Raw genomic sequence first — 51,613 nt, 5'->3', positions numbered from 1 at the left:
CCCGTACATAACCAGAGTGGATATTCCTTATCTGGAACCTCTGCTGCTTCCTCAAATGGCCGAAATAGGATGGCTGGTTTATGATCCGCCGATTTATAGAAATCGAGGTCATTGTATTTTCCTTTATGACCAAATTCCTCTACACCATATTGGTCGAAGCCATCCTCCTGCTTACCATAAGAATCGCGCCAATTCGTTTCGAGCCATTTTCCATTAACATTTCTGACTGGCCAGCAAATTCCATGCTGTTTCAAATATTCATCATATGGAGCCAATTGTTTTGCTTTCATTTTTAACTTGGCACCTAACTCCTGGGCCTCTTTGTTTGGATGCTCATGAGGATTCGTAAATAACCGGTATTCCTCCCAAAGAAGACTATTTACTTTATGTTCGTCCTCAAGCAAATCATTTTTTTTACTATCCCAAACCATTCCAAAAAGAACATCAAATGCAGGTTTATCGCCAATCATTTTACCTTGAAGAACACGCTTGGCCACTTGCACAATTGCCCACAAATCCCATTTCGCTTCACCAGGGGGCTCGACGCATTTTTCAAATATCGATGTCCGGCGCTCGGCATTACCAAATTGTCCTTCACGCTCAACCCACATCGCCGCTGGGAAGACCACATCCGCCATTTCTGTTGAGCGGTTTGGGTAAACATCAGAAACAACAATAAAGCCATCAATGACACCTTTACCGTTGGCATCAATTCCTCTAGATCGATTTAATTTAGGGTTAGACTGGCCCCAGTTATTGGACATACTCCATAAAAACTTAATCTTGCCATTACCTAACTCACGGAACATTTTAACCGTATGCATCCCAGGATTTTCGATTGGATTAAGGTAGCCTTGCGGTAGGTTCCAAATCAACTCAGAATAGCGGCGATGCTCCGGATTTTTAACGACTAGATCTGCTGGCAGCCGGTGAGAAAAGACGCCAACTTCCCGAGCCGTTCCGCACGCACTTGGCTGCCCGGTTAATGAAAAAGGACCACTTCCAGGCTTTGCAATTTTTCCAGAAAGTAGATGGACATTATAAATGAGATTGTTCATCCATGTGCCGCGTGTATGCTGATTGACTCCCATTGTCCAAAGGGACATTATTTTTTTGTCTGGGTCAGCAAATTCTTTCGCTAATGCTTCAATATCCTTTGCAGGCACACCAGACATTTGCGCCGCTTTGTCAAGCGTATATTCTGAAACCCTTGTTTTAAATTCTTCAAATGTGATTACCCAGTCTTTATCAGCTACTTTTCCAACCTCTGTTGCTTCATAATTATCTTCAAAGGTGTGACCGAGGTTTTCCGTTCCCGCTTTAAACTGGGTATGTTCATTAACAAACTTCTGATCATATAAATTATTCTGGATTAAATAATTGCATATCGCGTTCGCAATCGCTAAATCCGTCTGCGGCCGGAATACCATCACGACATCAGCAAGTTCGGAAGTCCGAGAATATCTCGTTGTTAAATCATAATGCTTAACACCGCTATCCTTCAGCTTATGGGCCGTGAGGCGGGAGTAAAGCACCGGATGCATTTCAGCCATATTTGCGCCCCAGGTGACATAAACTTCTGTTTCATCAAGGTCCCGATAGGAACCCATCGGTTCATCTGATTGGAAGGTGGTCATAAAACCAGCTACAGCACTGGCCATACAATGGCGGGCATTTGGGTCAATATTATTACTCAATAGACCTGCTTTCCAGAGCTTAACGGACGCATATCCTTCCATAATGGATTGCTGCCCTGAACCATAGAAGGCAACAGATTTTGGATCAGCATCATAGGCTTCCTTCAATTTTTTGGCCACCAGATCTAAGGCTTCTTCCCACGTAGCTTCTCTAAATCCTTCTCTGGTACCTTTTTTAGATTTGTCTTCACGGATAAGTGGTTTCGTTAACCGGTCTTTCCCAAAGAGGATTTTTCCAATATAATAGCCTTTTATGCAGTTTAGACCTTTGTTTGAACGATTCTCTGGATCACCCTTGGTTGCAATAACCTTGCCATCCTTCACGCCAACTAAAATACCGCACCCTGTTCCGCAGAAACGACACACGGTGGTTTTCCACTCATCTGGTTCAATATTAGCTGCTTGTGCACTGTTTAGTTCTGCGTTTTTGTCTTTCTTACTGCATCCCGCGGCTGCTAGCGTCATCGATACAGCTGTAGCCTTCAATAGTGATCTCCTTGTTAGTTCCAAAGCCCATCTTCCTCCCTTATGAATCAGGTTTAAGGTGAAATTCTACAACTCTATACTAAGCGAAAATGGAAATTTATAGTTTGATTTTCAAGGATATTTTGTAAAATATTCACATTTCAATAGACCTATATGACACAATTTTGACAATCCTATGTTGGCAGTATTAAAACCGTTTATATATATGAATTAAATACCAGCCAAATCTTATGGAATATCCCATTTAAACAAAAAAAACGTTCATGCTTATTGGGCGCATGAACGTTTTTTTGTTTACTATTCACCTTTATTAAAAATATCCGTTAACACAGGAACAATTTGCTTCTTACGAGAAACAACGCCTTTTAATGTTGCTGTATTATTAACAAGTTTCACGTTATAGGCTTTCTCTACAGTAGAAGTCTTGCTTCCTAAGGCTAAACCAACTGAATCATTTGTTAAGATGTCCGTTACCACAAATAGGAATAAATCTAGGTTCTTTTCATCAACAATGGCAGTAATGGCTGTTTCTAATTCCTCTTGACGAGAAAGAACATCTGCTGTATCAACTACATTCACTTGTGCAATTTCTACTTTACTAGAGCCCATTTCAAATCCTTTTGCATCAAGGCTTAGAAGTTCAGTAACTGATTTATCGCGAACGTCTGCACCGGCTTTTAGCATTTCCAAGCCGTAGCTTGCCGCATCAACTCCGGCAATTGCAGCTAATTCCTGCGCAGCTGCCACGTCCTCTGGTGTACACGTTGGTGATTTAAATAATAATGAGTCAGAAATAATCGCCGATAACATCAGTCCGGCAATTTCTAGTTTAATCTCTTTGCCGTTTTCTTTATACATTTTATTTAATATTGTCGCCGTACAGCCAACAGGCTCGCAACGATAGTATAATGGATCGCTTGTTTCAAAATTGGCGATTCGATGATGGTCAATGACTTCTAGGACACGAACATCCGTAATATCGTTGGCACTTTGCTGGCGTTCATTATGGTCAACTAATATGACAGAATTAACCTCTGCTGAGACCTGCTCCACCAAGCGCGGAACATCGGCATTAAATTGGTTTAGGGCATACTCAGTTTCACCATTAATTTGCCCGAGACGGATTGGTTCGACATCCATACCTAGCTGTCTTTTTAAATCTGCATAAGCAATCGCAGAACAAATCGTATCAGTGTCAGGGTTTTTATGACCGAATATAAGTACTTTTTCCATATTACTACTCCCAATCGTTTGAAATTATGTAGGACAAGCCATCCGGAATATGAATGACCCCACTCGAAAATTATATATGATTTCTCTAACAGTTTCAAAATTAAGTTTCTTTTGCATCCAAACCAAAAATCTAGACAAATGATTAAGTTCTGTTCCACTTAAATCTTTTCATTATTAAAAAAATTAAATTTCATGGAATACTCATAAAAATCACGATTCAGTATTTTTTTTCTTATTATTTTCCCATACATAACTAAGTCTTTATTATTTAAAGTTAGATTTAGCTTGTATAATTCAATAAAATTTACCATAAATTCATATTTACTAACAAATTTTAGACCGCCAGCGCTCATATCTAGAATCAATATGGGGCAATTCAATTGTTCAGGGTAGTTTGCAACGGATTCAATGCTAGCCTGAATAGGATTATTAAATACGATTCTATTAAATTCTCGCCGATTAGTGAAAAATTCCAAATCTAGACCCCCCATACATCAAAAAAATACAACCGTCAACTGACGGTTATTTAGAAAAAGTTTATTTCAAAATTAATAAAAAGTATCAAAATATCAGTCTCTTTAACATCACATAAATGAATCTAATGAAAAACCCTGTGCTTCGAAGCTTCGACGCAAGCGAAGAATAGCTTGAGAATGAATTTGGGAAATTCTCCCCTTGGTTAGATTTAACACTTCAGCAATTTCTACTTGTGTCAATCCTTCATAATATAACAAGGAAATGACTAGCCTTTCTTTCTCAGGCATTTTATCAATACCGTTGGATATTAGTTTACGAAATTCCTCCATTTGCAGCTGCTGTACCTGTGATATGGAATTATTATCAGTAATTTGATCCAATCTACTCTGCTGTTTCCCTTCTTCTTCATTGGCATTTATTGGTTCATTCAGAGACAGCAGGGTGGAAAATGATAATGTAGAAAGTGCCTGATCAACTTCTTCTATAGACATATCTAAATACTGACTTAGTTCTTCTTCGGAAGGTGATCTCATTAATGTTTGTTCTAGTTGGCGAAAGGCGGTATTTAATTTTTTTGCTTTCTCTCTTAATCCTCGCGGAACCCAGTCCATCTTACGGATCCCATCCAGCATGGCCCCTTTTATGCGCCATAATCCAAATGTTTCGAATTGATATCCTTTTTTATAATCAAATTTTTGGATTGCTTCAATTAATCCGATATAACCTAACCCGATTAAATCCTCCTTCGGAATAATATTCTTGGGGATCGTCAGGCTCAAACGGCTGGCCATTTGCTCTACCAAATGCCCATATTGTTTTATTAGATTTTCCTGTGTTATTGAATCGTGATTTTCCCGGTACTTCCTCCATAAAGGAAAATGAGGTATGGTTTCTTTAACAGCCGGTCTCAAGCGTTATCCCTCCTGGTTTTGCTAATTCCAAGTACGAATGGTTTGTACGGTTTTTTCAAGATCCTTTTCATCCCCACCACTATGCAATGATTCAAGTGGAAAGGCTTGGAATGATGGTTCTTCCAGCGGTATATCTCCGCCTTGGATATTTGCTTCCGATTTCGCTGGGGTATCCTTTGAGCGATTTTGTTTCTCATCCTTATTGGTGCTATTTATTAAGTTAACCTGATGAATGACAAATTGTAACATGATGCCTAAAACATAGAATAGTAGAAAACCCAAGCCTGCTCGAAATAAGGACGTTTGCCATGTATTATTCGGATAGGAAAAAAAATAAGTAAACAGCGATACGATTAAACCCATAAATCCATTTACTTTCCAACTTACTGACATTTGGCATTCACCCCTTACAACGATTTACTTACTGATAAAATTTTCTCAAAAAACCCTCGAATTCCCTTAGTCGAAACAGAAGAGGGTTCATCCAAATCAGGTAAAAAGGAATATACTATTTGTTTGATGTTTTTTGATGCTTCACAATTTGGATATGAAATGAAGAATGGCGTTTGCGATCTAACCGACTTCCAAACATGGGCATCCTCCATCAGAAAGCCCAGTGTTTTTAAATTCATCTTAAGAAAATTACTGCAGGCATTTTTCATAACTCTTGATGTTTCAACCGCTTCACGATAAGATTGAGCACGATTAACGACCAATTGAAATCTTGGAGATTGCTTTGTGTATTGATGAACAGTTTTGATAACAGCATAGGAATCAGCAATGGATGTAGGCTCAGGTGTGGTGACCATTATGGTTTCATCAGAAGCTACGATAAAGTCCACGAGTTCCTTTGATATTCCAGCACCTGTGTCCAGTAAAATAAAATCTGCATAGGTTTGAAGCTCTTGAATTTGACTCCAAAAAAACGAGAGCGTGTTTTGATCCAATTTTAAAAGATCCTGGATCTCGAATCCACCTGAAATATACTCAATTCCTTCCATGCCTTTTTCTAACACATCCCATATTTGTTTCTCCTGATTCAAGACATCTACAAGACTATACCGCGGCGTTATCCCCATCAGAATATTAATATTCGCTGTTGATAAATCTAAATCCAAGACCACAACCTTTTTACCGACTGATTGTAAGCCTAAGGCAAAGTTAAGCGTAAAATTAGATTTACCGACCCCACCCTTTCCACTCGTAATCGTAATCATACGAGCGGAATGGTTTTTTTGTTGTTGAACATTAAATCGCTGCATATATTCTCTAAGACTTTGCGCTTGATCCATTTTATTTTTCCTTCCCTAATAAATATCTCACAAGCAGTGTCGCATCGATTGACGTTATATCTTCTGGGACACTTTGGCCGTTGGTGATATAGGCTAATTGAAATGGATATTTATAAGCTATATTAAGAATCGAACCATAGCTTGTTGTTTCGTCAAATTTCGTCAAAATCAGTTTCTGAACGGGACTTTTCAAAAATTCATTTAACAAGATTTGCATATCTTCAAACTTTGTGGTCAAGCTTAAAACCAAGTAATTATCACTCTCAAGCGGATGATTTAAAAATTCGGAAATGGATTCACGGTATTTGACTTCTTTGTAATTGCGTCCAGTGGTATCCATATAGATTAGATCGTAATGCGCAAGTTTGGTAAGAGCCTTCTCTAATTCATCTTTCGTACGAACCACTTCAAGTGGCACATTCAAGATTCCGGCATACGTTTTTAGTTGCTCTACGGCGGCAATTCGATAGACGTCGGTAGTGATCATGGCTACTCTGCGCTTTTGTTTTAACACTTGTTCGGTCGCTAGTTTGGCGATGGTCGTTGTTTTTCCAACGCCAGTAGGGCCAATGACATTGATCATGCGCGTACTCTCGTTAACCATGTTTGACTTAGGGACTCGCTTTTCAATGATTTCTTTGACAATGGAGATGATTTCTTCTTCAATGACATGATCAGCTAGATCGTTCATTGACTCATACTTCTTTAGCATATTGCTCACAATATGCTCAACAATCTCCTCATCTACACCTTGTTTTTTCAAACGGTTAACGTAGGTGACTAATCCAGATGGCATCGTATTTCCTTGGTTGTCATTCATCATGAAGGTCATCATCATTTTTCGCATGTGTTGCAGTTCATCAAGCAATGGATTTTCCTTTTCCAAAGGTTGCGTCGGTGGTGAAGCAGGTTTTTCCGTTACAGCAGTCGGTTGCGAATAATAATTATAGAGCTCTTGTGGTTTCTTGTGGAAAACAGAGTTATTGTTTTCTTCAATCTTGTGGTTGTTATTCTCCGTTTTCGCTTTGTGTTCTAATGAAAATTTTGGTGCTGAACTAACGCTTTCTTTTTCTATGGAATAAGCCGTCACTTCAAATTTTTGTTTCGCAAATAAACCAAACACTCCACCCGTTTTGATCGCTTTGGTATTCACGATAATGGCATTATCCCCTAACTGTTGTCGGACCATTTTTAAAGCAAGGGGCATTGAATCGGCTACGATTTTTTTGGTTTTCATATATTCACGACTCCTATACTTTGGATCTCAATATCGGGCTCCAGCTCCGTATAAGCAAGGACGGGTACGGTCGGCATAATTTTATCAACAAACTGTTTCAAATACATTCGGATGGAAGGAGAGGTTAGGAATATCGGTTGTCCACCAGCTTTGATGACCCGATCAATTTGTTGTTGTAATTCTTCTGTTATTTTTCGAGACATTTGTGGATCCATCGATAAATAATGCACTCCTGCTTCCGTTTGTTGAATATAATCGGAAATCCCTTTCTCGAGCGTCGCTCCAGCCGTTAACACATGAATGACGCCTTCTTCAGCATATTGATCTGTGATTTGCCGCGTCAAGGACTGGCGCACATATTCCGTTAACACCTTTGGTTCCTTTGTATAGACGGCGAAATCAGCCAAAGTTTCAAAGATTGTCGCTAAATCACGAATGGATATTTGTTCGCGCAGAAGATTCTGTAATACCTTCTGAATATCTCCGACTGACTGTAAGTTTGGAACAATCTCTTCGACCAGATTTGGATGGGTTTCTTTCAAGTTTTCGATTAATTCCTTTGTTTCCTCTCTGCGTAACAACTGGTAAGCATATCTTTTTAATACCTCGGTTAAATGTGTCGCAATCACGGAAGAAGGATCGATGATAATATAACCCATCAGTTCGGCTTTTTGTTTCGCATCAATGCTTACCCAAGTAGCAGGTAGACCAAAAGCGGGCTCAATCACATGAATGCCCTCAATTTCATCTATATCTCCGCCTTGATTCATGGCAAGAAAATGATCAAGGTATACTTCTCCTGACGCAATTTTATTGCCGCGGAATTTTAAAACATATTGATTGGGTGTTAATTGTAAATTATCTCGAATACGAATGGTTGGAATGATCAAGCCCAATTCTATGGCAAACTGTCTCCTGATCATCACAATTCGATCAAGAATGTCCCCACCTTGTTTTTGATCAGCCAAAGGAATCAAGCCATAACCTATCTCCAATTCCAGCGTATCGAGCTGGAGCAGGTTAATTACCTTTTCTGGACCGCTAATGTCTTCCTCTTGCCCTTCCATTTCAACCAGTTCATTTTGCTGTTGCTCTTTTTGTGCAGAACGTTGCATGGAATAAGCACCGAAGGCTAATAAAATCGCCACTGGAAGAGTTAAAAAAAGTCCAATCGGTGTAAAAATACCTAAAATAAGAATCGTTCCAGCCACGATATAAAGAAGCTTTGGATAATTAAACAGCTGTTTCATTATATCGGAGCCTAAAGAACCATCCGATGCTGCTCGAGTAACAGTTATCCCTGTGGCAGTGGAAATGAGTAAGGCAGGCACTTGGCTAACCAATCCATCCCCTACAGATAACAAGGTGAAGGTACTGGCAGATTCAGCAAATCCCATGCCATGTATGGCCATCCCAATGATAAATCCACCAACGACATTGATGATCAAGATAATGATCCCTGCAATCGCATCGCCTTTGACAAATTTACTGGCTCCATCCATGGACCCGTAAAAATCCGACTCCTGTTCGACTTTCTTACGGCGCATACGAGCTTCTTGGTCACTGATTAACCCAGCGTTCATATCGGCATCAATACTCATTTGCTTTCCAGGCATTGCATCCAAGGTAAAACGAGCGGCTACTTCCGCTACCCGTTCCGAACCTTTCGTGATGACAATGAATTGGATTACAACAAGTATTAAGAATACGACAAAACCGACAACAGGACTTCCTCCAACGACGAACGATCCAAACGTCTCAATCACTTTTCCTCCATCGGCATTTGAAAGTATCGAACGAGTGGTCGACACATTAAGTGCTAAACGAAAAAGTGTAGCTATTAATAATGCGGTTGGAAAAATAGAAAAATCTAATGGTTCTTTTGTATTCATAGCCACCATCAAGATCAACAATGACACACTAATATTAATAATTAATAGAAAATCCAATAATATTGTTGGCAGTGGAATAATCATCATTGCGACAATCATTATGACAACAATCAAAACGGATAAATCTTTTGTTTTCAAGTCATCATCCCCTTATAGCGACCTTCCTGAAAGTAAACATAAGCCAAAATCTCTCCCACTGCATTAAACATCTCTTCTGGGATGGGCTCGCCGACTTCCACTGAAGCAAATAAGGCACGAGCGAGCGGCCTATTTTCTACCGTCATAATTTTATTTTGTTTGGCAAGTTCTTTGATTTTTAAAGCGATATAATCTTTTCCTTTGGCAATCACAACGGGCGCATCCATCGTTTCAAGATCATAGCGGATGGCCACAGCAAAGTGCGTCGGATTGGTGATAACAACGTCGGCCTTTGGCACCTCTTGCATCATTCGATTCATAGATAACTCGCGTTGTTTGGCTCTCCGCTTTCCTTTAATGAACGGGTCGCCCTCCATTTTCTTATATTCATCTTTGATATCCTGCTTTGACATCCGGATTTTCTTTTCATATTCAAACTTTTGAAAAAAATAATCCGCTGCCGCAAGGATCACCAAAATGCTGGCTACTACGAGCCCGATTTGGATGGTTAGAGAACCTATGAATCTAGAAGAATCCCAAAGGCTTTTTTGACCGATTAAAAACAATTCGTCTTTCTGTTTCCAAATCATCGAACCTGCGATGCTGGAAGTAATCACAATTTTTAATATCGACTTAATTAATTCCACCAGCGACTTAAGGGAAAAGATCCGTTTCGCTCCTTCAAGTGGGTTAAGTTTTCCTAAATTCATTTTCAACGATTCGGGGTTGAACATAAATCCAACCTGTAAATAGTTGGCAACAACACCCGCCACTACAACAACGGCAAAGATGGGTGCTACCAATTTAACAACCTCCCACAACAACTGGTTGAATAAAAGTTGCGTGCTGGAGATCGAAATATCCCAAAGCAAATATTCTTGGAAGCTCCGACGATAAATAGTAAGACACCCGGCAATTAAGCTCTTTCCACCAACCATTAAAAAAGCGAAGCAGAGAAGCAAGGTGAGAGCTGATGCGACTTCCGGACTCTTCGCAACCTGCCCTTTTTTCCTTGTCTCTCGACGTTTATTCGGGGTTGCCTTTTCCGTTTTTTCACCAGAAAATAATTGTAGATCTAAACGAAGCAGCAAGATTTAAGCCCCCATTATTTTCAGTATAGAATTCATTGATCCAAACATGGTTTCAAATAGGACTTTTAGTAAATAAAAGAAACCAGGTAAAATAAAAATATACATCAAGAAATGGATCAAAATCTTGACTGGAGGGAAAATAGCAAACACATTCATCTGTGGTACGGTCCTTGCGATAATACCTAAGGCAACATCGACAATAAACAACGTACCAATCAGTGGCGCTGCCATCATAAAACCAATCATAAACATTTGCTGGACACATTCCAGTAGAAAGGTGGACATTCGGCCGTCCATCAACGCAGGAACATAGGCTGGCAACGAAATCCAATCAAAACTAGCTAATATCCCTTGAATAAGGAGATGATGACCATTTGTTGCAAGTAAAACCAGGATGGCTAAGATATTTTTGAACCGCCCCGTTAATTGTGAATTCGTCCCAAAGGTAGGATCAAACAGACTCGCCATCGAAAAGCCAATTTGCAGGTCCAATAAGGCCCCCGCCAGCTGGACAGCATAAAATAGGATATTCGCGACCATTCCTAACACGATTCCGACCATAAACTCTTTAAGAATCAATAGGACCATCGTCCCCAGTGAAAAGGTGTGGATCGGTTCATTAATTACCCCGACACAAAGGACACTAAGCACGATACTAAAACCAATTTTGAAGCGGGCTGGTATTTGACGCCCAGAAAATACTGGGACGGTTACCATAAATGAAGTGATTCTTACGAATACAAGTAAAAAATTCAACAAGGAAGAAGCATCAATATTCATCACTTACCCCACAAATTTGGAGAGATTCCCCAACAAATTTTGAGTGAAATCAAGCACGTGCCGCAACATCCATGACCCGAAGACAAGGATAGATAGGAATACTGCTATGATTTTTGGGACAAACGATAACGTTTGTTCCTGTATCTGTGTGGTGGCTTGAAAAATACTTACCAATAACCCGACCAATAAAGCCACACCGACAACCGGAGCGATGACAATAAGGATGGTATAGACAGTCTCTTGGGCAAGTCCGATGATCATTTCAGTAGTCATGGATTACACTTCCTTCTTAAAAACTCATCAGCAATGATTGGAAAATTAAATGCCAACCATCTACCAAAATGAATAACAGAATCTTAAATGGCAATGAAATCATCACCGGCGGCAGCATCATCATCCCCATCGACATCAAGATACTCGAAACAATCATATCAATCACTAGGAATGGGATAAAAATAATAAATCCCATCTGAAAGGCTGTTTTTAATTCACTAATCGCATAGGCAGGAACTAATGCAGTTAGTGGGATGTCCTTCACTTCTTTCGGTTTTTCCATCCCTGCATAATCCATAAACAGCGCTAAGTCTTTCTGACGTGTATGTTTGGCCATGAATTCCTTCATCGGCGTACTTCCCGCTTCATAGGCTTCTTGCTGCGTCATTTTCCCAGCCATAAACGGTTGCAATGCCTCTTTATTTATTTGTGAAAAAGTAGGACCCATGATAAAAAAAGTCATAAATAGCGAGAGCCCAATCAATACTTGATTGGGTGGCATTTGCTGGGTACCAAGGGCATTACGAACAAACCCTAGGACAACGATGATACGGGTAAAACTCGTCATTAAAATAAGAATGGCAGGTGCAATGGACAGCACCGTAATTAAAAGGATAATTCGTAACGTATTTGAGACTTTATCTGGGTCGCTTGTGCCCAAGTCTATTCCTGGAAGAATCGTTTGGCTAGCTTCAACGGAAAAGGCAGTAGAAAAGACACCTAATAAAAGAAGCGGAACAAGTATAGCTAATTTTCGTCTCATTAATCCTACTCCTCTCCGTTAATTTTCCTTATTTTCTGCATCTGCTTTCGAAAAACAGTGTTCCAGCCTTTTAACGAATCATTAGCTAACCAATTCGGTGTTTGTCCATCTCCTTGATTTTCATAGCTTTCAAGAAGATGTTGATATTCTTCCCCTTGGGAAATGGAGCGGATCATGGTTACGTTCTCTCCTACACCGATGATATAAATCGTCTGACCAATGAGGAGGACCTGTAACGATTTGTTATTACCAAGCGCATGACCGCCTAATGGGAGGACGAGGCCATTTGTTTGCGTCTGGCGGCTTCGTTTAGCTAGAAAACGCAATAACACAACCAATAAACCAATAACCAAGATAAACGAGAGAATAAATTTGATAAATAAGGGAAAGACGGAAGGTGACCCGCTATCCGCGACTTTTGTCGATGGAGGTGACGGTTTCCCCTTTTTTTGGATAGAGTCATAGGCGGAAATCTCGCCGTTAGAAGTTGAACCCGCGGCAAAAATAGTGGGTTGAAAAGAAAATAAATAAAAAAACAAAACAAATAAAAACATGGTGCGTTTCATGATTGTCTCCTTCCTTGGAGTTATTTCTAATTGTTTAAATTTGCCGCGATGGTAGCTGCTAATTTGGCATCAGATTTTGCTATTTCCGTTAATATTTGTGACCGACTCGTTGTGTTGATATTTTTCAAAAGATTCATTGTTACTTGTGAGTTCGTCCCCATCATCGATTGAATAAGGCGAGCAGATTGAACAGGCGGCATCCCTGCAACCGTTTCTGCTAAGGTTTCTGTTGGGCTTTCATGTTTAAGGGCAAGGTCATGTACCTGTTGTGCAAGCACGTTTTGATTGGTTTCATTTAGCCCTGCAATCTCTTTTAACAACATGGATATTTGAGCTGCTTTTTTGACATCCTTCATGCTCCCAAGAATACTCCCTTGTAGTTCTATATCTAGTTGGGAAAGAGTTAAAGAAGCTTCTTCAAGGGACATAGAAGCAATTATTGCAGCAGCTTTTGATGCAGGTATATTGGCATAAATTCCTGCTACTTTTTTTATTTGTTCCTGAACACCTTGTGCTTGCTTATTTTCTAGCTGTTTTTGTAATTCTTCGTTGTTTTTCTTTAAAACCTTTAAGTCATTTTGATCGGAGCTTAGTTGTTTATTCAACTCGGATATTTGTTGATCCATTTTTTTCAATACTGATTGGTTCTTTACATATTTGTCTTTCCAGTCATTAATATCAGCGGGCTTTTTGGCCTCTTTGGAATTAGAATCTGGAATGATATGGTTCACGACAGGAATCTTATTTCCCCAATCTTGAAATGTCTTCCACACAGGAAAGCCAACAAAATTTAACAGGAACAATATTAATAGAACGGTAATTAGTAACGAAATTCCCCAGAATAAAATACTACCTAGTTTTCCGCGTCGTTTCTCTTCCATTGGTTAATCTCCTCATATCCTTCGGGTATAGCGTAAGACGGCCATTTCATCCAACATGGCTTGTTCACTTCGGTCCAGTTGCTTTTGAAAAGCTTCCATTGATTTCGCCTTCCACTGGTTCCACATTTTTGTTTCCTGATTTTTTTCGATTAGTACTTGGTGTTTTTGCTCTACTTCCTGATGAATTTGCTGTGATTGATCCTCCAACCGTTTCATCCGAAGGCTTACATGGTCAATTTCTTGTTGAAACGCTAAAATTTCTTTGACCGTTTTTCGATCAACATCATTGTATTGGTTAAAAACATTCTCCTTGACCACTTCTAGCCCTTCTAACTCTTCCGCTAGTTCCAATTGACGAAGTTTAGTAGTACCATACTCTTGCTTGGCAATTTCCTGTTCTTTTTCTTTAACATCAAGCACTTTTTGAAAAGAAAACGTAAATTTCATCGCATCATCGCTCCAAATTGTGAAAGTAAGAAGGACTCTGCCTCCTCTAGCTGAGAAGCTTCATAAATTCCTTGTCGTAAAAATTTATCCATTGTTGGCTTTAGTCGCATCGCCAAATCGATGTCCCGATTCGAGCCTTTCTTATACGCACCAATATTGATTAAGTCTTCTGCTTCATTATAGGAAGCAAGTAATTTCTTAAAGTTTTGTGCTGCAATTAAATGCTCGTCCGAGGTAATTTCGGTCATGACCCGACTTGCACTGTTTAATACATCAATTGAAGGAAAAATTCCTTTCCCAGCAATTGCCCGGTTTAGGACAATATGTCCATCGAGAATTCCTCTTACGGCATCTGCAATCGGTTCGTTCATGTCGTCCCCATCCACCAGAACCGTATAAATGGCTGAAATCGATCCTTTTGGTCCCGTTCCAGCCCGTTCCAATAGTTGTGGCAGCATCGCAAACACAGATGGAGTATACCCCTTGGTCGTAGGAGGTTCGCCAATCGCTAAACCAACTTCTCTTTGTGCCATAGCAAAGCGAGTGACAGAATCCATCACAAGTAATACGTCCTTTCCTTGGTCTCGGAAATACTCTGCAATGGAAGTCGCTGTCAAAGCACCTTTTATTCGAATAAGAGCTGGTTGATCAGATGTCGCTACGATGACGACAGACTTTTTCAACCCTTCTTCCCCTAAGTTTTGTTCAATAAAATCAAGAACTTCACGTCCTCGCTCTCCAATTAAGGCGATGACGTTCACTTCAGCTGTGGTATTTCGAGAAATCATTCCTAGGAGTGTACTTTTACCGACCCCACTCCCAGCAAAAATTCCCATTCTTTGCCCCTTCCCCATGGTGAGTAACCCATCAATCGTTCGGACACCAACACCTAAGGGTGAATGAATCCGCGGACGACTAAGTGGGTTAGGGGGTATTGCGTGGGTAGGCACTTCTTCTAAACCTAGTGGTAGGGGCTTGCCATCGATGGGTTGACCCAAACCATCCAGAATCCGTCCCAGTAATTGGTTGCCGGCCTTTACCCTCATTGGTTTGCCACTTGCGACCACATCACAGCCTGGACCGATGGAGCGGACCTCGCCAAGCGGCATAAGCAGCACCTTGTTCTCCTTAATACCGACAACCTCCGCTTGAATGGGAGTCTGTGACTGAGAAGGGTAAATCGAACACAGTTCACCAATCCTTACGTCAGGTCCTTGAGATTCAATCGTAAGTCCGATGATTTGTGTTATTTTTCCGTTGACTCTTACCGGGTCTATATTTCTAATGAGCTTAATATATCTCTTAGTTGATAATCCCACTTTCCGGCTCCCTTCTCGCCTCTAGAATGACCCTTTTAATTTCCTCAATTTGGGTATCAATACGAGCATCGACGCTGCCGTAAGCAGTTCGGATAATACATCCTTTTGGTGAAACGGAATGGTCCGGGATGACCTTGATTTCTGTTTCCCCGTTAACAACAGCAATAAGGTGGATCCGCTGTGATTGGATAAAATCAAAATCATCAGGATGAACACAGACCGTAATCGACTCTTTTTCTTTAAAGCGAAGAATATGTAGTTTAATTAACTCCACAAATTGATCAGGACGACTTTCTAATTCCTGTTTAACAATTTGGGAAGCAATTACCGTACTCAACTCAAGTAAAAACGGTTCTGCTTCTGAGATAATCGCATCCTTTTGTTCATAGGCTGCTTGTAACAAATATTGAACTTGCTCTAATTTTTCTTGATATTCTTGCTGAATTTGAGTCCTAGCTTCCAGTTTTCCCGTCGCTAGTCCTTCTTCATAGCCCTGCTGTTTTGCTTCAAGTGATAAGGACTCTAGCTTCTGCTGGTTTTCTTCCCACCATTGATTGATTTTAGCTGTAGTGGAGGCTTCTAATAATCGGGCCGTTTGCTCCGCCATTTCTATAATCGCTTGCGCTTCTGCTTTAGCCGCTTGAATCAATTGGTTTGCTTGTTGCGCCCCAATCCCCTCATCGCCCTCCTGCGGTACCTCTTCAGCTATAGGTTCTCCATGGAGGTTTAATGGAATAAGGGGCTGGCTAATGACCTTCACTTCTTCTATCAAAGAGAGATTAGTAGACTTAAAAACTTTAGAATAGGATGCCATCAGTTCCACCTCGAGCAATGACGATCTCACCAGCGTCCTCTAAGCGGCGAATGACAAATACGATTCTTCCTTGCGCTTCCTCAACATCTTTAACTCTGACTGGACCGAGGAATTGCATATCTTCTTCGAATGTTTCGACCATCCTTTGCGACATGTTCTCAAAAATAACTTTTTTGACTTCTGGACTGGAGGCTTTTAATGCAAGGAGTAGGTCCTGATTCTCCACTTCCTGAATAACTCGCTGAATCGCACGCCGATCAAGATTAATGATATCTTCAAATAGAAACATCCGTTTTTTGATTTCTTCTACCAATTCCTCATCTTTCATACCCAGGTGCTCTAAGATACCTTTTTCTGTACCACGGTCCACACCGTTTAGGATATTGACGATAGATTCTATTCCACCTACCACCGTAAAGTCCTCACGGATCGTAGAGGCTAACTTTTGTTCCAAAATACCTTCTACTTCTTTAATTACTTCTGGTGAAGTTTGCTCTAACAACGCGATTCGTCTAGCGACATCGAATTGAAGTTCACTAGGAAGTGATGATAGAATCATGGATGCTTGTTGAGTCTCCAAATGGGCTAATACAAGCGCAATCGTTTGCGGGTGCTCATTTTGCAAGAATTGATAGATTTGCATAGCATCAATACGTCGGGCAAACTCGAAGGGTTTAACCTGAAGTTGTGATGTTAATCGGTAAATAATCTGTTTCGCCCGGTCCTTGCCTAGCGCAGATTCCAATACATCCTGAGCAAAGTTAATCCCGCCGGTTGCCAAATAATCCGAAGCAATGCACATTTCATGAAATTCCTTCAACACTTCTTCTTTTTCTTTACCATCCACTTTATGAATATTGGCGATCGAAAGAGTAAGCTCATCAATCTCCTCTTCAGACAAATGTTTGAACACTTTTGAGGAAGCATCCTTTCCCATCGAAATGAGCAAAATTGCTGCTTTTTGTTTTCCAGTCAACCTTAATGCTGTCGCCATTGAAATTATGCCTCCTCTTCATGTAGCAATGTTCTGATCACTTTGGAAAAATCTTCAGGTCTTTGTTCAAGCAATTTCTTTAATTGACTTTCCACGCCCATATCTTGTTCAGCAAAATAATCCGGTTCTTCGACTGGAGCTGAATACGCCATCTCCTCTTCAAAATCAAGTTGATTTTGTCGTCTTCGACTCATTAACCACCAAATTAGACCGCCAAGTAAAATCATACCTAATGCTATTCCACCAGCGATATAAAGCCAATTCATGGTAGAGCCCTTTTGTGTAGTGGAGTTCGTCGCAAATGTATGCGGGAAAATCGTAATTCGTTGGTCAATCTCTTGTTGAGTTAAATCGGGATGTCCAAGTGCCGTACGTACTGTATTGGCAACGATATTTTGAATGTTATCTTGTGTCGCCTTCGGTAACTTATTGGGTGAGCCTGGATCGGATTCAACCCCAACATTTATCGTGATATCTTCGATTTGATACGGACTTTTTATTATTTCATTATTAATTCGATTGACCTCATAGTTCACCTTGTTATTCGATTCTTCGTAACTACTATCCCCACCAGAACTAGCACCAGTATATCCAGGAACATCGGTTTCACCTGATCCCACCACTCCGCCTGAATTTGATCCTGTCCCAGTGGCAGTTTTGGAACTTTTATCCGAGCTTATCACAATACCGTTATTATTTTGATCTACCGGTTTAACCAATTTTTCTTCTGTTTTCACTTTATCAAAATTCATTTTAATAAAGGTATGTACATAGACTTGTTTGTTCCCAAGGACTGTTCCTAGCAATCCTTGAAGATTCTGTTGAATATCTCGTTGTAAATCTTGTTGAATTTTCCGCTGTTCATCATACTTATCAACTGACTGATCGCCATTGGTAGTATCCTGTAGAGCTAATGTCTCACTGTACTGATTCATGATGGTAATGTTATCTACCGGGAGTTTCGGTACACTGCGTGAAACTAAAGTGTAAAGCGCCTTAATTTGCTGTGAGTTAAGTTGTACCCCTGGCTCTACTTCAACCATTACTGAAGCGCTAGCAGTTTGTTCTTGGCCTTGTCTGATAAACACGGAATCTTCAGGTAAAGTCAAAATGACTTCAGCGTTTTTGATTCCCGCTACATGTGTAAGGACTTCAGCGACTTGATTTTGCATCGCTTCACGTTCAAGAATATTGTATTGTCGATCTGTTGCTCCGAATGAGAGATTTTGTCCAAAAATATCGTAATTAATTTTGTTATCTTTTGGATATCCCTTCGAAGCAAGACTCACGACTAAATCGGATGCATCTTTTTTCGGAACAAGCAACATCGTTCCATTATCAGATATCTTATAGTTGGTTTTCCCTTGTTTATCCAATTCAGCTTTTATATCCCCTACTTCTCGCTGCGTCAATTGACCTGTATAAAGAGGTACATATTGCGGACGAGATGCTAAAAAGATAAAAGTAGATAAGGCCACTATAAGAAATAAGAATGTCCCTATGAGGAGCCCTTTTTGTTTCAAGCTTCTCTCTTTCCAATAATTATTAAAATGCTCTCCGGTATGTTTGATTTGATCTATCCATGATCGATTCATTTCTCACCCTGCCCAGCTTTCCATCATTCTTTAAATTTGCATACGCATCATTTCTTGATATGCTTCCACTGCCTTATCTCTGACGGTTACCGTCATTTCCAATGCTAACTGCGCTTTCTGTGAAGCGATCATGACATCATGTATATTATCAATCTCACCTGTAGCCACTTTTGTACTTAAATCTGCGGCCTGCTTAACTGTGTTATCAACATTCTCCAAATATCCTTGGAGCACGCCTGCAAACGAGGATTTGGATTTATCAACTTCAACATTATGAAATGGATTTTGATTAATTTTGATTAATCCACTACTTACATTTGAAACATTCATCTATATGCCTCCTAACGGCCCAATTCTAAAGCTTTTAACATCATTGATTTTCCTGTATTGAACGACGTTACATTCGCTTCATACGCTCTTGATGCAGCAAGCATATCAACCATTTCCTTTGACAGATCAACATTTGGCATCTTAACATAGCCATCCGCATTAGCATCAGGGTTCGTAGGATCATAGATTGTCTTAAATGGTGTTTGATCGTCTACAATTCCAGTCACTCGCACCCCTTGTAGGTTTGATTGTAAACCAGCTTGTTTTTGCATTTCCCCCTGTAAAACCTGATTAAAGGCATTCTCTCTTGGTTCCATCACGACCATCTTCCGGCGATAGGGTTCCCATACTCCATTCACTAATTTTCCACGGGTAGTTGAGGCGTTGGCAATATTAGATGAGGTTACATCCATCCTTAAGCGCCCAGCAGTTAAGGCTGATGCACTTATATTTAATGAATCAAACATCGCGGTTAACGCCTCCCTCTGATAGCAATCGATAATTGTTGGAATTCACTAGTTAATTGCTGCGTTAGCGTATAATACCACAATGAATTTTTCCCCATACTAGTCATTTCTTTGTCGATATCTACGTTATTGCCGTTGTTTTGCATGACTGTATCCGTATTCTCTACAGTTTTTGCTGTTGGAATGTCAGTAGATTTCCCAATCGTGAAATGACGGGAGTCGGTACGGTTTCCTACAAAATTTGTTTGATTGGATAATTGCTGCTTTAAAATATCCTCAAAAAAAACTTGTTTTGTTTTATATCCAGGAGTTTCCGCATTCGAGATATTATTAGAAATGACCTGTTGACGTAAACTGGAAGCACCTAGTGCTGATTGTAGGATGCCTATATTATTCATGAGGACGACTCTCCTTTCCATCTTAAGACAATTTTTGATTATTTTTGATAAATATCAAAAAAGACTAACATTCTACATCAATATACTAAAAAATAGGCTCCATAGCCACAATTTTTTTCATAGCCGAAGTCATCTTCACAATTTTGTTATACTCTAAGCCGTTCAAAAAACTTATTTACTCCAGATACCCATTGATTGTTTAGACCGGTAGGATCATTATCTGCTCCAATTGGTGCATACTTCGCACCAATCTTGGAAATACTGGATAAACCTATTCCTAAATAGTTCTTACTTAAATTGCGAGCCATATCCATTATGCTATCTTCAATGGATGAGTACGATTTCAAGCCATTTACGCCCATCATTCCTGCGACATTATTTTTTTCATTGGCTGCACGGGATTTCCCATTGCCTGTTTCATGTTGAGCGATAGCCGTAAGTAACGCTGGATTGATATTAAACCGCTTTCCAGCTCGTACAAAAACCTCCCCCATTCCTTTTAATTTCCCATCCAACATTTGATTTAATTTATCTGGGTTAAATGATTCGAAACGTAATGGTTCATTCGCGTTCAAAGACATAGTTTGATCACTTATATTCCTGTTCATTTCAGAAATAATATTAGGAACCACAGAATTGATTTGAGGTATTGTCGATTGAAATTCCTGTTGCATCAATAGTTGACTTAAGACTGCAGCAAAAAGATTCTTTCCATCAGAAGTGGTCCCTTCCATCTGGGATCGTAAATTTTCAGTCCTAGATAGTGTATTAACTAGCATTGTTTTAGTAAACCAATTATCACTGTTAATCAATGGATAGCATCCTTTCTTTCCACGTATTTTTTGTAACAAAAATCATCCAAAACAACTAAAAATAATCGCTTCTCATGTATTATTTAGGGGAATGAAGAAAAAACATGATCATGAAAATTTGATTAGGTGGTCAAACAATAAGGAGTGGGATTTTTCAGTCTTTTTATATTCCATCCCCACCCCATAAAACCTTATAAGTATTACATGGTTCTTTCTAACATCCCGCTAATGTCTCCTAAAAATTCTTCCGAAAGCTTGGAAATATGTATGAGTTGTCCATCTTCTATTTTCGCTTCTACTAAAATAATCGTGTTTGAATCCAGTATTTGCTTCATTGCAAGAATTTGCTTTCCCTTGTATACCACATTTTTCACAAGGTAATAGGTATCATTTGTTGGGTTTCCCATTGTAATTTTCATAGGTTTTTCGAAGCATGGTTTCATCTTTTTATATTCCATGAAATTATAAAGTTTACCATTCCTTCGATTGGCTGTTATTCCTTGCTGCCGGATCATGAATATCTTCCTCTCCACTAACTGGATATTAAAGAGTACTATGGTCTTCCTTTGCTGAAGCAAAAAAATAACCTCGCCTTTACCAAAAGGGGAGGTAATAGACAAAAATATCTTTGTAGACACAAATAATCTATCTAGCTAGATATTTAATACCTATGAAAAATACCTTGATCTTTAGGTAACTGGCTGACATAGTACAAAATGCACCTTAGTCCCTATAGCTTTGCGTCACTGATTTTCATCAGCTATGCCTTTAACAAAATACTGTATTTGTAATTTATACTAATCTCTTAATAAATAATAGAATGTTTTTCCAATATCGAATATACTACTATTTTATCATTTATTGTCGAAATTACTAGGTCAAATGGTTTATTTTAGTCATTATTTCTCATAAATAATACGTTTTTTACGTAAATAAGCATATTTTCCACCGAGCGATAAGGTCACGGAACTGTCACTTTTCATTTTTTATCTTTTTTTTTGCAAAAAAAAAATGCATGATTTATGCATTTCGTAATGTCATCAGTCACAATATTATTTTTTAGAATCTAAAAATACCCCATTTGTTTGTTTAAGATATGGTCGAAACTTTTTTGAAACCTGTTTATTTTGTTTAATTTGAATGAGTGAGTTTTGAGTTTCAGTAATGTTTTCTTTTAAAAGAAAAGTTAAACGTTGATCAAGACAACGAGCGTCTTCCAACAATTGTTTTGCTTTTGCTGGATACTGGTATTCCGGATGATCAGTCTTAAACGCCTCTACCTGGATCATCATGCTGTTTCGATTATTTAGCAGCTGTTCAAAATCCTCAAAATTTTCTTCTTTTAGTGCACGATCCATGTCTACAGTGATATCATAAATGGTTGCAATTAATTCGTCCATTGGTATACCAGCCCTTAATTCTTAGTATTCTTTTGCTTCATAGCTGTTGACCATGTTTCCGATAATTCTAAAGCGTGCCCTTCCACTTCTTCTAATAGATCCAAACTTTTATGAATATTGGCCTCAATTAAGCGAGATTTCATATAATCATATAGGGAAAGCAAGGAATCTGAGATGGTGTATCCTGGTTTCAAGGTCACTATTAATTCGCTCAGAATATCTTGGGCTCTTAGGTTGTAACTGTGGCTTTCCTCTAGATTATTTTGTTCGATGGCCATTTTGGACTTACGGATGAATTTAACCATGCCTTGAAATAACATGAGCGTTAATTCTTCTGGTTTAGAAGTAGTGACCGCTTGTTTTTGATAGGTTTGATAAGGATTACTAAATGCCATGTTTGATTACTCCTTTTAAAATCCATTTCCTACTTTCTATTTTTTATCGGTAAAAAAGAAAAATAGTTAAGGAGATCAAGGTTAATTTATTGGATGTCTTTTGCTAATCAAATTTAAAATCAATTTAGGATATAACTTAACTACTGACTCTAAGTACTAATCCAAAGCTGTCAATAATGTAGTTTAGTCTTTGATTGTAAGATTTCAGTTGTTGGATTTTTGCCGCATCACCTAAGAGGTTAAAGGCTGATATTTCCTTTGCCAATTTAGAAACCTCTAATTGCAATTCATCATTACGCTTTTTCTCCTGAATGAATTGTTGTTCCTTTTTCATTAACTGTTCTCGTATTGCTTCTTTTTCAAGATTGACTTCCGATTTCATACTCTCTATCTGTTGAACTGCATCCTGATTCTGCAGTGCTAGGTTGGTAAGTTGGAATAAACTTCTAAGCAGTTCGTTTAAATTAATCCCTGGAAGTTGTTGTACATTGGAGATTAATCCCGATAAAATGTCAAGCAAATCATCATTATCTTGTGTAGGTGCCACCTGGTTAACTTGAGTTGCTAGCAGCGTATCCCCTATTACTTCAGTGGATAACACTGGAACATCCTTCTCTGTAATCGTAATAAATTGATAACTATTTTGATTGGCTGCTTCCTTTTTATCTTTTGACTTAATAAGGGAATAATATTTATAGTTAACTGATTGATAGCCACGATTTAATAATTGGGCTACTTCCTCCAATATCTCTGTAATATTTAGCGCACCTTCTTCTTGCCGTTCCTTAATATAATGAAACATGAACTCAATTTCGATTTTAATCCATTTTCGGTTAACTTTTTTCGAATCCACAAGAGAATGGTTTGCATATTCAGAGCTATTCATAGTTAACATCAGTAAATTATTGTAATAAAAAACCAATGATCCATTTCGTAAACGGTTTTTAGTTTCTAAATTATGAATGTAATCTTGTTCTGATGGTCCTACTTCTTGATTCATTATTGCTTCTTTCATCTCAAATAATGCAGATTTTAAACTCATTTTAATACCTCCAAAATGATTACGAGATTTGAACGTACTTGGTTTTACAAACTTTTTTGCCCATCTACAAAAAGGTAAAACTAATTTTGACTTTTTCAAACTCTCTTCATATACGATGTTTTACTATATGATTCGCACTTATGAATTTTTTTTGGGTGTATATCAAAAACTTAACATTTATTAGGTATAATATAATCATACTAATTTTGTAAGGATTTGTAAATGATTGGTTTGAATTTTTAAAAAATAAGCTTTGAACCTGATAGACTTCGTTTTAATTACCTCATTATTAATGATAGCCCTCTTTTTCATAAAGCGGGCTTAGGATGTATTTTATTTTATCTTTGCAATGATTTTGACTATCGTGACATCAAGCGCATTTGCCTTTGTTTTTCAAAACAATGTTGAACGATTTTCATTTGATCCTGCTTATCCATCTCAATAAACTTCAAAGCAACATTTTTTCTATCTTGATTTTTGATCAAATGGATTCGTTTGATTTGTGCTTGAAAGGGAATAAGCGCTGAGTTCTTGTTCTGTATAGCAGGAACAACCAAAGTCCCCGAGACCACTTCTCCTTGCTGCAGTTCTAAATCCAACCCACAGCTAAATAAAATTCCACCTGCGCTTATATTGATGGTGTTTAGCTTGGTTTCATTAAACAACAGAATTAAATGGGAATTCACTCGAAAATTATCACGTCGTTGAATCCTAATGATCTCTTTTTCTTGTGGCTTCGATATTCGACATAAAGGGATCGTGTCGTTTTTTCTTCCGATGATTTCTGTTTGGAACTTATATTGATCATCATCCATCATAAAGATGACATCTACTTGCATTCCTTCCATTAACAACCCAATCATATTCCTATCCAAAGGGAAACTAATTAGAATCTCATTTTCCCCAATTTCTGCGATAATCGACCGACACGATTGATCATGGCTTTTTATATCAATCATAATGTTCTGATTTACTTTGGGATACATCGACTACACCTGCTATCGTCATTATTAACATAAAAATTGTCCATTCAAGTTTATCAGAAAAATAGGAAAAAGGATACTGTTTATTGGAAATACTAGCCAATAGATAGTTAATGATTTTTTCATCAGAAATCCAAGTTAAAAAAGGGCTAACACAAAAGCTGCTTGTGCTACCCCCCATAAAATTAACGTAAAAAATCAACTAAGGATGTTTGAATGATGCGTGCTCCGATCGATAAAGCAGCACGCTGGACGTTTTCCTGTGACTTTAGATCGATAATGGCGCGAGAAATATCCACATCCTCTTCATTTGATAATAAACCAGTCGTGGATACCTCCAGTCCATCGAGGCGTGATATACTTAGCTCCATACGGTTCACACGTGCACCTAATTCAGAGCGTTCCTTCAAGAGGTTATCAATCTGACTATCTAATTTATCTAAATGACCACTCGCGCCTGTATTCGGGGAATTAAAATCAGATACGATATCTGATAAAACTTTAAAAATCCCACCAAGACCGTCGTTATTAAACACATTGGTACCAGGGACATTGATTTGCACAATGTTGGTCTGTCCTACTTGTAATTCCAATGACTCATGGTTTGTGTTTCTAAACTCTTTCGGTAATCCGGGTGCTGTCGGGTCGACGTTATAGGGCGGGTTTTTCGTATCTGTTCCCGCAAAGATATATTTTCCAGCAATCTGAGAATTAGCAATTTCCCCTAAATGTTCTTTTAACTGATTGATTTCTTCAGCAATCGCATAACGGGCACTTGGATCATTCGTTTCATTTAGACCTTTGACCGTTAGCTCGCGGACTCGCTGCATGACAGAAGTTACCTCATTAAGGGCGTCATCAGTGGTGGTCATCCAGGCGAGCCCATCATCGGCATTCCTTTTGTATTGTTCAATATCATTGAGAGAAGATCGATAAGTCATGCCTCGTACCACAGTCACGGGATTGTCCGAAGGTTTCGTTACTTTTTTACCCGTGGTTATTTGATTTTGATATTTTTCCATGGCGCGATTATTTACCTGTAAATTATTCAACATATTTTGATTTAGTATACCTTGAGTCACACGGAAGCCCATATTATCCCTCCTACAATCCTACTCGGCCCATGCCATTGATTAATTTGTCCAAACATTGATCCATTGTCGTCACCATCCGTGCAGCTGCATTGTAGGCTTGCTGAAATTTAATCATATTGGCCATTTCTTCATCCAAGGATACTCCTGAGATGGATTGTCGGCGATTCTCGACCTGGTTAACAATCACTTCCGTGTTGCTCTGCATGCGCTGCGCCTCTTGAGAATCAATCCCTAATTGACCAATAATGTTCCGATAAATATCACCTATTTTAGACTTAATATCGGCCATGTCTTGAGCGTTTTTCCCATTTCCAGTTGAGGATTCCCCTGACCCTGAAGTTTCCTCTTTGGCGGCAGCAATCAAGTACAAATTGTTCATAATATCAGGATTTACCACCAAGTCTTTTGCTGAAGTCCCTTTAAAAAAATCTACATCAGTGGCTGGTTTTGTTTCTAATTTACCATTGTTATTAATCAAATACTGACCATTATGATGAACATCATTTACTGCTTTAGCGAATGTCATAGCAAGTTCATTTATTTTATCCCTCATAGTAGGGATGGTTGATTTCGTACCGCCACCCAGAATACCAAACGATTCAATATGTCCCAACAACTCACCAGATTCTAAGGTTATCTTACTCCCATTAATAGTAATTTTATCAGGGTCCACTAATCCAGTGGTTGGATCAAAATCGATTCCAAGGGTATTAGCTGTTTTACCCGAGACTAAAATCCCATCGCCAGCGGAGATATCAACCATACCATTCCCCTTGGCATTTGGGGTAACCTTAACATTGACAAGTTTTGATAGTTGATCGATAAGGACATCCCGTTGATCATACAAATCATTCGGTTGATAATTGTTCGCGACCAGGCGGGAGATTTGTTCATTTAAACTGCCAATTTGTGATGCTATTGAGTTTACCTCTGACGTTTTGGTGGTAATCACATTTTTAAGATCATCCTGCATTTGATCTAAGGAATCCGATATATGTTTAAAGGTTTCAGCTACTGCCACCCCTTTTTGTCTAACGACACCGCGTGCGGCCTCACTATCTGGGTTTTTGGCTAGCTCCTGCCAGCCTTTCCAGAACTCATCCAATGCATTAGCTAACCCATCCTTAGTAGGTTCATTTAGTAATTCTTCTATTCTCGTTAACGTATCACTTTTTGCTTCCCAGTAACCCAAATCTTTGTATTCACCGCGCAATTGCGCATCCAAATAGGCTTCTCTTAATCGTACAAGACTAGTAACCTCTACACCTGTTCCTAATTGCACCCTATTAACGGAAATCGAAGGGGTGGCTTGCATTTCTGCACGCTGACGGGTATACCCAATCGTGTTGGCGTTGGAAAGGTTATGGCCGGTAACGGAAAGTGCTGTTTGCTGAGCTGAAAGTCCTCTTTTCCCCAGTTCAATGCCATGAAACGTTGAAGTCATTCATTATCCCTCTCTCTATCAAAAAATAAAAAATCGATCTATACTTTTGCATCCAACATATTCGAATATCGATTCTTTGCATTTGGTCCATACCCGATGGCAGGCTCTTTCCGAACGAGCATCCCCATCGAATATTGGATATACGTAAGGGATGTTTGAATTAATTGTTGATTGCTTTCGTTTATTAGAGTAATTTTCTGAACTATTCCGCGAAGTTGTTTAGCAATGAAATGCAAAGTGGTCTTAGTCGTGGTATCGTTCTGTATGTTGATTAAATCCTCTAGCGTGAAGGATTGGCCGGTAAGACCCTTTTGAGCCATATATGCTTGAACTAATTGCGTTCTGTTTTGTTCAAGTCTTTCAATTTCATCAATACACGAACTTTCACGATTAATTATGCTCTGAATATCCTGAACATTCCCATCAACAAGAATCTTCCTTTTTTCTTCGGCTAAATCGAGTAAACGTCTATGAGCGTCAGTCATTGTTTCCAAAGTTTGAATAAGTTTATTCAGGGCTTCCATTTTCTTGTCTCCTAATAGGAATTATTTTTCCAAAATTCAATCATTTTATCAGCAATTTTACTGCTGTCAACTTCGTAAGTCCCATCGGTAATTTGTTGCTTCAATTCTTGCACGCGATTTTGTTGTTGCACTTGTTCTGACATCATCGCTTGAGAGATTTCTCGGCCACGTGTTGATATTTTCACTTCCGCAGATGCGGATGCCTTTTTTGCTGTATTTGGTATATTTGAACGGTTCTGTTGATTTTGGTAGGTAAAAAAACCGGATTTCAAATCATTGATTCGCATTAATCGTTCCTCCCTACTTTTCCTATATAATAATTATCGGTGGGTCTCGATAAAAGTTTAGGCAAAATGAAATTAATTCTTACCTGAACGACGTCAACAACTCGGTGAGGTTACTACTTCTTTTAACCAAACTGTTTCATTCGTCCATATTTTCACTAACAGCTAACCTCAATAATATGTCTAATTGTATCAAAATAAACGGGATTTTACATTATGTATTTGGAATGTTTTTGATTACTTTTGATTTGTTAAACCGATTATTAATAGAAAACGCAAAGAAAGCAGCGGAGAGGGTAGATACTTTTGCTCTCCGCCACTGATAACTTTAATTAATACTTCAAATATAATCACGATTCCTTATTCACATTGATCCCAACAAAGTCGATTTGAAGCTGTTGCCTTTGCCGAAGATACACTTCCGTCCTTCCAGGTGTGTAATTGTGTACCGGTTTATGGAGGGTGACTTCAATTTCAGCTCCCCCTTTTTCCCAATCGATGTGCAGTTTTGTGGGAGTATAGTGAAGTTTAACGGAACCATAACTGGGGATAAAAGCAATATTGAAATCTGCTGGTCCTGGGTTGGCCTTTTCCAATGCGATGGATGAAAAGGGATCGGTCTTGTTTTCAATCGCTGCTAATTGATCTCCCTCTTGGGCAATTTGTGCTACCGCCTCTAACCCTTCTTGTTTGGAGAATTCCGCCAATTCTGCACTTAACAAACTTGTCGGCTTGAAACCCAGTTCATTCCATGCCTGTTCTTGATCAATTTCAAGATGAGATGGCTGGCGTTCAATATTCATCTTAGCTGGGATCTGTTTAATCGATTGCTCAGCGGGAATTTGTTCAATTTCTTGCACCGGCTGGGTTGTACGCAGTCCAATTTGCGCATACGTCTGGTGCAACCGAATTTGTGGGATTTGCATGGATGTGTCACCGCCTTATTTCATTTCCAATTTTTTATTAATGGCTGTTATACTTTTCTATCAACTAAAAGCCCAATGTAATCCGTCATCGCTGCATACATATCTAGTAATTTCTTCGATGGGATTTCTTTAATCACTTCATTCGTTGTATCATCAACAATCGATACATAATATTGTTTTAATCCATCGTGGTACTGGAATTTCAAGTGGGAATTAGAAGCTTTTAAAAAGTCATTCATACTATTGATGACTTTTTCCATAGTTTCTTTTGATGCTTGTTGTTGAGGTTGATTTTGTTGTTCAGCTGAGATTTCTTTTATCTTTGGAATCATTTCCACTGGCTTTACTTGGAAGTCTGTTGATTGACTATTAGAATTAGACAATTTCTCTAACATGTCAAATCCCTCCTATAACAAGTTATTTTTATATGAGTTATCGGATGAGAGATGGAAATGTTTAGGGCTAGTGATTAAAAGGGGGGAATTGAGTGGTGCAAAGTTGTAAATGATTAAATCCGTCCATCCCTGGAACCATTTCATTGAATATCTCTTTGTAACTTATTTATTTTCTCTTCGCTTCAAATATCAAATTAAAACTACTCTAGCCATTTTGGAAAAAAGTATGAATACATAAGAATACATAGTGAAATCGTTGCAGAGTGAATTTTAGATATAAGATAGTAAAAAATTATTGTATAATCTTCAATTCCATCGTTCATACGAAGTCATAAGGGCGGTGATTTAAAATATCATTTTCCCTTTGTCGTTTGTGTTGTATTTCATCATTCAAATAGAACCACCTCAATCATGAAATCGTAAGCCACTCAATTTCCAGTTTGAGCACGTCTTGATTTAGATTGAGAGGTATGTTAGGCCCACTGCCGACTCAAAACACCTTGGTGTCTCGGCTTTCGAGCAAAATCATACCTCCTGAGGCTCAATATAAAGAAATTCCATATTTTCTGGTATCAAAAGGAAAAGCTGCTCACTTTTTGATGATCGGAGCGGCTCAAAATGCAGTTAGCAAAAACAATCTTATTTAAATATAAATTCAAAGTTTATTTAATTCACAATTAATAGATTTTTACAACTGATTTATGAATAGTCTTTACTACTATAATCTCAAAGTACAAACGATAAGTTTTTAATGTTTCCTTACACAATGCTTTTAGTGAGTGTCACTATAGGCATCCCAGTTTCATAACTAACATCATACACATATTTATCTGTCTTGATTTGAACAGATTTGGCCATACTTTTTTCACTATATTCAAAAGAAATACCTTCAAACACATGTGAAAAAAAAGCAAGAAAATCCGCATCAAGACCATGACTTGTTGATTTGAAAATATTCCCATCAATTTCTTTTGGTCCTATTTCATTATACAAACAATGAGCGACTTCATCACAAAACGATTGTTTTTCAATATTAGTGATTAAATTATCATTTGTCCCATGATAACAAACAATTTTACAATTATTCTCAAAGAGACGGTACAACAAACGCAAATTTAAAAATGTCTCATCTAAGTCGAGCTTAGCTGCAAGGTATTCAAATTCAGTTTGTAGAGTCATCTTCCCAATTTTGGTCGTTAAATATCGAGAAGACTTCAAATATGCCGGGAATATCCATGCAGAATTATCTATAAGCAAAGAGAATAAGTGTGGAGCTAATGCATTGCACAAATAACTCAAATAAGCCCCATGGGATTGACCAAATAAAATGATTTTCTCCCTATTAAATACAAACTGATTATCCTCAATAATTTTTATTACATAATGCAAAGCAATCAAATTGTCTATTGCCTGCATAATGCCCATGTCATTAAAATTTTCCATTGTTTCATTTAATACTTCTTTTACCGAAATATTCAGATTGTAATTACTCCCGATTTCTAAAAATGCATTTATATCAAAACCATTTGAACATATCCGTTCAAATTCCATTCTTGTAAATATACTAGCAAGTTTTTCTTTAGAATAGTTTAGATTCACCGTTTGACTACCTTGCATAAATTCTTGTCCAAAATAATCACACTGAACTGTTACAAGATTATACTGATCAGCGAAAACAGAACGCATTTTTTTATATACATTCGACCTTGAGCTGGCACCAAAACCTGGAATTAACAGTAATATACCTGTTTCACTATTTACTCCACCATCTGGCTCCGAAAAGTAAAAAGTAAAATCTCTTGGTCCTCCATTACAATATATGTTAGGATGACCTGGCCATCTTAACTCATAATCCTTTGACATGGTAAAAAGCCCCTTACATTTACTTTTAGCACCTTTCATAAGTGCTAAATCTCCTTTTGAGTAAAACAAAAATCCTATTGCTCAATCCTTTAAACTTACTTGTCTTTTTCTTTTATTCATTTATTTATTATTTTCTATCTATATTGTCATTAAGAATATCTTTCCAATTTGATTGTTAGTACGAAAAAACCTTTATCTTAGTTTATTTTCAGAATTCACTTTCTTTTTAATCAAAAACTCACATAACAAAAAATCATCTTCAGTATCGATATCGTAGGATCGACTATTCGGCATTATATACGCAGATGTTTGTGTGGTTATAAATGATTTTGTTTCAAGCAACCTGTCTGTTCGTGCGACATAAACCGCTCCATTTAGTGAATACACTATAGGAAGTTCCTGGCGTCTTGTAACTATTTCATTTTGTGGAATTAATGGTTCTATTAATTCATTATCTTTTATTGTATACATCCAGTAAGGTGATTTTTCAGGATATGTCACACTGACGCATGCAGGTGCTCCAGTTTCAAACATCTTTTCAATACAACCGTCAATATCCTCAACCTGCCTCATAGGAGATGTTGGCTGTAGTAGTACCACAAAATCATAATTTGGCAATTCTTTCAATGCGTGAATCACAGGATCTATTCCGGGTGTTTGATCCTCTGCAAGATGTCTTGGCCGAATAAAGGGAACCTCCGCTCCATAAGCTTTTGCTACTTCAATAATCTCAGAATCCTCTGATGACAGAATAATTCGATCAATATATTTAGATTTTTTCCCTTCCCCTATCGTCCATGCAATTAATGGTTTCCCAGCCAAATCACGGATATTTTTCCTAGGAATACCTTTAGATCCACCACGTGCTGGAATAATTGCCAATACTGTCTTATTATTAAGCATAAAAAGTCTCCCTTTATTCTTAAGTAACCTTTTTTTCATGAAACAATGTTATTTCATTTGTGATCCATCAAAGAGATTCTTTTAAATTCCATTCACCAAACAGATTTTTATTAAAAATATCTTTATTATAAAATTTATCTATTATTTGATAAAATTCCGTTTGTGAGTATCCAAGAAACTCTATAAAAGATTGAACTGCTTTTTGATCAACTCTATGATCAAATTTTTTAACCAAATCAATCCCCTCTTCTCTACTAATCAACCCATATCTAATAAATTTTGATGCATAATCAGTAGCAGAGGCGTGACCGAATTTAGGATACTTTAACCAAGGATGGACTAAATAGGCATATGAATCAACCTGATCGAAGTTTTCAAAAGTATGTTCACGATTCCATTCATGGGTCAAATCCTTAAAACCATTTTTTTTAGCAAAAATGTAATTTGCATAACTATTCCATCTAACAAAATAACTTAAATAAATTGGTTCCAACTCTTGAATTTTTTCACCTGATGGTGGGTTACACATGCTTAAATCCATTAGTGAAATATTTTCATCAATTAATTCTTCAAAGTCTATCCCAGAAGCCACTCCATTGTTAATCTGATCCTTAGCGGAATATGTTTCAACTCTTTGTGCACCACCATATTCATAGCTGATATTTTCTCCATATACAATAAGTGGAATATTAAATTTACTAGCAATATTTAAAGGAAAGGTATAAATTAACCTATCTATATACCAGGTTGGTTTTCCATATTTTTCGAATGTTTTTCTCATAATCTGCTTTTGAGCTCGTAAATTTGGTTTCAAAGAAATAATATGACAACCAAAACGTTCAGAAATATTCTTTATATTATGTTTGCCGGCTTCAGTCATTTCAAAGTTATCTTCTACTGAAACTAGTAACGGATTCATATTTAATAACTCTTTAAAAACGTAAACTTGATAATGACTATCTTTACCACCACTAACTGCAATAATACAGTCATATTCAGAATCATCTTTTCTTCTGTACTTATTGCAAAGTTCCTCTAATTCTTTAAATCTTGCATCCCAATCTGTACTTTCTTTTTTTTCTTCTGCACGACACGCTTGACATACACCTTCTTCATCAAAAAATATGCCAGGTCTTGTGTCTGGCATAACACATTTTGTACAGTATCTCAATTTAATCATCCTTTAAATTTAAGTTATCTTTTTTGTAATATATTATGATTAATATCTGTGTTAGCTTGCTCATAATCATCTAGTCTACCAATATCAAGCCAGTATTCACTCAAAGGATAAGCTGATACTTCTTGTTTTTCATTCATCAACTTTTTAAAAAGATCTGGCATATCATAAAACTCATCTTTCGGTACAAATTTTAATATTTCAGGACTCAGTACATATATTCCAGCATTAACAAAACTTTTATAAACTGGCTTTTCATTAATTGAAAGAAGTCGGTGCTCCTCAGTTTCAATTACACCGTACGGTACTTGATATTCATATTCCCGAACACACATTGTTGCAAACGAATTTGTTTTGTTATGAAATTCAATTAATTTCTCGAAATTAATCTTAGTTAGTAGGTCTCCATTCATTACAAAAAAAGGTTGAATCGGTTTTTCTGCTAACAATGACAACGCTCCAGCTGTACCAAGTTTTTTTGTTTCCTCAATATATGAGATATTTACACCGAGATGTGTCCCATCCTGAAAATATTCTTTAATCATTTCTTTCATATAATTTATTGACAAAATAAAATTAGTAAATCCAAAGCTCTTAAAACTATCAATAATTGTTTCTAATATAGGTTTATCTCCAACTTTGAGCATTGGTTTCGGAACATAGTTGGTCAAGGGCCGGAGCCTTGTACCAAGACCTCCCGCCATCAAAATTACGGTATTTTCTCTTTTTAAAGCTTGCTTAAAATCATCTATAAAAAAGATATGTTGAATTTGTTTTTCAAGATTCACAATTGGTAATTGTTTTAGTTTTAGTTTAACCATAATTTCATTATAATATAGAGGACTCTTCCCGACCATTTCATATACAGGGAACATATTCATCACTTTGTTTATTGATTCATTCATGTGAATACCTTTCAGTAACCCTCGACGAATATCGCCATCAGTTACCGTTCCTAGTATATGCATTTTTTCATCAATCACAACTGCAAACTGCATTGACGTTTCATCTATTATTTTCATTGTCTCCACAATTGTTGTAAAAGGTTGAATCAATATGTCTTGCCAACATTTCATGAGCTACATCTCCTTAGCAGGTACACCAAATGCTTTTCTTTTATCATTTATACTTTGTAGAACAAGAGAGCCAGCTCCAATTAATACATGATTTCCAATTTGAACATTTTGAATTACTGTCGATCCTGCACCAATATGAGTTACTTCTCCTACGGTTACATTTCCTGAAAGTGTTGTACCAGGAGCTATGTGACAATGTTTTCCAATTTTACAACCATGGTTAATACTAGAAGATGTATTAATAATTGTATTGTCAGCAATTTTTACAAAAGGTTCAATGACAGAACCTGCCATTATTTGTACACCTTCCCCTAAAGTCGAGTATGTAGTAATAATTGCACTTTGGTGTATAACAGATGAGAATGTGTAACATTTTTCCTTAAACTGTTCAAAAATTTTCGACCGTAACGTTGGAACACTTACTGACCCTATACATAGAACAAGTTCAATGTCACCACTGTTATATGAGCCAATTATTTCATCTGTCCCAAGGTAAGGAATATTAAAGGGATTCTCTTGAAACTCTGGTGCTGTAAAGCCAATTATTAAGCGATTTTGCTGCAACAAAATGCTAGTCAATACCTTCGCATGACCACCATTTCCAATCAAGATAACTGGTTTATTCATCAATGAGCTCATCTTCTTCGTAGTTTTTTGATGCTGTTTTACCAATAAGTGACCAAAATTGTGAAGGTGTCATGCCACTACCAGGCCGCTTAACAGTTAAATTTTCTTCAGTAAATGATTGACCAGCCAGAATCGACTTCGCTGCCACAAGGCTTTTCCTCACAACTATTTTATTCTGTTGCTCATTTATAGTAGGTATCTTTTCAGAATTACCGAGCGATTTTTCAATAAGACGGATTGCTTTTACCATCTCAGCTAATTCATCAGGTTCTAGAGAAGCATGGTGATCTGGACCTGGCAAATACCTACTTACAGTAAAATGTTTTTCAATCACTTGAGCTCCACGAGCAACAGCGGCAAATGGAACATAAATCCCTTCAGAATGATCAGATAAACCGACGTTCATTTGAAATTCTTGCTTCAAAAGATCCATAGCTAGTAAATTAATATCTGTGAAGGGTGTTGGATATTCTGTCGTACAATGCAAAATTGTCACATAATCCCTTAACCATTTCTTTGCTTCAGAAGTATGATAAAAAGCTCGTACAGTATCAATTTTTACTTTTTCATTTGGGTAAGCCAGCCCGAACGCAATAAACGATAAAGATTCATGAATCTCAACCAAAGACGCCATGCCTGTTGATAAAATAATAGGTTTCCTTTTTGTTGCAACATAATGAATAAATGGAAAATTCGTTAACTCTCCAGATGGAATCTTCACCATATTAATTTTGATTTTATCTATCAAAAAATTTACACTTTCATGATCAAAAGGTGTCGATAAGAATTCAATTTTTTTTTCATCACAGTATTCTTTAAGCTGAAGGAATGCTTTAAAAGAAAGCTCTAATTTCTTCAGCATATCAAATTGAGAAGTTTCTTCCCCAATATTCTTTATTTGATATTTAGCCTGCTTTGCATTCTTTGTCACAAGATTTTCAGTTTTATAAGTTTGAAATTTTACTGCATCTACTCCAGCTTTCACTGCTGCATCAACCAGTGCAAAAGCAAGATTAAGGGAACCGTTATGATTCACTCCAGCTTCAGCAATGATATATGTATGATTTATCATAAGTCATAAAACTCCTTCTGTATCAAAAATGAAGGTAATTTTTTAATAGTATTCACTATTTTTTGTGAAACGTTTCCTTCGCCAAAAATCTGTTCATAACTACCTATAAATTTTAATGCTACTTCAATACCTTTTCGAATAGATTCTTCATTAAGCTCAGCATCAAAAACAGAGGTTGGTCGTTGTCTGCCCGCCTGTCGATGACCACAATTCAAAGTAGGAGTCTGAAGATAGGGCACTTCTATAAGTCCACTTGATGAATTACCTATGACAGCATTAGCATGTTTAACTGCACTTAAATAAAGCAACTGCCCCAGTGAATCAAACAGATAAGCATTCTCATTTTGAATAGTATATTTTTCTATTGCCTCGTTAATCAACCGACCGCCGTTATCTGCATTCGCTTTTGTAAAGATAAGGTTCATGTTTGAATATTCATTTAGTGCTGAGAGCAACGGATGGATTCCTTCCACATCTCCGTTCGTTTCAGGGTGATATGTAATAAGTAAAAGAGATTTGCTCTCATCAAGTTTTAACTGAGAATACAACTCATTTTTTGATAAAATTGGCAACTTTAAAATATTTTCAATTCCTAATGCACCTACATTCCATACCCGACTAGGTGATTCTCCTAGTTGAATAACACGTCTTCTATGCTCCTCAGTGCTAGTAAAATGCAATGTTGCCATTTTTGTTATAGAGTGACGAATAGCATCATCATAAGCACCAAATGTTAGTTCACCACCATGTATATGAGCAATAGGGATACCAGTAATAATGGCAACTTGTGCAACGGCAAGCATTTCAAAACGATCTCCCAGAATAACAAGCAAATCCGGCTTTAATTTATCAAACACATCTGAAAATCCAATCGTTGCAAGCCCTATTGATTTAGCTACTCCTATTGATGTATCAGATGACATAAGCATTTCTACTTTTTCATTAATCAAAAATCCATCTTCCTCAATCTGCTTATACGTCAACCCAAATTCAGGAGATAAGTGCATACCTGTAACAACCAATTGTAATTCTAATTCATCATCTTCTTGTATTTCTTTCATTAACCAATACAACAGTCCATACTCAGCTCGTGTTCCAGTTACAAAACAAATTTTCCGTTTAGTCATTGAATGCATTGTCCTTTATTGGAGTTGATGGAATATTAATTACGCAATTATTTAATTCATTCGTTACTGACAAATCCCCTTTTGGGCATTTCATATAAGGGGTCAATTCATGCATCGGTGTCCAAATTGGTCTAGCCATTGTCCCTTCATCATTTAACACACCTAACACGAAGTCACGATTATATTTTTCTGGATCTAAGATTATCGTTTGAAGCCAATAATTACTCCTTCCAAATGTAGGATTGGTAAATAATTCTACTCCATCTATTTTTTCAAATAGTCTTTGATAGCTTTTCGTTAATTGTATTTTAGAAGCAAGGAAACCATCCATCTTTTCAATCTGCGCACATCCTAACGCTGCATTGATGTTTGGCATCCGATAGTTAAATCCAATTTCATCATGGCGATATTCCCATCGATGGGGGATTTTTGCAGTGGTCGTAATGTGCTTAGCATAATCCGCCAACTTTTCATCGTTTGTTAAAATGACACCACCTCCGCCAGTAGTAATAATTTTATTACCATTAAAGCTGAGAGCTCCTACACGTCCAAATCCACCAGTATGCTTTCCTTTATAGAACGATCCTAGAGATTCCGCCGCATCCTCAACAAGAACTAAATTATAACGCTCACAAACCTCCATTAATGGATCGAGATCCACCGGATGCCCAAATGTATGCATTGGAAGGACTGCACGTATTATCCTCCCTGTTTGTTTGTTAATGAGCAAACCATTTTTAACCACTCCTATTTCTCGAATATATTCTTCGAGTTTTACTGGATCCATTCCAAGTGTTTCTTCAGATACATCAACAAAATGTGGAACTGCCTGTAAATATGAAATAGCATTTCCTGTTGCAATAAATGTTAGGGCTGGCATAAACACTTCATCATTGGCTTTTACACCCGCAATTTTTAATGCGATATGCAAGGCAGCTGTGCCATTAACCACAGCTATAGCTCGTTTAACACCAGTAAATTCTGCAAGTTTTTTTTCAAACTCATCTACATATTTACCTACAGACGAAACCCAACCACTTTTAATACACTCAGTCACATATTTTATTTCTGTTTCATTAAATGTTGGCTCATGGAGGGGTACAAAATCCTTATTTCTATATATCCCCTTTATTTGTTGGGCAATATTACGCCATTGTTCACTCATATGTTATATACATCTGCCTTATATTGTAATAAATTCACTGGATTCGAAAACCACTCTACGGTTTCCTTTATGCCCTGTTTAAAGCCTTCAATCCCACCGTATGACGGCTTCCATCCAAGTAATTCTATTGCTTTTTGATTATCAGCCCATAGGCGTTCTACTTCACTTTTCTCAGGTCGTAGACGAATTTCATCTGTTTCAATTTCAATTTTTGTACCCATTACATCAGCAATTACTTCAGCTGTTTCTCCAATGGAAATTTCATAATTACTACCAATATTGATTACTTCACCAATTGCTTTTTTACTATTCATAATTGAAATAAACCCACTCACTGTATCCTTTACATAGTTAAAATCTCTTGTAGGACTTAATGCACCTAGTTTAATTTTCACCTTTCCAGATGCTAGCTGTGTTATTATGGTCGGAATAACAGCTCGTGCTGATTGCCTTGGACCATACGTGTTAAATGGACGAATGATTGCAACTGGTGTTTCAAAAGAGCGATAAAAAGATAGTGCCATTTGATCCGCACCAATTTTCGAAGCAGAGTACGGAGACTGTCCTTGTAATGGATGATTCTCATTAATTGGAACGTACAGAGCTGTTCCGTACACTTCGCTCGTGGACGTGTGGACGATTTTCGATATACCAAATTCACGAGCCGCTTGCAATATATTTAACGTTCCTTTGATATTTGTGTCAACATACGTGTCAGGAGAATGATAGGAATATGGAATTGCTATTAACGAAGCGAGATGTAAAACTGTATCGCAGCCTTTCATTGCTTCTTTCACTCCATTTGGGTCACGTATATCCCCAGAGAACACTTCAAGATTCTTTTTGATATCTTTTGAAGTAGAATCAAGCCATCCCCATGAATTGAATGAGTTATAATAAACAAATGCTCGAACATCGTATCCTTGCCGAATTAATGTTTCAGTTAAATGGGAACCGATAAATCCATCGGCTCCTGTTACCAAAATTTTCATGGTTTCACCCTTTTTCATTTTGCTTATATAGAGTTTTTATTCTTTCATTCATCTCTTCTTCAAACGGTATCATCAAACGTAAATGTCCCCTGCAATCCATAATAAAACTTTCAAATATTTGTGCAATAACATGCCCTTTTCTAATCACATCTCTTTCAAATCGTATTGCTTGAGTCTCTTCAGTGAGATGTTGATTTTGTACTCGAACCATCGGTTGGACAAATGCCTTAAAAAATGCGTTATTGCAAATCAGCTCAAACTCTTTATCCAAATAGTTAAATCTTTTTTCTAACTCCTTCGTTTTCTTTAAATTTGCCGAAGCCTCAATTTTATGAAGTTCATTTAAGACGTTTTGAAGACTCTTTTCGAGGGAGATCTTAGCCAATTTCATTTTTTCTATTTGTCTCATTGTGTATGTCATATCGTAAGAATTTTTGAAAATAAACCAGTGTGGTGTCACAATATTAGGTTCTATCAATTTTTCTGATATCACTTCAGAAAGAGGTAAAAAGTTCGTCCCTCCAATTTTGGCTCCACCTTTTGTCGTGTTAATCACTTCAATATTTCTATATTGTGAAATATACATTTCCAATTGTTGACGCATTCTTAAGAAGTCTTCATCTGTTTGAACATCGTCTCCATATACATCTTTTACAGTGAATAGTTCCTTTTTTTCTTGTTCAGATAATTGATTTGAAACAAAGTCATAGTTTATTCCTTGCGCATAACGGTTATCATTCTGATAAGCAAGGTTTTGACCGACAAAAATAATTTGTTTACAACCAAGCTTGATTAATAATTCAAATGTAATAACAGCAATAGATGGTGCATCTTGTATTACATCTATATTTTTATAATCATTTAGATAATACGGTGAAATCGTATCTTGATTTGTTAACATGTGTACCAATATTCCTGGATAGTTCTCCAAAGTCTCAAATCCCACTGAACTACCAAAAATAAGGGGAATATCCGCAATATTCCGTTCCTTTAATTTTTCAAATACAATTTGGTTTTTATTAGTAGGATCATAGGTACATGCTGCATCAGGAAAAATCCCTTGTTCAATCAATGCATTAATAGCAGAGCCAACAGAGAAAATATAAGCAAGTCCGTGTTCTTTGATGTATTTTAAGTTTTTTAATTCCTCGTTCAAAGATGGCCCTGCAGCGACAATAATTGCTGGTTTCCCTTTAAATACTTTATCATCAATATCTCTCAAAATATTTGGAGTTTGAAGGATTTTTGGAAAGTTTTTGATTGAATTGATGGTCCATCTTTTTTGAAAAGAGGCATCAACTGCTAGATTGCTTCTCTTTTCTTTCAACACATTCACTAGAGATTCCATTACAATCTGTATTTCAGCATCGAATAAATTCTTATATACGGGTAGGATAAAAATATAAGTTTGTTCCTTTAGTAATGAATTTAGACTACTCACCTCTGAACGAAGTTCCTGCTCGTTAGTAGTAGAAAAAATTGTCACTAATTGATTAATAGGCAATTCGTTTAGGTTTAGTTGAGTTAAAAACTCACAAAGAACATCCAAATTTGGTTCAAAAATAGAAAATTTCATTTCCGGATATTCACTTAACATCGCTTTAATATGATATCCAAGTCCTACACCAATAAACAATATATGTTTATATTTGTCCATTTCCTTTAACTGAATGATTAATCTTTCTGCCTCAGTTACAGGATCGTATTTACTGTGTAAATACAAGGTTTTTTCATTTATATTCAGCTTTAAAGTGGGTAAACCTTTTTTAGAATTCTCAAGAATAAGAGATTGTTTATTGCTTCCTGCTTCGCATTTTGATATCTTTTCCATTAAGGGACGATTGTGAATACGTAAAAAATTGCGATTCTCAATTAATATCATTCCGTTTTCCCTCTATGTCAATTGTATTCTTAACCTCTGTTTCGAGTGTTTCAAAAAGTGGTAATAACTCATATTGAAGTACATCTGCAATTAATATATGGTCTGTATTCTTAACGGCCTCCACTAAACTAGCTAATTCCATTTCAAATTTTGTCGTAATCTTAATGCATTCATCCCAATTTGCTGGTCTTTCATTTGTCTTATCAATCAGTTCCACCATTTGAATTAACCATTGGATACCTTCTAACATATTAGAAAAGTCCGTCCAATTATTTGAACTAGGGCTTTGATAGAATCCATCAGCAACTGTCGTTATTTCTGGAATAGCGCGTTTCAAATAATCATCGGTCATATGTAGTACCTCATTTACAAATTCGTGAATGGTTTTTACAACTACTTCAATTATTGAAATGGATTCAAGACATTCTAGTAAATAACTTTCTGGATCATCATATACTTCTTCTCCATCAATTTTTAGATGACTAAAAAAATATTGATCGGATAAAAATTCTTTTATTTTATCAAAAATTTCTTCAACTGAAGGAAATCTATCAAAATGTATAGTTTGATTTTCAAATATTAGTTTCAACTTTTAATACCCCCACTTATTTGCGTATAATACTATTATTTAATAATATCAGATTTTTAATCAAAATTGCTTAATTGACAATACAAAAATAAATTTATTAAATGGAAAAAGAGCTCTAGCGATGCTAGAGCCCATTTTAAAAACCAACAAAATTAACGTAATAATTGAAGAACAGCTTGTGGTGCTTGGTTAGCTTGAGCAAGCATTGCTTGTGCAGCTTGAGAAAGAATTGAATTCTTTGTTTGATTCATCATTTCTTTCGCCATATCTACGTCACGAATACGTGATTCTGCAGCACTTAAATTCTCAGAAGAAGTTCCTAAGTTATTGATAGTGTGCTCTAAACGATTTTGGTAAGCACCTAATTTAGAACGTTCAGCAGAAACTGTTTCAATTGCAGTATTAATAGCTGTAATAGCAGTATTTGCTCCTGATTGTGTAGTAATATCAATACCAGAAGTAACTGTTGCGTTTGCACCACTTGTACCATTAGCAACTCCTAGAGCATTTGCATCCATAGTTTTGATCGCAAGATTAATACTTTGACCTGCGTTTGCTCCAATATGGAAAGTTACATTTGCTGTCCCATCAAGCAATTTCTTTGTATTGAATTCTGTGTTATTAGAAATACGAGTAATTTCATGTGCTAATTGATCAACTTCTTTTTGAAGTTCTCCACGATCTGTATTTGTGTTTGTATCGTTTGCAGATTGAGTTGCAAGTTCACGCATTCTTTGTAAGATTTCATGTGTTTCATTTAATGCACCTTCAGCAGTTTGGATGAATGAAATTCCATCTTGAGCATTACGTGATGCTTGATCTAAACCGCGGATTTGTCCACGCATTTTTTCAGAGATTGCTAGACCTGCTGCATCATCGCCAGCACGGTTAATACGAAGACCTGATGATAATTTTTCCATTGATTTCGATTGGTTAGTTGAAGAAGTATTCAACTGACGAAGAGTATTCATTGCTGTAAGATTGTGATTAATTTGCATAATTGCTTTTCCTCCCTAGAATCATTAAATTAATTTTTGATAGCAGTAAATCCCTTTTATACTTATCTATAATAAAACCCGATGGGTCTATTATCAAAAAAAGTTGTTTGGTTATGACTTTGTCTAAACTTCTATATTAATTAATAGTAATAAACAAACTCTTTTACATATATTCTTATCGGTTAATTAAACATTTTGTTTAGCCTTTTTGATCATTTTTTTATTTGCTTTCCAAAAAGAATTACTTGATATTCTATTTTCGGTTTTCATTTAGTTTAGTACTATAAATTATTTATCTTGGTTATTTTAAAAGAATATTAAAAAAGGGATATTCATTACTTTTATTTCTTCATTATTAATAAAAAAGGAATCTAGCAAAGCTAGATTCCTTCCATTTATTCAAAATTAACGTAATAATTGTAGAACGGCTTGTGGAGCTTGGTTAGCTTGAGCAAGCATTGCTTGTGCAGCTTGAGAAAGAATTGAATTCTTTGTTTGGTTCATCATTTCTTTTGCCATATCTACGTCACGAATACGTGATTCTGCAGAACTTAAGTTCTCAGAAGAAGTTCCTAAGTTATTGATAGTGTGCTCTAGTCGGTTTTGGTAAGCACCTAATTTAGAACGTTCAGCAGAAACCGTTTCAATTGCAGTATTAATAGCTGTAATTGCTGTGTTTGCACTTGCTTGTGATGAAATATCAATACCAGAAGTAACAGTTGCACCTGAACCACTTGTACCAGTAGCTACCCCTAAAGCATTTGCATCCATAGTTTTGATCGCAAGATTGATACTTTGACCTGCGTTTGCTCCAATATGGAAAGTTACATTTGCTGTTCCATCAAGCAATTTCTTTGTATTGAATTCTGTGTTATTAGAAATACGAGTAATTTCATGTGCTAATTGATCAACTTCTTTTTGAAGTTCTCCACGATCTGTATTTGTGTTTGTATCGTTTGCAGATTGAGTTGCAAGTTCACGCATTCTTTGTAAGATTTCATGTGTTTCATTTAATGCACCTTCAGCAGTTTGGATGAATGAAATTCCATCTTGAGCATTACGTGATGCTTGATCTAAACCGCGGATTTGTCCACGCATTTTTTCAGAGATTGCTAGACCTGCTGCATCATCGCCAGCACGGTTAATACGAAGACCTGATGATAATTTTTCCATTGATTTCGATTGGTTAGTTGAAGAAGTATTCAACTGACGAAGAGTATTCATTGCTGTAAGATTGTGATTAATTTGCATAATTGCTTTTCCTCCCTAGAATCATTAAATTAATTTTTGATAGCAGTAAATCCCTTTTATACTTATCTATAATAAAACCCGATGGGTCTATTATCAAAAAAAGTTGTTTGGTTATGACTTTGTCTAATCTTCTATCTTAATTAAGATTATTAAATAAACTCTTTTACATATATTATTATCGGTTTATCAAACATTTAGTTTAGTAGTATAAAATATTTATCTTAATTTATTTTAAAAGAATATTTACTAACCGGTATTCTTTACTCTTATTTCTTCATTATATAAAAAAAGGAATCTAGCAAAGCTAGATTCTTCCAGTTATTCAAAATTAACGTAATAATTGTAGAACGGCTTGTGGAGCTTGGTTAGCCTGAGCAAGCATTGCTTGTGCAGCTTGTGAAAGAATTGAGTTCTTAGTTTGGTTCATCATTTCTTTCGCCATGTCTACGTCACGAATACGAGATTCTGCAGCACTTAAGTTTTCAGAAGAAGTTCCTAAGTTATTAATAGTGTGTTCTAAACGATTTTGGTAAGCACCTAATTTAGAACGTTCAGCAGAAACTGTTTCAATTGCAGTATTAATAGCTGTAATAGCAGTATTTGCTCCTGATTGTGTAGTAATATCAATACCAGAAGTAACTGTTGCGTTTGCACCACTTGTACCATTAGCAACTCCTAGAGCATTTGCATCCATAGTTTTGATCGCAAGATTAATACTTTGACCTGCGTTTGCTCCAATATGGAAAGTTACATTTGCTGTCCCATCAAGCAATTTCTTTGTATTGAATTCTGTGTTATTAGAAATACGAGTAATTTCATGTGCTAATTGATCAACTTCTTTTTGAAGTTCTCCACGATCTGTATTTGTGTTTGTATCGTTTGCAGATTGAGTTGCAAGTTCACGCATTCTTTGTAAGATTTCATGTGTTTCATTTAATGCACCTTCAGCAGTTTGGATGAATGAAATTCCATCTTGAGCATTACGTGATGCTTGATCTAAACCGCGGATTTGTCCACGCATTTTTTCAGAGATTGCTAGACCTGCTGCATCATCGCCAGCACGGTTAATACGAAGACCTGATGATAATTTTTCCATTGACTTCGATTGGTTAGTTGATGAAGTGTTCAACTGACGAAGGGTGTTCATAGCTGTAAGATTGTGATTAATTTGCATAATTTCTTTTCCTCCCAAAAATGATTAATTTAATTTTGATAAGGATAAATCCCTTTTAAAATAATCTATAATAAAACCCGATGGGTCTATTATCAAAAAAATGATTAGAAGATGATTTTGTGTAAAACTTTTACCTTTATTAAGGTTATTAAAGGATTTCCCTTACATGTATTCTTATCGGTCAATCAAAAAGTTTGTTTAGCCTTTTTGATATTTTTTTAATTACTTACCAATTAGAATAACTTGATATCTCTATTTTCGGTTTATCAACCATAGAGTTTAGTAAGATCATCTATTTATCTTATTTATTTGAAGAAAATGAAGGATAAAAATAGTATTCAATTCTTTTATTCATTTCGTTTTACATAGAAAAAGAGTCATCCTCGTCGGATTGACTCTTTTTATCAATAATTTAATGACTATTGGCCTAGTTTTTGGGACCAAAATGAACTTTGAGAATTCAATTTTTGTAGTGCCTTTTCCATAGCATTGAATTTTATCCACAAGGCTTGTTCTTGAGCATTTACACGGTTCGTAACTTTGGTCATTCTTTCATCGATGGACGCCGCCTCTTTAGCCAAATCACTGTTAACAGAAATCGTCCCTGGTGCCCCAGCTTTTACTTTTAGTTGTGATAAAATGTCGCCAATCCGATCATAAACTCTGATTGCAAATCCACTTTTTTTGTATTTTTCAGCACTTGATAAAGTTGTATCATTTGGATTATCAGTTTCGAATTTTGTAGAAAACATTTTTTGGATATCAGTCAAATTACTCGTTAACAGCGACTTAAGCTTGGACTCATCCAACACTAACTTCCCATTATCCTTGTAATTCGTGCTTGTAGTAATTCCGATTTTTTGAAGAGAATTAAGATCTGTACTAATCCCAGCCCCCTGAACCGTTTCACTCAAACTGGTACGGAGCTGTGTAAGGAATTGCCGAATCGCAGGATCATTTGCTAGTAATCCACTTTTCGCTTTTTCTTCCCAAAGCTTAATATCCGCTTCTTTCATATCTTTCTTTTGTGCCTCGGTTAAAGGAGGGTATTTTCGGTTTTTACTTTCAGAAAGTTTGTCATTTAAATCTTTCACAAGCTCATTGTATTTATCAACAAACGTTTTCAGTTTGTCAAAAATCTTATCTGTGTCTGCTGCTACACTTACATTTGCCGGATTATCAGCCGAAATCACTGATTTTAATTTGATTTGAACACCATCATATGTAAAGGTGTTATCAGAAATATTGATTTTCGTTCCATTTATAACAACAAATCCAGGTATCGCTGCTGAACCGTCAGAATAAGATTCCTTATCTGTAAATAAATCGGCGTTTGCATTAATAGCTGCCGGGCTGTTAATGTTAGTAGTACCATCAGCAATCTTTAAAAAACCACGCGCTTCAGGGCTTGAGCTTGAGATTGTGATCGATTTATTTGCTCCCAATTCAGTGGTAGTAAAAACTAGTGATCCACCAACATTAGAGACTTTAACATTAGTTTTATCACTGTTAGAATTGATTTTTGCTATTGCTTGATCGTATGTACTATCTTTAGGTATTGTAATATCAATTCCATTTAATTTGAAAGTAATATCAATAGCAGTATCGCTAGAATCTATTTTGGCAGATCCATTTACTATTCCTGTTTTAAAACTAACCGAACCCCCTTTTTCTGGAGTAGCTAGCTGTGCTTCTGAAATAGTAAAGTTCATTTGTGTAGATGTACCAGTCATCGAAACATCCATCCTTGGATCACTCGAAGTTGCTTTTTGCGCGTTAAAGGTTCCTTGCAGCCTTAAATCTTGCATGGCGTCTCTGAAGCTTGCGATTTTCGTATTGATTTCTCTATATGCATCCGTTTTCCATGTGTTTAGAATTTTTGCTTGTTGTAATTTATCTAAAGGTATTCTGTTCACCTTCATCATGTCACTTACTAGTTTCTCAGTATCCATACCAGATGCTAGTCCAGATATATGTGTCGTCAAGTTAACCATATCGTGTCACTCCTTTTAATAAATATTTTTAATAGTATCATTTTATTTCTTCGGAATTGTGCATTACAGTTCTGAAAGAACTTCATCTTTTACAGACCATCTAATAGATATAAATAACCCACTACTATTATCTATCGGAGGAATCATAAAATAGTTTATGGGGAAGTTATTTTTTCTTTCAACTCATATCCGTTGTTATTTTTATTACTCGTATGATATGTAAAAAGCCGCAAACACCTAGCAGTAATTCACCAGGAAGCGGCCGTCTCAAAAACTCTTTTTGAAGTGATCATTAATCACTTCAATATATTATTAGCAATTCCTGACATCTGATCCGCATACGAAACCGCTCTAGCGTTCATTTGAAACCCCCGCTGCGCTGTCATCAAATCAGTCATCTCTTTCCCCAAATCCACATTCGATCCTTCTAGATATCCGGTTGAGATTTGCGTTTCTCCAAGGAGCATCATTCTCACATAAGTGGAAGCATTTGTCCCATTTGCTAATGCGGTTGGATCAATCGCAAATTCATTATTACCAACATTCTGTAAGACATGGGGATTTTGAATTTCTACAATGCCCACTTGCTGTGGAGAGATGGATGTAGTACCTTGACCATTTTTATTTTTTAGCTGAATTTGCCCTGTTGAATCAATGTTTACTTGATCCTGACCATCTAGTTCAATCGGTTTGCCAGTTTGATCTAGCAGATAACCCCCGTTTGCGTTTACTAAATGATAACTTCCCGGTTTATTTGCATCCGGACTTACGTGAAAATTCCCGTCGCGTGTATATCGCACATCAATTTGTCCACCCGCTGCAGTAGAAGGATAACCGACTTGGAAAAATCCATTTCCGGAGATCATCAGGTCAAAAGGATTACCTGTTTGAATCGCTTGTCCTTGCTGCATATCGAGTTGCGTTAGTCCTGTCCGTACGCCATAACCGACTCGTAGCCCATCAGGAGTAAGCCTTCCGATTTCCTGGTATGATCGAGGTTGATTGTTAATTTGCGAAGCTAAAATCTCTGAAAAGCTTTGGTCCTTACGTTTAAAGCCTGTAGTGTTGACATTGGCCACATTGTTTGCCGTAGTATCAATTTTTTGCTGGTATGATTGCAAAGCACCTGATGAGATAAATAATGATGTATTCAAATTCCTTATCTCCTATTCGTAAAGTTATTTTAATGCACATTTAGGGTAAGCACTACTCCCATTTATGGAAGCTTTACTTTATCCGTTCATCTTTCCAACTGAGTAAAGTTGTTGTAAGGAGTTATCGTACACGCTAATCACCTTTTGATTTGCTTCATACCCTCTTATCGCCATCATCATGTCTGTCATGGTTTGACCTGTATCGACATTCGACTGTTCAATGAATCCTTGGTAAAGAGAAATGCCAGGATTGGTTCCTCCAGCATCTTGAATAAATGGCACTGGATTAGCAGATTGGAATACATTCCCTCCAGAGCGACGAAGTTCGGCTGGATTTTGTACCACTGCGATACCAATTTGTCCGGCCAGCCTTGTTTTGGACGGATCATTAGGGTAAGCAATTAACTGGCCATCTGCGTTAATAAACAAATCTTCTTTACGAATACTCTCTGTGATTTGGATTGGCTTATGATCCGCTCCTAATACCTGGTAACCTTCCGATGTTACAAGGTGACCGTTTGCGTCCAAATCCCACTTCCCATTTCTTGTGTAGCCAACGGTTCCATCAGGAAGCTGTACGGCAAAGAAGGCAGCTGGTTTAACTAGCCGACCATTGACCATTTGCGCAGGAATCCCTTGATCTTCAATCGCAAGGTCCAACGGATTATCCGTTTGTACCAGTGCCCCTTGACCGAAACTAGGTATGCGTTCCTGTGTATACACACCGTTATAAAGTTCGCCAATCGGAACAGGCTGTCCAGGTAATTGGAAGGCGCCACCAAATGTGACGTTTCCTTTTTCATTAAAGTCCTGAATCCGCTGCATTAATAGTTTCGGGAATGCCCTTTGGACGGTATCATCCTTCTTATATCCTGGTGTTTGCGCATTAGCCAGATTATCGGCTAATGTTTCTTGCTTTCGCTCCAAAGAATACATTCCTGAAGCTGCCGTATACAAACCTCTTATCATGATTATACCCCCTTCTTAGCAACGTTGTTGAGCAGCCAGCTGTAAAATGAAGGCTACTTCACCGGATCCTTTTTCAAGTTTTTTAGCAATTTGATCCACGGAAAGTCCTTGATTCTGTAAATCAAAAATTTCTTTATACCTGTCATTTAATAACAAATCCTGCCCACTCATCGTTTTTCTAGTTGCCTTTATGGATGCTTCCAGTGTTTGTCTCTCAATTCTCCACTGCTCGGACTCCTGCTTTAATGTTTGCTGATATTGTTTAAGGGTCATTTTTAGTTCGCTGATTTCTCGAGTCAATTCTTTTTGGTTATCGTTCATTTTTTGATACAAATCCTCCTTAGGAGCAATCTTCCGCCGGAGCGAGCCCTGAACAATCAAATAAATGACGCCAATCAAATTGAGCCCTAAAAGGATTTCGTTTACATATGTTTGCACCTGTTCGCTCCCTCTCTAGTTATCTTATCTAAAGTAGTAATCGCCAGAATCGTTACAACGACGATAGCTTAAATTGGCTATGGATACTTTTTCCCCATCTATCTGCCGTGACATGATTGCCCTATCAACAAGGGAATGATTATGTATAGAGGTTAATTAATAAGCCTTTGATTTCTCCGATTCGTTCCAGGATGGATAGACCGGCATTTTGTTGGTTTAATACGTGATCCGTTAATTCCATCAATTTTTTGTCGAGTACTTGAACAGTTTTCAGTGTTTTATTCCCACCATACGGATCCCAGCTTTCGGTTTGGTACAAGCCCATCCCGTTTTTTGTTACCTCACCCATAAATTGTTTGACCAAATTCTTATATTTGCGGAGTTCATTAAACGTTGGCTTTTCGCTTAGCTGCACGCCTTGTTTATCAATGTCCTGTAGCAGTTGATGGAGGTGATCCTGGGTGAGTTCTTTGGAATAGGAGTTCATAATTTTTTGAAAAGATGCTGAATTAGCGGAATTCCGCTCGGTTGTTACTAGCCTTTGGTCACCCAAATTTATCCTTACCGGTTCTTGTATTTTCAAAAGGATTCACCTCCTAAATTTTACCTAAAAAAAACTATCAAAATACATCAAAATAATGTAATCATTATACCGTAACTTTACACAAAATTCATTAAAAATCACAGAATATCTTTTTTGTAGTAATAAGTATCTTTGGTGTGTACAGAGACAAATTTGCTTTCAAAGCTTGAGATGGACTCCGCGTGACCTAAAAATAAGTATCCATCATTGCTAAGTGTCCCATGAAAACTCCTAATGACCTCTTTAATGATCGCTTCATTAAAATAGAACAAGACATTCCGACAAAATATAAAATCAATTTGATTGTATTTTGCATATGATGAGTAATCGGTCAAATTAAATGGTTCAAATGAAACCATTTGTTTGATTTCATTTTTTACTTCATAGCCTATATCTGTTTCAATAAAATACTTTTTAAGATATTCTTTATTATCCGGAAGTCTTCTGAATGATAAGGAATTCTTTGAATAAAATCCTTTTTTGGCATGCTCCAACACCTTTTTATTAATATCCGATGCCACAATCCTAACTCGATTACCCGATGAAGCTTCTAACTCTTTTGCCAAGATGGCTAGTGAATAGGCCTCCTCTCCTGTAGAACAAGGAACACACCACACATTGATTAATTTTCCTGATTGTTTCTTTATCAAGTTTTGAAATTCTTCTAGTTGGTTGAATTCCCTAAAAAAGTAGGTTTCATTTATCGTGATATGTTCCACGAGTTTATCCCATTCTTTTGGGTCCTTTTGTAAATGGGGGGTGTATTCTTCTAATATTAACCCCAATTCATTAAGCCTTCTCGATACTTTCAAATCTAAACCTGCGAGATTCATAGTAAAATCAATTCCACAAAATTCCTTTATTTTCAACGCCAATTCCATCCATTTATGTATCACATGATCTCTTCCTTTTTAAGCGGGAATCTGATGGAACGCTCCCTCATATGATGTGGAAGCGTTCCATCCCATAAGAAAATTACTTAAGATTTTCCATTTGTGTATTTACCTCAGTGATTGCGTGGACAACCTCATCCACTCCTTTGGATTGGGTATAAATGCTGGTATTTAGCTCTTCTGTTTGTTTGTTAACGTTTCCAACTTCTAATGCGATTTCTTGACCATATCTTGCTTGGTCATTCGTCGCGATCATCATTTGTTGGACCATTTCTTTTATACTGCTGATATTGCGAACAATTTCTT

General features: G+C 37.0%; 54 protein-coding genes, 1 pseudogene and 1 riboswitch. All 55 genes and pseudogenes read right to left on the bottom strand.

Translation table 11 applies throughout. The features are described 5' to 3' along the window. Positions 1–2,207 (bottom strand): molybdopterin-dependent oxidoreductase (locus tag RTR43_RS07625; protein ID WP_312470822.1); only part of this gene is annotated, 2,207 nt, incomplete at its 3' end. Between the two features lie 273 nt (positions 2,208–2,480). Next, positions 2,481–3,416 (bottom strand): manganese-dependent inorganic pyrophosphatase, encoded by a 936-nt coding sequence (locus RTR43_RS07620; protein ID WP_312470820.1) that lies wholly within the window; start codon positions 3,414–3,416, stop codon positions 2,481–2,483. A 158-nt stretch (positions 3,417–3,574) separates the two neighbouring features. Then, positions 3,575–3,892, bottom strand: coding sequence for a PilZ domain-containing protein (locus tag RTR43_RS07615; protein ID WP_312470818.1), 318 nt, complete (start codon positions 3,890–3,892; stop codon positions 3,575–3,577). A gap of 108 nt (positions 3,893–4,000) precedes the next feature. Next, complete coding sequence (locus RTR43_RS07610; RefSeq protein WP_312470817.1) at positions 4,001–4,804, bottom strand: sigma-70 family RNA polymerase sigma factor; 804 nt, start codon at positions 4,802–4,804, stop codon at positions 4,001–4,003. A 21-nt stretch (positions 4,805–4,825) separates the two neighbouring features. Continuing rightward, entirely contained in the window at positions 4,826–5,197 is a 372-nt protein-coding gene (locus tag RTR43_RS07605) for a hypothetical protein (RefSeq protein ID WP_312470816.1), read from the bottom strand. Between the two features lie 14 nt (positions 5,198–5,211). After that, complete coding sequence (locus tag RTR43_RS07600; RefSeq protein WP_312470815.1) at positions 5,212–6,096, bottom strand: MinD/ParA family protein; 885 nt, start codon at positions 6,094–6,096, stop codon at positions 5,212–5,214. 1 nt (position 6,097) lies between these two features. Next, a complete protein-coding gene (flhF, locus tag RTR43_RS07595; RefSeq protein ID WP_312470814.1) occupies positions 6,098–7,333 on the bottom strand; it encodes a flagellar biosynthesis GTPase FlhF in 1,236 nt (411 codons plus the stop codon). Then, on the bottom strand, positions 7,330–9,363 hold the full coding sequence (gene flhA, locus RTR43_RS07590; protein ID WP_312470813.1) for a flagellar biosynthesis protein FlhA: 2,034 nt from the start codon (positions 9,361–9,363) through the stop codon (positions 7,330–7,332). Before flhA ends, flhF begins: the two co-directional genes overlap by 4 nt. After that, complete coding sequence (gene flhB, locus RTR43_RS07585; protein WP_312470811.1) at positions 9,360–10,454, bottom strand: flagellar biosynthesis protein FlhB; 1,095 nt, start codon at positions 10,452–10,454, stop codon at positions 9,360–9,362. The genes flhA and flhB overlap by 4 nt, the downstream gene beginning before the upstream one ends. A gap of 3 nt (positions 10,455–10,457) precedes the next feature. Further along, a complete protein-coding gene (gene fliR / locus RTR43_RS07580; RefSeq protein WP_312470809.1) occupies positions 10,458–11,234 on the bottom strand; it encodes a flagellar biosynthetic protein FliR in 777 nt (258 codons plus the stop codon). Positions 11,235–11,237: 3 nt separating this feature from the next. Continuing rightward, positions 11,238–11,507 carry a flagellar biosynthesis protein FliQ gene (fliQ, locus tag RTR43_RS07575; protein WP_248733252.1) on the bottom strand — a complete coding sequence of 90 codons (270 nt, stop codon included), beginning with the start codon at positions 11,505–11,507 and terminating at the stop codon, positions 11,238–11,240. Between the two features lie 16 nt (positions 11,508–11,523). Beyond that, a complete protein-coding gene (gene fliP, locus RTR43_RS07570) occupies positions 11,524–12,270 on the bottom strand; it encodes a flagellar type III secretion system pore protein FliP (protein WP_312470807.1) in 747 nt (248 codons plus the stop codon). Between the two features lie 5 nt (positions 12,271–12,275). Next, on the bottom strand, positions 12,276–12,836 hold the full coding sequence (locus RTR43_RS07565) for a flagellar biosynthetic protein FliO (protein WP_312470806.1): 561 nt from the start codon (positions 12,834–12,836) through the stop codon (positions 12,276–12,278). A 26-nt stretch (positions 12,837–12,862) separates the two neighbouring features. Beyond that, a complete protein-coding gene (locus tag RTR43_RS07560) occupies positions 12,863–13,717 on the bottom strand; it encodes a MotE family protein (RefSeq protein WP_312470805.1) in 855 nt (284 codons plus the stop codon). Positions 13,718–13,729: 12 nt separating this feature from the next. Next, on the bottom strand, positions 13,730–14,164 hold the full coding sequence (gene fliJ, locus RTR43_RS07555) for a flagellar export protein FliJ (protein ID WP_312470804.1): 435 nt from the start codon (positions 14,162–14,164) through the stop codon (positions 13,730–13,732). Further along, positions 14,161–15,483 carry a flagellar protein export ATPase FliI gene (gene fliI / locus RTR43_RS07550; protein WP_312470803.1) on the bottom strand — a complete coding sequence of 441 codons (1,323 nt, stop codon included), beginning with the start codon at positions 15,481–15,483 and terminating at the stop codon, positions 14,161–14,163. Before fliI ends, fliJ begins: the two co-directional genes overlap by 4 nt. Continuing rightward, on the bottom strand, positions 15,467–16,297 hold the full coding sequence (locus tag RTR43_RS07545; RefSeq protein WP_312470801.1) for a FliH/SctL family protein: 831 nt from the start codon (positions 16,295–16,297) through the stop codon (positions 15,467–15,469). Before RTR43_RS07545 ends, fliI begins: the two co-directional genes overlap by 17 nt. Further along, positions 16,281–17,291 carry a flagellar motor switch protein FliG gene (gene fliG / locus RTR43_RS07540; protein WP_312470800.1) on the bottom strand — a complete coding sequence of 337 codons (1,011 nt, stop codon included), beginning with the start codon at positions 17,289–17,291 and terminating at the stop codon, positions 16,281–16,283. The genes RTR43_RS07545 and fliG overlap by 17 nt, the downstream gene beginning before the upstream one ends. Before the next feature lie 5 nt (positions 17,292–17,296). Continuing rightward, complete coding sequence (gene fliF, locus RTR43_RS07535; protein WP_312470799.1) at positions 17,297–18,886, bottom strand: flagellar basal-body MS-ring/collar protein FliF; 1,590 nt, start codon at positions 18,884–18,886, stop codon at positions 17,297–17,299. 30 nt (positions 18,887–18,916) lie between these two features. Then, complete coding sequence (fliE, locus tag RTR43_RS07530; protein ID WP_312470798.1) at positions 18,917–19,216, bottom strand: flagellar hook-basal body complex protein FliE; 300 nt, start codon at positions 19,214–19,216, stop codon at positions 18,917–18,919. 11 nt (positions 19,217–19,227) lie between these two features. Further along, positions 19,228–19,683: a flagellar basal body rod protein FlgC gene (flgC, locus tag RTR43_RS07525; RefSeq protein ID WP_312470797.1), complete on the bottom strand. Its 456-nt coding sequence runs from the start codon at positions 19,681–19,683 to the stop codon at positions 19,228–19,230. A 5-nt stretch (positions 19,684–19,688) separates the two neighbouring features. Continuing rightward, positions 19,689–20,081: a flagellar basal body rod protein FlgB gene (flgB, locus tag RTR43_RS07520; protein WP_248733263.1), complete on the bottom strand. Its 393-nt coding sequence runs from the start codon at positions 20,079–20,081 to the stop codon at positions 19,689–19,691. A 146-nt stretch (positions 20,082–20,227) separates the two neighbouring features. Beyond that, on the bottom strand, positions 20,228–20,893 hold the full coding sequence (locus RTR43_RS07515) for a glucosaminidase domain-containing protein (RefSeq protein ID WP_312470794.1): 666 nt from the start codon (positions 20,891–20,893) through the stop codon (positions 20,228–20,230). Positions 20,894–21,093: 200 nt separating this feature from the next. Beyond that, positions 21,094–21,408, bottom strand: a complete 315-nt coding sequence (locus RTR43_RS07510) for a hypothetical protein (protein WP_312470793.1) — start codon at positions 21,406–21,408, stop codon at positions 21,094–21,096. Between the two features lie 174 nt (positions 21,409–21,582). Beyond that, positions 21,583–21,670, bottom strand: a riboswitch (cyclic di-GMP riboswitch). Between the two features lie 275 nt (positions 21,671–21,945). After that, positions 21,946–22,293, bottom strand: a complete 348-nt coding sequence (gene fliT / locus RTR43_RS07505; protein WP_312470791.1) for a flagellar protein FliT — start codon at positions 22,291–22,293, stop codon at positions 21,946–21,948. 14 nt (positions 22,294–22,307) lie between these two features. Beyond that, the gene (gene fliS / locus RTR43_RS07500; RefSeq protein ID WP_312470790.1) at positions 22,308–22,688 is read right to left on the bottom strand and encodes a flagellar export chaperone FliS; all 381 of its coding nucleotides are present in this window, start codon (positions 22,686–22,688) and stop codon (positions 22,308–22,310) included. 136 nt (positions 22,689–22,824) lie between these two features. After that, a complete protein-coding gene (locus RTR43_RS07495) occupies positions 22,825–23,730 on the bottom strand; it encodes a hypothetical protein (RefSeq protein ID WP_312470789.1) in 906 nt (301 codons plus the stop codon). A 359-nt stretch (positions 23,731–24,089) separates the two neighbouring features. Next, a complete protein-coding gene (locus RTR43_RS07490) occupies positions 24,090–24,716 on the bottom strand; it encodes a flagellar brake protein (protein ID WP_312470788.1) in 627 nt (208 codons plus the stop codon). Between the two features lie 182 nt (positions 24,717–24,898). Further along, positions 24,899–25,807: a flagellar hook-associated protein FlgL gene (gene flgL / locus RTR43_RS07485; RefSeq protein WP_312470787.1), complete on the bottom strand. Its 909-nt coding sequence runs from the start codon at positions 25,805–25,807 to the stop codon at positions 24,899–24,901. A 10-nt stretch (positions 25,808–25,817) separates the two neighbouring features. After that, positions 25,818–27,251 (bottom strand): flagellar hook-associated protein FlgK, encoded by a 1,434-nt coding sequence (flgK, locus tag RTR43_RS07480; RefSeq protein WP_312470786.1) that lies wholly within the window; start codon positions 27,249–27,251, stop codon positions 25,818–25,820. Between the two features lie 38 nt (positions 27,252–27,289). Then, positions 27,290–27,775, bottom strand: a complete 486-nt coding sequence (locus RTR43_RS07475) for a flagellar protein FlgN (protein WP_312470785.1) — start codon at positions 27,773–27,775, stop codon at positions 27,290–27,292. 11 nt (positions 27,776–27,786) lie between these two features. Continuing rightward, positions 27,787–28,062: a flagellar biosynthesis anti-sigma factor FlgM gene (flgM, locus tag RTR43_RS07470; RefSeq protein WP_312470784.1), complete on the bottom strand. Its 276-nt coding sequence runs from the start codon at positions 28,060–28,062 to the stop codon at positions 27,787–27,789. A 347-nt stretch (positions 28,063–28,409) separates the two neighbouring features. Next, a complete protein-coding gene (locus RTR43_RS07465) occupies positions 28,410–28,985 on the bottom strand; it encodes a DUF6470 family protein (protein ID WP_312470781.1) in 576 nt (191 codons plus the stop codon). Between the two features lie 47 nt (positions 28,986–29,032). Next, on the bottom strand, positions 29,033–29,380 hold the full coding sequence (flaG, locus tag RTR43_RS07460) for a flagellar protein FlaG (RefSeq protein ID WP_312470780.1): 348 nt from the start codon (positions 29,378–29,380) through the stop codon (positions 29,033–29,035). Positions 29,381–30,139: 759 nt separating this feature from the next. After that, on the bottom strand, positions 30,140–31,282 hold the full coding sequence (locus RTR43_RS07455; protein WP_312470779.1) for a DUF2920 family protein: 1,143 nt from the start codon (positions 31,280–31,282) through the stop codon (positions 30,140–30,142). Positions 31,283–31,435: 153 nt separating this feature from the next. Next, complete coding sequence (locus RTR43_RS07450) at positions 31,436–32,146, bottom strand: acylneuraminate cytidylyltransferase family protein (protein ID WP_312470778.1); 711 nt, start codon at positions 32,144–32,146, stop codon at positions 31,436–31,438. 67 nt (positions 32,147–32,213) lie between these two features. Further along, positions 32,214–33,317 carry an N-acetyl sugar amidotransferase gene (locus RTR43_RS07445; RefSeq protein WP_312470777.1) on the bottom strand — a complete coding sequence of 368 codons (1,104 nt, stop codon included), beginning with the start codon at positions 33,315–33,317 and terminating at the stop codon, positions 32,214–32,216. Positions 33,318–33,340: 23 nt separating this feature from the next. Continuing rightward, on the bottom strand, positions 33,341–34,399 hold the full coding sequence (locus RTR43_RS07440; RefSeq protein ID WP_312470775.1) for a nucleotidyltransferase family protein: 1,059 nt from the start codon (positions 34,397–34,399) through the stop codon (positions 33,341–33,343). A gap of 3 nt (positions 34,400–34,402) precedes the next feature. Further along, positions 34,403–35,026 carry an acetyltransferase gene (locus RTR43_RS07435; RefSeq protein WP_312470773.1) on the bottom strand — a complete coding sequence of 208 codons (624 nt, stop codon included), beginning with the start codon at positions 35,024–35,026 and terminating at the stop codon, positions 34,403–34,405. Beyond that, the gene (gene neuB, locus RTR43_RS07430) at positions 35,019–36,098 is read right to left on the bottom strand and encodes an N-acetylneuraminate synthase (protein WP_312470772.1); all 1,080 of its coding nucleotides are present in this window, start codon (positions 36,096–36,098) and stop codon (positions 35,019–35,021) included. The genes RTR43_RS07435 and neuB overlap by 8 nt, the downstream gene beginning before the upstream one ends. After that, positions 36,095–37,225 carry a UDP-N-acetylglucosamine 2-epimerase gene (gene neuC, locus RTR43_RS07425; protein ID WP_312470771.1) on the bottom strand — a complete coding sequence of 377 codons (1,131 nt, stop codon included), beginning with the start codon at positions 37,223–37,225 and terminating at the stop codon, positions 36,095–36,097. The genes neuB and neuC overlap by 4 nt, the downstream gene beginning before the upstream one ends. Next, positions 37,218–38,390 (bottom strand): LegC family aminotransferase, encoded by a 1,173-nt coding sequence (locus RTR43_RS07420; protein ID WP_312470770.1) that lies wholly within the window; start codon positions 38,388–38,390, stop codon positions 37,218–37,220. Before RTR43_RS07420 ends, neuC begins: the two co-directional genes overlap by 8 nt. Continuing rightward, positions 38,387–39,382 (bottom strand): NAD-dependent 4,6-dehydratase LegB, encoded by a 996-nt coding sequence (locus RTR43_RS07415; RefSeq protein ID WP_312470769.1) that lies wholly within the window; start codon positions 39,380–39,382, stop codon positions 38,387–38,389. Before RTR43_RS07415 ends, RTR43_RS07420 begins: the two co-directional genes overlap by 4 nt. A gap of 4 nt (positions 39,383–39,386) precedes the next feature. Then, positions 39,387–41,264 carry a motility associated factor glycosyltransferase family protein gene (locus tag RTR43_RS07410; protein WP_312470767.1) on the bottom strand — a complete coding sequence of 626 codons (1,878 nt, stop codon included), beginning with the start codon at positions 41,262–41,264 and terminating at the stop codon, positions 39,387–39,389. Continuing rightward, positions 41,251–41,853, bottom strand: coding sequence for a DUF8042 domain-containing protein (locus tag RTR43_RS07405; protein WP_312470765.1), 603 nt, complete (start codon positions 41,851–41,853; stop codon positions 41,251–41,253). Before RTR43_RS07405 ends, RTR43_RS07410 begins: the two co-directional genes overlap by 14 nt. 152 nt (positions 41,854–42,005) lie before the next feature. Next, a complete protein-coding gene (gene hag / locus RTR43_RS07400) occupies positions 42,006–42,851 on the bottom strand; it encodes a flagellin Hag (RefSeq protein ID WP_312470761.1) in 846 nt (281 codons plus the stop codon). 405 nt (positions 42,852–43,256) lie between these two features. Beyond that, on the bottom strand, positions 43,257–44,102 hold the full coding sequence (hag, locus tag RTR43_RS07395; RefSeq protein ID WP_312470763.1) for a flagellin Hag: 846 nt from the start codon (positions 44,100–44,102) through the stop codon (positions 43,257–43,259). 328 nt (positions 44,103–44,430) lie between these two features. Beyond that, positions 44,431–45,276, bottom strand: coding sequence for a flagellin Hag (gene hag, locus RTR43_RS07390; RefSeq protein ID WP_312470761.1), 846 nt, complete (start codon positions 45,274–45,276; stop codon positions 44,431–44,433). A gap of 419 nt (positions 45,277–45,695) precedes the next feature. Continuing rightward, a complete protein-coding gene (fliD, locus tag RTR43_RS07385) occupies positions 45,696–47,270 on the bottom strand; it encodes a flagellar filament capping protein FliD (protein ID WP_312470760.1) in 1,575 nt (524 codons plus the stop codon). A 296-nt stretch (positions 47,271–47,566) separates the two neighbouring features. After that, a complete protein-coding gene (locus RTR43_RS07380; protein ID WP_312470758.1) occupies positions 47,567–48,424 on the bottom strand; it encodes a flagellar hook-basal body protein in 858 nt (285 codons plus the stop codon). Between the two features lie 78 nt (positions 48,425–48,502). After that, a complete protein-coding gene (locus tag RTR43_RS07375; protein WP_312470757.1) occupies positions 48,503–49,393 on the bottom strand; it encodes a flagellar hook-basal body protein in 891 nt (296 codons plus the stop codon). Positions 49,394–49,408: 15 nt separating this feature from the next. Continuing rightward, complete coding sequence (locus RTR43_RS07370; protein ID WP_312470756.1) at positions 49,409–49,831, bottom strand: DUF6115 domain-containing protein; 423 nt, start codon at positions 49,829–49,831, stop codon at positions 49,409–49,411. Positions 49,832–49,970: 139 nt separating this feature from the next. Continuing rightward, entirely contained in the window at positions 49,971–50,414 is a 444-nt protein-coding gene (locus RTR43_RS07365) for a YaaR family protein (protein ID WP_312470754.1), read from the bottom strand. A 98-nt stretch (positions 50,415–50,512) separates the two neighbouring features. Continuing rightward, positions 50,513–51,310 carry a CheR family methyltransferase gene (locus RTR43_RS07360; RefSeq protein ID WP_312470753.1) on the bottom strand — a complete coding sequence of 266 codons (798 nt, stop codon included), beginning with the start codon at positions 51,308–51,310 and terminating at the stop codon, positions 50,513–50,515. Positions 51,311–51,389: 79 nt separating this feature from the next. Further along, a pseudogene (locus tag RTR43_RS07355) lies at positions 51,390–51,613 on the bottom strand (methyl-accepting chemotaxis protein); the annotation flags it as partial.

It is taken from the genome of Neobacillus sp. (assembly GCF_031988165.1).
Taxonomy (GTDB): Bacteria; Bacillota; Bacilli; order Bacillales; family Cytobacillaceae; genus Neobacillus; species Neobacillus rhizosphaerae.
This window is presented reverse-complemented; position numbering and strand designations above follow the sequence as displayed.

Bases quoted from the DNA above. Each gene is read 5' to 3' on its own strand.
- RTR43_RS07620 (WP_312470820.1), bottom strand. From the start codon at position 3,416: ATGGAAAAAGTACTTATATTCGGTCATAAAAACCCTGACACTGATACG.
- RTR43_RS07605 (WP_312470816.1), bottom strand. From the start codon at position 5,197: ATGTCAGTAAGTTGGAAAGTAAATGGATTTATGGGTTTAATCGTATCG.
- RTR43_RS07600 (WP_312470815.1), bottom strand. From the start codon at position 6,096: ATGGATCAAGCGCAAAGTCTTAGAGAATATATGCAGCGATTTAATGTT.
- flhF (WP_312470814.1), bottom strand. From the start codon at position 7,333: ATGAAAACCAAAAAAATCGTAGCCGATTCAATGCCCCTTGCTTTAAAA.
- fliR (WP_312470809.1), bottom strand. From the start codon at position 11,234: ATGAATATTGATGCTTCTTCCTTGTTGAATTTTTTACTTGTATTCGTA.
- fliQ (WP_248733252.1), bottom strand. From the start codon at position 11,507: ATGACTACTGAAATGATCATCGGACTTGCCCAAGAGACTGTCTATACC.
- fliP (WP_312470807.1), bottom strand. From the start codon at position 12,270: ATGAGACGAAAATTAGCTATACTTGTTCCGCTTCTTTTATTAGGTGTC.
- RTR43_RS07565 (WP_312470806.1), bottom strand. From the start codon at position 12,836: ATGAAACGCACCATGTTTTTATTTGTTTTGTTTTTTTATTTATTTTCT.
- RTR43_RS07560 (WP_312470805.1), bottom strand. From the start codon at position 13,717: ATGGAAGAGAAACGACGCGGAAAACTAGGTAGTATTTTATTCTGGGGA.
- fliJ (WP_312470804.1), bottom strand. From the start codon at position 14,164: ATGAAATTTACGTTTTCTTTTCAAAAAGTGCTTGATGTTAAAGAAAAA.
- RTR43_RS07545 (WP_312470801.1), bottom strand. From the start codon at position 16,297: ATGGCATCCTATTCTAAAGTTTTTAAGTCTACTAATCTCTCTTTGATA.
- fliG (WP_312470800.1), bottom strand. From the start codon at position 17,291: ATGGCGACAGCATTAAGGTTGACTGGAAAACAAAAAGCAGCAATTTTG.
- fliF (WP_312470799.1), bottom strand. From the start codon at position 18,886: ATGAATCGATCATGGATAGATCAAATCAAACATACCGGAGAGCATTTT.
- fliE (WP_312470798.1), bottom strand. From the start codon at position 19,216: ATGAATGTTTCAAATGTAAGTAGTGGATTAATCAAAATTAATCAAAAT.
- flgC (WP_312470797.1), bottom strand. From the start codon at position 19,683: ATGTTTGATTCATTAAATATAAGTGCATCAGCCTTAACTGCTGGGCGC.
- flgB (WP_248733263.1), bottom strand. From the start codon at position 20,081: ATGAATAATATAGGCATCCTACAATCAGCACTAGGTGCTTCCAGTTTA.
- RTR43_RS07510 (WP_312470793.1), bottom strand. From the start codon at position 21,408: ATGATCCGGCAGCAAGGAATAACAGCCAATCGAAGGAATGGTAAACTT.
- fliT (WP_312470791.1), bottom strand. From the start codon at position 22,293: ATGGACGAATTAATTGCAACCATTTATGATATCACTGTAGACATGGAT.
- fliS (WP_312470790.1), bottom strand. From the start codon at position 22,688: ATGGCATTTAGTAATCCTTATCAAACCTATCAAAAACAAGCGGTCACT.
- RTR43_RS07495 (WP_312470789.1), bottom strand. From the start codon at position 23,730: ATGAGTTTAAAATCTGCATTATTTGAGATGAAAGAAGCAATAATGAAT.
- RTR43_RS07490 (WP_312470788.1), bottom strand. From the start codon at position 24,716: ATGTATCCCAAAGTAAATCAGAACATTATGATTGATATAAAAAGCCAT.
- flgL (WP_312470787.1), bottom strand. From the start codon at position 25,807: ATGGGCTTCCGTGTGACTCAAGGTATACTAAATCAAAATATGTTGAAT.
- flgK (WP_312470786.1), bottom strand. From the start codon at position 27,251: ATGACTTCAACGTTTCATGGCATTGAACTGGGGAAAAGAGGACTTTCA.
- RTR43_RS07475 (WP_312470785.1), bottom strand. From the start codon at position 27,775: ATGGAAGCCCTGAATAAACTTATTCAAACTTTGGAAACAATGACTGAC.
- flgM (WP_312470784.1), bottom strand. From the start codon at position 28,062: ATGCGAATCAATGATTTGAAATCCGGTTTTTTTACCTACCAAAATCAA.
- RTR43_RS07465 (WP_312470781.1), bottom strand. From the start codon at position 28,985: ATGCAAATCCCACAAATTCGGTTGCACCAGACGTATGCGCAAATTGGA.
- flaG (WP_312470780.1), bottom strand. From the start codon at position 29,380: ATGTTAGAGAAATTGTCTAATTCTAATAGTCAATCAACAGACTTCCAA.
- RTR43_RS07455 (WP_312470779.1), bottom strand. From the start codon at position 31,282: ATGAAAGGTGCTAAAAGTAAATGTAAGGGGCTTTTTACCATGTCAAAG.
- RTR43_RS07450 (WP_312470778.1), bottom strand. From the start codon at position 32,146: ATGCTTAATAATAAGACAGTATTGGCAATTATTCCAGCACGTGGTGGA.
- RTR43_RS07440 (WP_312470775.1), bottom strand. From the start codon at position 34,399: ATGAAATGTTGGCAAGACATATTGATTCAACCTTTTACAACAATTGTG.
- RTR43_RS07435 (WP_312470773.1), bottom strand. From the start codon at position 35,026: ATGAATAAACCAGTTATCTTGATTGGAAATGGTGGTCATGCGAAGGTA.
- neuB (WP_312470772.1), bottom strand. From the start codon at position 36,098: ATGATAAATCATACATATATCATTGCTGAAGCTGGAGTGAATCATAAC.
- neuC (WP_312470771.1), bottom strand. From the start codon at position 37,225: ATGACTAAACGGAAAATTTGTTTTGTAACTGGAACACGAGCTGAGTAT.
- RTR43_RS07420 (WP_312470770.1), bottom strand. From the start codon at position 38,390: ATGAGTGAACAATGGCGTAATATTGCCCAACAAATAAAGGGGATATAT.
- RTR43_RS07415 (WP_312470769.1), bottom strand. From the start codon at position 39,382: ATGAAAATTTTGGTAACAGGAGCCGATGGATTTATCGGTTCCCATTTA.
- RTR43_RS07410 (WP_312470767.1), bottom strand. From the start codon at position 41,264: ATGATATTAATTGAGAATCGCAATTTTTTACGTATTCACAATCGTCCC.
- hag (WP_312470761.1), bottom strand. From the start codon at position 42,851: ATGCAAATTAATCACAATCTTACAGCAATGAATACTCTTCGTCAGTTG.
- hag (WP_312470763.1), bottom strand. From the start codon at position 44,102: ATGCAAATTAATCACAATCTTACAGCAATGAATACTCTTCGTCAGTTG.
- hag (WP_312470761.1), bottom strand. From the start codon at position 45,276: ATGCAAATTAATCACAATCTTACAGCTATGAACACCCTTCGTCAGTTG.
- fliD (WP_312470760.1), bottom strand. From the start codon at position 47,270: ATGGTTAACTTGACGACACATATATCTGGACTAGCATCTGGTATGGAT.
- RTR43_RS07375 (WP_312470757.1), bottom strand. From the start codon at position 49,393: ATGATAAGAGGTTTGTATACGGCAGCTTCAGGAATGTATTCTTTGGAG.